Here is a 57,138-nt window from a genome sequence, read left to right on the forward strand (position 1 = left end):
GGGTCGGTCCATGTCGCCCAAGTCCTAGGCGACAACGGAGGAATCTCCTTCGTCTGTACGGCCTGCGGCCACAGTTGGAGCTGACTGATGGGCGCCCACAGCAGGAAATGCGACTGGTGCGGCAGCGGTACGCCGATCGTCCGTGACATGGAACCGGTCAACGCCGACTACCAGTACTGGTGCGAGGAATGCGCGCGCGCCCTGGTCATAAAAGGCGACCCCATCGAGACGTACCGGGAACTGGACGGGGAGCCGATCTACGGGCGCCTGCTGGACGAGCACTGCACCCTCAAGCGGTTCTACTCGTTCGCGACGGCCTGAGCGGAGAAACCGTTTCTCCTGGCGGCCGTTGACGGGGCGTCCGGTGCGGTGCCCGCGCGCGGTCACCCCGTCGGAGGCTCCACGGCCCGCTCCCGGCGCCCCTGGAGCCGCCGCAGCCGGACCGCCGTCAGCGCGAGCAGCGCCAGACCGGCGAGCGGGTAGACCCCGGAGAGCAGCATCTGGCCGCCGTTTTGGCGCAGTTCCTCGTGGTGGTGCCAGCGGTGCGGCACCCACCACAGCGCGAACGAGGCGAACAGCAGGGCCATCAGGACGGTCGTCACCCACCAGCGGCGCCCGGCGCGCCCGGTGCGGCGCATCGCCTCGGAGCCGAGCAGGACCAGGAACGGTACGGCCCACACCCAGTGATGCGACCACGATATGGGGCTGACCAGCAGCGCGGTCGCCGCGCACGCGACGGCGGCCCAGGCGCGCTCGCCGCGCAGCAGCGCCCCGGTCGCCAGGGTCAGCCCGAGCACGGCCGTCAGCCCTGCCACGACGAGCCAGGCGGCACCCGGATCGTGCGTGTGCAGCAGCCGGGCGAGGACGCCGCGCAGCGACTGATTCGCGGTGATCTCCACCTCACCGACCCGGTCGGCGGCGAACACGATCTCGGTCCAGAAGCGGCGGGAGTCGCCCGGCAGGGCCAGGGCGGACAGGAGCACGGTGGCGAGGAAGGTCACACAGGCGACGGCGGCCTGCCGCAGCCACGGATTCCAGGCGCCGCGCACCCCCGCGCCGGCCCGCAGGAGCTGCCCGGCGCGGACCGCTCCGGCCAGCGCCAGGAAGACGGCGAAGAGGGCCGGCGTGAGCTTGATGCCGGCCGCCAACCCGATGCCGACGCCCGCCCACCGGTGGGTGTCCTTACGGGTCAGGTCCCACAGGACCAGCACGGCGAGGAGGAGGTTGATCTGGCCGTAGCGCAACGTCGTCCACACCGGCTCGCACCACACCAGAAGGGCGGAGACGGCGAGCGTCGCCGCGGGACGGGGCAGTCGGAGGGGCCGGCCGGCCAGGCGCAGCGAGAGATGTACGACACCCACCAGGAGCAGCAGGTTGCCCGCGGTGGCGAGCGTCCGCATCGTGGGGACGTCGAAGACGGTCAGCGGGGTGAAGAGCAACGCGGCGAAGGGCGGATAGGTGTTGGGCAGGTGCGCCGAGGTCGCCACCAAGTCGTAGAGGGAGTCGCCGTTGCGGGCGGTCCAGCCCTCGGCGCGGTAGACCATCAGGTCGATCATGGTCACGTGCAGGAGGCGCTGGACGATCCAGCAGGCGGCGAGCGAGATGCCGCAGGCCAGGGCGGCCATCAGGGTCGGGCGCCGGCGCAGGAGGCCCCGGCCGGGGCCGGCGTCGCTGGGGTCGGTGGGCTGTTCCAGCTCCAGCGCGGTCACGGCGTACGGCTCCCCAGGACGAATCGGGCACGGATCGCCGACAGTACCGCGCGTCTCCCTCAAGGGCCGCCGGTAAACCGATTTGGCAGAAGCCCGGGAGATCCGTGTAATGTAGGCGATGCCGCAGCGGGGAACCGCGCGGGGCAAGACCTGGGGCTATAGCTCAGTTGGTAGAGCGCCTGCATGGCATGCAGGAGGTCAGGAGTTCAATTCTCCTTAGCTCCACAGAACACAGAGCGGGTCGTCCGGAATCGGACGGCCCGCTCTGTCGTGCGCTGAGGGGCGGCCAGCGGCCGATGGCGGACCCGACAGGCTTCGCGACCGGCCCGCGCAACCACCGCGAAAGCGGGCGCACTTACGGTGCTCCGGCGCGCCGGGCACGACACCTCGCCGAACTGCCGCCGCCGTCCGGCGTCTTCTGTGACGGGCGACACCGGCGATACCGGCGAGCGGGGGCCTGCCGGAATCGGGCGACGACCCGCCCGACCCGCTCGGCAAGATCGTCGACGGTCGCCGCGCCGCGCCGGACGGGGCAAGGGACCCGGGCCGGGGCGGTCCTCGGCGCGGGCCCCGCACGCCTGCGGTACCCTGGCGCCATGCGTGCCGTACGCCTTCTGCTTAGCGGGCCGCGCTGATCAATCCGTCCGGGCCATCCGCTGTGGCCGCCCGGGTCGGCATCGGCGCGGCGTCCCCTCCTGTGCGAGGGGCATTTTTGTTTCCGCAGAAACCGTGTCCGCAGCAGCCGCAGGCAGAGACGATCGATGGAGCTTTGAGGACGATGAGCGAGACGACTAACTCCCCCGCTGCTGAGGGCGCGGGAGGTGCCCCCATCGAGGTGGCATCGCCGCACCGCTATACGGCCGCGCTGGCCGCGGACATCGAGGCACGCTGGCAGGACTTCTGGGAGGAACAGGGCACGTACGAGGCCCCGAACCCGACGGGTGAGCTGGCCGGCGAGGCCGCGCTGGTGGCCCGCCCCAAGAAGTTCATCATGGACATGTTCCCCTACCCCTCGGGCGCGGGCCTGCACGTCGGCCACCCCCTGGGCTTCATCGCCACCGACGTCTACGCCCGCCACCAGCGGATGACGGGCCACAACGTCCTGCACACGCTGGGCTTCGACGCCTTCGGCCTGCCCGCCGAGCAGTACGCCGTGCAGACCGGCACCCACCCGCGGGTCTCCACCGAGGCCAACATCGTCAACATGCGGCGCCAACTGCGCCGCCTGGGCCTGGGCCACGACCAGCGCCGCTCGATCGAGACGATCGACCCGGCGTACTACAAGTGGACCCAGTGGATCTTCCGGCAGATCTTCAATTCCTGGTACGACCCGGAGGCGGACGCCGCCCGCCCGATCGAGACCCTGATCGCGCAGTTCGAGGACGGCACCCGCCGGACCCCCGACGGCCGCCCCTGGGCGGAGCTGAGCAACGTCGAGCGGGCCGGCGTCCTGGGCGAGTACCGCCTGGCGTACGCCTCGGACGCGCCCGTCAACTGGTGCCCCGGCCTGGGCACGGTGCTGGCCAACGAGGAGGTCACCGCCGACGGCCGCTCCGAGCGCGGCAACTACCCGGTGTTCAAGGCCAAGCTGCGCCAGTGGAACATGCGCATCACCGCCTACGCCGACCGGCTGCTGAACGACCTGGACGCGCTGGACTGGCCGGAGGCCATCAAGCTGCAGCAGCGCAACTGGATCGGCCGGTCCGAGGGCGCGCGGGTCGACTTCCCGGTGGGGGACGAGAAGATCACCGTCTTCACCACCCGCCAGGACACCCTGTTCGGCGCGACGTACATGGTCCTGGCGCCCGAGCACCCGCTGATCGCCGGCGCGGAGAACGGCAATGGCGCGGGCAACGGCACCGGCTCGATCGTGCCGGACGCCTGGCCCGAGGGCACCCATGAGGTGTGGACCGGCGGTCACGCCACCCCGGCCGACGCCGTCGCCGCCTACCGCAAGCAGGCCGCGTCGAAGTCGGACGTCGAGCGGCAGGCCGAGGCCAAGGACAAGACCGGCGTCTTCACCGGCGTCTACGCGACCAACCCGGTCAGCGGCGAGCGGGTCCCGGTCTTCATCGCCGACTACGTCCTGATGGGCTACGGCACCGGCGCGATCATGGCCGTCCCGGCGCACGACAGCCGTGACTTCGCCTTCGCCCGCGCCTTCGAACTGCCGATGCGCTGCGTCGTCGAGCCGTCCGACGACCGCGGCACCGACCCCGCCACCTGGGACGACGCCTTCGCCTCGTACGACGCGAAGATCGTCAACTCCTCCGGCGAGAGCGTTTCGCTGGACGGCCTGGGCGTGGCCGAGGCCAAGGCGAAGATCACCGACTGGCTGGCCGCCAACGGCATCGGCGAGGGCACCGTCAACTTCCGGCTGCGCGACTGGCTGTTCAGCCGCCAGCGCTACTGGGGCGAGCCGTTCCCCATCGTCTACGACGAGGACGGCGTGGCGCACGCCCTGCCCGAATCGATGCTGCCGCTGGAACTGCCCGAGGTCGAGGACTACTCGCCGCGCACGTTCGACCCGGACGACGCCGACACCCAGCCCGAGACCCCGCTGTCGCGCAACGAGGACTGGGTCTACGTCGACCTGGACCTGGGCGACGGCGCCGGCGTCAAGCGCTACCGCCGCGAGACCAACACCATGCCCAACTGGGCCGGTTCCTGCTGGTACGAGATGCGCTACCTGGACCCGACCAACGCCGACGCGCTGGTCGACCCGGGCATCGAGCAGTACTGGATGGGCCCGCGCGAGGGCCGGCCGGCCGGTGGCGTCGACCTGTACGTCGGCGGCGCCGAGCACGCCGTACTGCACCTGCTGTACGCCCGCTTCTGGTCCAAGGTCCTGCACGACCTGGGGCACGTCTCGTCCTCGGAGCCGTTCCACAAGCTGTACAACCAGGGCATGATCCAGGCGTTCGTCTACCGGGACAGCCGTGGTATCGCCGTCCCGGCCGCCGAGGTCGAGGAGCGCGACGGCGCGTACTACTACCAGGGCGAGAAGGTCAGCCGGGTCCTGGGCAAGATGGGCAAGTCCCTGAAGAACGCCGTCACCCCGGACGAGATCTGCGCCGAGTTCGGCGCGGACACGCTGCGGCTGTACGAGATGGCGATGGGCCCGCTGGACGTGTCCCGCCCGTGGGACACGCGTGCCGTCGTCGGCCAGTACCGCCTGCTGCAGCGGCTGTGGCGCAACGTCGTCGACGAGGCGACCGGCGAGGTCACCGTCGTCGACACCGAGCCGGACGAGGCCACGCTGCGGGCTCTGCACAAGGCGATCGACGGCGTCAGCCAGGACATGGCGAACCTGCGCTTCAACACCGCCATCGCCAAGGTCACCGAGCTGAACAACCACCTGACCAAGGCGGGCGGCCCGGTGTCGCGCACCGTCGCCGAACGGCTGGTGCTGCTGATCGCCCCGCTGGCGCCGCACATCGCCGAGGAACTGTGGCGCAAGCTGGGCCACACCGACACGGTGGTGCACGCGGACTTCCCTGTCGCCGACCCGGCGTACGTCGTGGACGAGACCGTGACCTGCGTCGTGCAGATCAAGGGCAAGGTCAAGGCCCGCCTGGAGGTCTCGCCGTCCATCTCGGACGCGGACCTGGAGACGGCCGCGCTGGCGGAGCCCGCGGTGGTCGCCGCGCTCGGCGGTGCGGGCATCCGCAAGGTGATCGTGCGGGCTCCGAAACTGGTGAACATCGTGCCGGCGTAGGTGCGCGGAGCGGTTCATGGGGGCTTTCCCCTACGGGCAGGTTGGGGGTTCCGAGGGAACCCGCGGCCTGCCCGCGCCGTTTACCGTGGGAGGAACAGGCGCGGGTTGCGAACCGGCGCCACCGACACCGCTGGGGGAAGCCCATGGAAGCCGTCGCCGCCATCTTCGGGCTGCTCTTCTTGCTGTTCGTCGCGGCCGGGGTATTCGTCACGGTCAAGGCCGTGAAGGCGGCCAAGCGGGGCGTGGACCGTACGGTCGCGCAGGCCCGCCGAACGGTCGAGGACACCGGCCTGCGGGCGCGGCAGCTCGCCCAGCCGGGGGTGATAGGAGAGCTGGCACAGCTCAGGCTGGCGCTGCGCACGTCGATGCGCGCCACTCAGGAAGTGCTGCGCACCGGCTCCCCGGAGGACGCCTCCCTCAGCGAGGCGATCGGCCTCTTCGAGCGGCTCAGCGCCCACGGCCATGAGCTGGACGACGAGCTCAGGCGGCTGGAGCGGGAGCCCGACAAGACCACGATCACGGCCCGCATGCCCGACCTGCGGGAGCGCACGGAGCGGATCACGCGCTCCGCGGAATCCCTGCGCTGGGCGGCGCGCGACCGGGCACGGAAGTTCGCCGACGACGACCTCGACGCGCTGAGCAGCCAGATCGACGTGGAGGCCGGGGCGCTGCGGCACTGGGCACGGGAGCCGATGGGGGAGGCCGGGGGTGGGCAGTCTGCGGCCGGGGAGCCCACGGCCGATGGGGGTGCGGGTGCCGGCGTGCGGCGGGGTTCGGCCTCCGGTGGGGCCGAGCGTCCGTCGTCCTGGGGCCCGGTCGCCGAGGAAGCTCCGGCGATCACCGCTCGCGACCCGCGCACCGAGCCGTCCTACCCGTGGCAGAAGGAGCCGCGGGAGCAGGAGGCCCACCGCACGCGGGGCACCACGTAACCCACGCGCACGGCGCGCCAGGGCCGGTGGCCGAGGCCGGGCTCGCGGGGTGGGGTGGGGGTCTTCCGGGGTGGGCCGGAGGTTTGCGCAGGCCCCGGGTCGACGGGCTCGGCAGACCCTTGGCCAAACGGGCTTGGCAGACGGGCTTGGCAGACCCTTGGCCAAAGCGGGAAGATCTTGGGGAGGGCCCGCACTGTCGGGCGCCGGCATCCCCGGATAACCTCCCAGTCATGTCCCGCCATGTCGCGATCGTCACCGATTCCACGGCCTACCTGCCGCGGGCGGCACTGGAGCGCCATCACATCACGGCCGTGCCGCTGACCGTCGTCCTCGGGGACCAGGCGCTGGAAGAGGGCACCGAGATCTCCGCGAGATCCGTGGCCCAGGCGCTGCAGAAGCGCCGCTCGGTGACGACGTCCCGGCCCAGCCCCGCCACCTTCGCGGACACCTATCGCGCGGTCGCCGAGAGCGGCGCGAGCGCCATCATCTCGCTGCACCTCTCCTCGGAGTTCTCCGGCACCTACGACGCGGCCGTGCTCGCGGCCAGGGAAGCGCCCGTGCCGGTCCGCGTCGTGGACACGGGCATGGTCGCGATGGCCCTCGGCTTCTGCGCCCTCGCGGCGGCGGAGACGGCCGAAGCCGGCGGCGACGTGGACGAGGCCGTGGCGGCCGCCGAGAAGCGCGCGGCCGGCACCTCGGCCTATTTCTACGTCGACACCCTCGACTATCTCCGGCGCGGCGGCCGGATCGGTGCGGCACAGGCGCTCTTCGGCTCCGCGCTCGCCGTCAAACCGCTCCTTCAACTGGCCGACGGGCGGATCGAACTCCTGGAGAAGGTCCGTACGGCGTCCAAGGCCATCGCGCGGCTGGAGGAGATCGCCGCGGACCGGGCGGGGGAGGGCCAGGTCGACATCGCGGTGCACCACCTCGCGGCGGCCGAACGCGCGGACGCGCTGGCCCAGCGGCTCCGGGAACGGGTGCCGGGGCTGCACGAGTTGCATGTGAGCGAGGTGGGGGCGGTGATCGGCGCCCACACCGGACCGGGGCTGCTGGGGGCCGTGATTTCCTCGCGGTGAGGTGGGTGCGGTGGGGGAGCGCCGTATGAGGGTGGGGAGAGCTCTTGTGGGGGACGGCGTTATCCCCAACTGAGTGGTTATCCACCGGATTTGACGCCGCTCGGCGGGATCGTCGCGAGATGCCTACCGTCGGTGGCTATGACCTCTCGATCGATTCCACCGGCTTCCCCGACTTCGGGCTCGCCCTCGCGGTGGTCCCCGGCCTCGTCCTCTTCTTCGCTCCCCTCCTCGCCCGCGTACTCGTCCTTGTCGTCTGCGTCGTCCGCGTCGTCTGCGTTGCCCTCCCGGGACTTGCCTCTCTCCGCGGCTTGGGCAGTGGTCTCGGGAGGTTCGAGTGCTGGGCCGGGGCGGGGTTCCGGTTCCGACGTGCGGGGGCGAGAGCGCCGACGAGCGCGGATGCGGGTGCGGGAGCGGGAGCGGGAGCGGGAGCGTACGCGTCGCGTCCGGCGTGCGGCCGGGCGGGCCGACCGGGGGCGTGACACGGCGGAGGCGGTGCGGGCTCGCGCCGCCGCGCTGTTCGCCGAGGAGGCCGAGGTAGCCGGACCCGTCGGCCTGGGCCCCGGCGACGATCCGCCGGATGCGCCGCGACGGCCTGCCCCTCCCCACGATCCTTCGCCCGGCGGACCGGACGCGCCCCGCGACCCTCCCGATTCCCCAGGGAGCCCACCGGACTCGTTCCGTAACCCTCCGGACCAGCCGGACCGCGGGCCGGAGCCCTCAGCCCGCGGGGCGAGGCGGTTCTGGGAGCGGGCGGGGCTCGCGGTGCGCGAACGGCTCCCCTTGTGGGTGCAGTTGCGGTGCGGCACCGACCCGAAGGCGCTCGCCGCCCTTGTCCTGGTGCTCGTGGTGACGGTGGGATTCGCCGCCCAGCACTTCTGGGCCGCCGCTCCCGAGCCGGTACGCGCCCCGGCCGCTGAAAGGGCCGGAGCGGAATCCGGCCAGGGCGCCGGTGCCGCCGCCGCACCGGCGTCGCCGGCGTCGGCTACCTCGGCGCTGAACGGCGCGCCCGGCCAGACGGATCGCCGACTGGTCGTCGATGTCACGGGCAAGGTGCGGCACCCCGGTATCCACCGGTTGCCGCCCGGCTCGCGGGTGACGGACGCGCTCCAGGCAGCGGGCGGTGTGCTGCGCGGCGCGAGCACGCGTGGGCTGAACCGGGCGCGACTCCTGGCCGACGGCGAACAGATCGTCGTGGGAGCGGTGGGTGCCGAGTCCGGACCGGGCGCCGGGGCGGGTTCAGGCGCCGGTGTGGCGGGGGACGGAGGCGCCGCCGGGGGTGGGACGGCGGGCGCCGGGGGCGGGCCGAGCGGACCGGTCAGCCTCAGCACGGCGACCGAGCAGCAACTCGACACGCTCCCCGGGGTCGGCCCCGTACTGGCCCGGCACATCATCGAATTCCGCACTCAGCACGGCGGATTCACCTCCATCGACCAGTTGCGTCAGGTGACCGGTATCGGCGACCGCCGGTTCGCCGACCTGCGGCCTCTGGTGCAGCCATGACCGCGCCCCGCTCCTCCGTGCACGCCGCGGCGGCATCCCCGCACGGCGCCTCCGAGCCGCGTCAGGAGGGTCCGGCCGACCTGCGCCTGGTCGCCCCGGCACTGGTGGCGTGGGCGGCCGCGGCCATCGGCCTGGGCACCTCGGGTGGCGCGGTCGCGGCGGCGTGTGCGGTAGCCGTTGTCCTGGCGGCGGTCGCCGTACGGGTGGCCGTGGTGCGCCACCGGCGGGACGGCGAACGCGGAGGCGTGCGGGATCGGGGAGGCGTGCGGGAACGTGAAGGGGGGCGGGATCGGGAAGGCGTGCGGGAAGGCGAACGTGGAGGCGTGCGGGATCGTGAAGGGGGGTGGGAACGGGAAGGGGTGCGGGAGCCGGAAGTCCCGGCGGGGCGGGACCGCCCGCTCCACCGCTGGTCGGCCGGGGCGCTGGTCGCCATGGCCGCGGTGCTGCTCTGTGCCGCCGCGGGGGCCGCGTCGGCCGCGCTGCATGCGGCCGATCTGCGGCGTGGCCCGCTGCCCTGCTGGGCGCAGCGCTATGGGCAGGTCACAGCCGAGTTGGAGGTGACCGGTGATCCGCGGATGACCCGGCCCAGGGTGCGCGGTTCACAACGCACGCCGCCCGCCCTGACGTTCACCGCCGACGCCCTCCGCCTCACCCCACCGGACGGCACGGTCACCACCGTCCGTACGCCCGTCCTGGTCGTCGTCCAACAACCCGGCGGCGCCTCGACGAAGCACGCCGGCCGGGCGAACAGCAAGGCGCCCCACGAACACGGGGCGCACTCCGCGCGAGAAGGGCGCAGCGGACACTTCCCGGCGTGGCGCGGGCTGCTGCCGTCGACCCGTATCCGCGTGACGGCCCGCACCGCCCCACCCCTGTCACCGGCCGACCGCGTCGCCGCCGTGCTCAGAGTCACCGCCGAGGCGGCGCCGTTGAAGACCGGCCCGCCGACCGCCCTGCAACGGATGGCCGGAAGCCTGCGCGCCGGCCTCCGCGAAGCCACCGACGGGCTGCGCCCGGACGCCCGCGCGCTGCTGCCCGGCCTCGTCGTCGGAGACACCTCGCGAGTACGTCCGGACCTCGACGCCGCCTTCCGCGCCACCGACCTGACGCATCTGCTCGCCGTCTCCGGCAGCAATCTGACGATCGTGCTCGCCCTGCTGATCGGCCCGCCGCATCTCGCCGTACGAGCCGAACGCCGGGGCCTGGCACCCCGCCTGGGCCTGTCGCTGCGCGGTACGGCCCTCCTCGGGGGCGCGCTCGCCCTGGTCTTCGTAGTGGTGTGCCGGCCGGACCCGAGCGTCCTGCGGGCCGCCGCCTGCGGATGCATCACGCTGCTCGCGATCGGCACCGGCCGCCGTCGCTCGCTGCTTCCCGCCCTCGCGGCCGCGGTGCTACTGCTGGTCCTCTACGACCCTTGGCTGGCCCGCAGTTACGGCTTTCTGCTCTCGGTCCTGGCGACCGGCGCGCTGCTCCTGCTCGCCCCGCGCTGGAGCGCGGCCCTCCAGCGGCGACGGGTGCCGCCGCGTCTGGCCGAGGTGATCGCCGCCGCGGCCGCCGCACAGGCCGTCTGCGCACCCGTTGTCGCCGTGCTGGCGGCGCGGGTCGGGCTGATCGCCGTTCCGTGCAACCTCCTCGCCGAACTGGCGGTGGCCCCCGCGACCGTCCTCGGCTTCGCCGCCCTCGCCGCCGCCCCGATCGTCCCGCCCGTCGCCCAGGTGCTGGCGTGGGGCGCGGGCTGGCCCACCGAGTGGATCGCCAAGATCGCCCGCACGGGAGCGTCGCTGCCCGGAGCGGAGCTGGGGTGGCCGGGGGGCTGGACCGGCGGGCTGCTGCTGGCCGCCGCCACCGTCGCACTGGTGCCGATGGGCCGGCGGTTGCTGCGCCGCCCCTGGCTGTGCGTGCTCTGCGCCCTGGCCCTGATCCTGGCGGTCTGGCGCCCGGCCCCGTTCACCCGCGTCCTCACCGGCTGGCCGCCGCCCGGTTGGCGGGCCGTGGTGTGTGATGTCGGGCAGGGCGACGGGCTGGTTCTGGCCGCCGGTGACGGTACGGCACTGGTCGTGGACACCGGGCCCGAGCCGCGCGCCATCGATCGTTGCCTCACCGAGCTCGGCATCCACCGCATCCCCCTCCTGGTCCTCACGCACTTCCATGCCGACCATGTCGACGGCCTGCCCGGCGCGTTGCGCGGCCGCTCGGTCGGCGCCATCGAGACCACGACCCTGCAAGAGCCACCTGGGCAGGCGGCGTTCGTACGCGGCAGCGCCGCGGCCGCCCGGGTGCCGATCGTGCGCGCCGCCCCGGGAGAACGACGTCGGCTCGGCCCCCTCACCTGGGAAGTCCTCTGGCCGCCCGCTCCCGCCGCACCGCCACCCGCGCGCCTTACGCCACCGCTCTCCGCGACAGCCCCGCAGGAGCGCGGTGCCCCCTCTCCACCGCCCCTCACCGACAGCCCCAACGACGCCAGCGTCACCCTGCTCGTCCGCACCGGCGGCCTGACGATCCTCCTGCTGGGCGACCTCGAACCACGCGCCCAGCAAGCCCTGTTGGCCACCCACCCCGAGCTCGCCGCCGTCGACGTGCTCAAGGTGGCGCACCACGGCTCCGCCTACCAGGACCCCTTCCTCATACACCGACTGGCGCCGCGACTGGCCCTGATCTCCTGCGGCGCCGACAACCCGTACGGCCACCCGTCCCCACGCACCATCACGGCCCTTCGAGCCCAGGGCGCCCACGTGCTGCGCACCGACACCGACGGCACCATCGCGATCCTCGGCACCCCGTCCCAACTCTCCGCGACGACCCAAGGCCGCCGCCCCAGGGCCGGACCGTCATCGCGTCGATCGTCTTCCCGTCGACCGGTTTCGCGTCGTCCTTCCCGGCGCCGAGCGGCCTCGGCTCTGCGGCCCCGGTGTCGGCCTGCTTCGGCTCTGCGGCCCCGGCGTCGACCGGCCTCCCGTCGGCAGTCCACAGGCCGGCGGTCCGAAAGCCGCCGTCCTTGCGAGCCGCCCTGAACTCGGGGCTCGGCCTGACCTCGGGATGAGGTCCGCCCCGGGATGAGGTCCGTCTCGGGGTCCCGCCGTCCACGGGGTCGTGGCCGGACCGGCGCCCGGACCGCCCATGGGAGCCTGGTCGGCCGGGGCCCGACCGCCCATGGGGGCCTGGTCGCTCAGGACCCGGGTCTTCGCGGGCGGGGCTGGCCGAGATGGGCTTCGGCCGTCCGCAGGGGCCGCCTGTCACCGGGCGGCGGCCTGCCCCCGGGGCCGTTCCCCAGGCGGCTGCGGCTGCGGCTGCGGCTGTGGCGGGGCCGGGATCGGCCAAGCGGTCGCGGCGCTCGTACGGGGCGGGATTCTCGCCTCCGCCCTGGCGCGCGGTGGTTTCCGGCTTGCCCGGGGGCCGGAGTGGATCAGGTTGATGGATGATGGCGTGGCAGTGATCATCGCGGACGCGGACGCGGACGCCGCCGCCGATGCCGACGACGCCGTCCTCCGCACCGAGATCCGCCATCAAGGAGCGGGGGCCGGGGCGCCCGCCCAGGAGTCCGGGCGGCCGGAAGTCCCGGCGGCCGGGAGTCCGGGCGGTCGGAAGTTCTGGCGGCCCGGAGCTCAGTCGGCCGTGCGGGAGCGTGACGGCCATGCGCTGTACGGAGCTGGAGGGAGAGGGCTTTGACCAACGCAGTCCGGGGGGCACGGGGCATGGTGAACGGGGCTCTGACGGCCGGGGCCTTGACGGGCGAGGCGTTGAAGGACGCCGCCGCCACCGACGCCTACCTGCACCGCATCGGTGCCGTCCGTCCCGCGTCCCCCGATGACGACGCGCTGCGCGCCCTCCACCTGGGCCATCTGCGTACCGTCCCCTTCGAGAACCTCTCCGTTCACCTCGGTGAGGACATCGTGCTCGCGGAGCAGGCACTGATCGACAAGCTGGTCGGCGCCCGGCGCGGCGGCTTCTGCTACGAACTCAACGGCGCGTTCGCCGCCTTGCTCATCGCGCTCGGCTACGACGTGGAGCTGCTGGCCGCCCGCGTCTTCGGGCCCGGCGGCCTGGGGATTCCGTACGACCATATGGCGCTCCGGGTGCGGACGCGTACGGGGCCGTGGTTGGCGGACGTCGGATTCGGTAAGCACAGCCACTACCCGCTGCGGCTGGACAGTCGGGCCGATCAGTCCGACCCGGGCGGTGTCTTCCGTATCGAGGAGACGCCGGAGGGCGATCTCGACGTGTTGCTGAACGGCGTCCCCCAGTACCGTCTCGAACAACGCCCGCGCGTACTCGCCGACTTCGAGACCGGCTGCTGGTGGCACCGCACGTCACCCAAGTCGCACTTCACGCGGTCACTGGTCTGCTCGCGGCTCACGGAGACCGGCCGGATCACGCTCTCCGGCCGTACGCTCGTGATCACCGGGCCGGCCGGGGCGCGTGATGAGCGCGAGCTGGGGGAGGGCGAACTCCTCCCCGCGTATCGCACCCACTTCGGCATCGTCCTGGACCGGGAACCCACCCTGCGCGGTGGCGGCAGCGCCCAGACACCCGCAACGGACGCTCCCTGAGTCGAGGCGTGAGGCGCGAGGCATGAGGCATGAGGCGCCGGCCCCGGGACCCGGAGCCGGGTGCAGCGCCGAAGCCGCCACCGCCGTCCTCGGCGGTCGGCTACCGACTGACCGCCGACCGCTGCCCACCTCCCCGGAGGCGGGTTACCGGCTGCCCCCGACCGCCCCCACCCCCCTCACTCCCGTTCCCGCCACCCTTCGTATTCCGCCGCGAGGCCGTCGAGTCCCGCCGGGTCGTACGCCGCGTCCGGGTCCTCGACGACGACCAGCCACTGGGCGTCCTCCGCGTCGTCCTCGCCCGCCAGGGCGTCGCGTACGAGTTGGGGTTCCTCGGCGACGCCGAATCGCTCGGTCAGGGCCTCGGCCACCTCCTCCGCCGCGTCGCGGTCCGGCAGTACGAGTACGTGTCGCAGGTGTCGTGCATCGTTCACCGGACCATTGTGGGACAGCGGCTGTGCGCGCCCGCCGGGCGGTCCCGGCGGCGTTGTCAGTGGGGCGTGGGATGCTGGACCGCGATGGCCAGGAAGACAGCTCACGACGACCCCCTCGCCCCCGTGACGATCGCGGTGGGCCAGGAAGACCTGCTGCTGGATCGTGCCGTGCAGCAGGTGGTGGCGGCCGCCCGCGCCTCCGACGCGGACACCGACGTGCGCGACCTCACCTCCGATCAGCTCCAGCCCGGCACCCTCGCCGAGCTGACCAGCCCCTCGCTCTTCGCCGAGCGCAAGGTCGTGGTGGTCCGCAACTCCCAGGACCTGTCGGCGGACACCGTCAAGGACGTCAAGGGCTATCTCGGCTCGCCCGCCGAGGAGATCACGCTGGTGCTGCTGCATGCCGGCGGCGCCAAGGGCAAGGGGCTGCTGGACGCCGCGCGCAAGGCGGGCGCGCGGGAGGTGGCCTGCCCCAAGATGACGAAGCCGGCCGACCGGCTGGCGTTCGTGCGGGGCGAGTTCCGGGCGGTCGGGCGGTCCGCGACGCCGGAGGCGTGCCAGTCGCTGGTCGACGCGATCGGCAGCGATTTGCGGGAGCTGGCCTCGGCCTGTTCGCAGCTGACCGCCGATATCGAGGGCACGATCGACGAGGCCGTCGTCGCCCGTTACTACACCGGCCGGGCCGAGGCATCGAGCTTCACGGTCGCGGACCGCGCCGTGGAAGGGCGTGCGGCGGAGGCGCTGGAGGCGCTGCGGTGGGCGATGTCCACTGGCGTCGCACCGGTCATGATCACCAGCGCGCTCGCCCAGGGCGTCCGCGCCATCGGCAAGCTGGCCTCCGCCCCGCGCGGTGCCCGCCCCGGCGACCTCGCCCGCGAGCTGGGCATGCCGCCGTGGAAGATCGATCGGGTACGGCAGCAGATGCGCGGCTGGTCGGCGGACGGCGTCGCGACGGCGCTGCTGGCGGTCGCCGCGGCGGACGCGGGCGTGAAGGGCGGCGGGGACGACCCGGAGTACGCCCTGGAGAAGGCCGTCGTGGCCATCGCCCGCGCGGCCCGCTCCCGCTGATACCGGCCGACATCGTCGTCTGACGCCCCCGGCCGGCCCCGGGCGCAGGTCTTGGGCGCCCGTCCCGGTCACCCGCCCTGGGCACCGGTCCCAGTCACCCGCCCCGGATACCGGTCCCGGTCAGCCGTCCCGGTCACCCGCCCTGGTCAGCGGCCCCGACCACCCGCCCCCGTCACCGCCCCCCGGAGCTCCCCAACCGCCGCAGTGTCTCCGTCGCGCTCGTCTTCAGCATCGTCGCCACCTCCGGGGAGGTCGGCTGCTTGGTGGTGCTGCTGCTCGACGCGTAGCTCGACCACGTCGACTGGTAGGTCATCCAGCCGTCCCGGACGGCGAGGATCATGTACAGGCCGCTGCTGGTGCTGTCGGTCCGAGTCACCAGATACGCCTCGTCGCCGAGGCCGGAGACCGTCTCGACCTTGTAGTGGCCCGTCGCGTCCTGCTTCTCGTACGAGCGGTAGCTGTCCGCGAACTCCGGGCCGGGGTCGGTCTTCTTGTGCAGCGTGGCGGTGTTGTAGAGCCACGTCGAGGAGTAGTCGGAGCTGCTCGCGTCCTCCTGGGCCAGCGAGATGTTGCACCACATGGTGTCCAGCGAGTTCTGCCGCGCGCCGCTGTGCTGCGGGTTGGCCTCCTTGGAGGAGGACGAGCCGCTGTTGTCCTTGGGCTTGTAGCGCGCGTTCTCGAAGGGCGTCATGGAGGTCGAGGCGCACAGGTCGCCGGTGTAGGCGTAGCCCGCGAGGTCGGGACTGGGCTCGGAGCCGCCGAAGCTTCCGGTGGCGAACATCACGGAGGCCCACATCGCCGACACGGCGACCGCCCCGCCGATCGCCCACAGCCAGCCGGACGCGCCCCGGCCGCCGCCGCCCGGAGTGCCCGGCACGCCCACGGGCGCGCCCGGAATTCCCGCCGACGCGCCCGCCGCGTTCGGCGCCGGGTAGCCGTAACCGCCCGGGCCCTGCGGCGGGACCTGCTGCGCGTACGGGTTCTGCTGGGCGGGCAGCGGGCTCTGTGCCGCACCCGGCACCTGGCCGTATGGAGAGGGCTGCGGATGCGGGTAGGGACTGCTCGGATCCCCCGATATGGACATGGGCGCAGAGTAGCGGACCCCACTGACAGCGGTTCCCCACCGGTGGCGGGGAACGTGAAAGCGAAGCGAACGCCCTCCGGAGGCCATGCCCGAAGGGGACGGAAGACCCCGAGAAGAGGCATGTCGCAAGAACCCAAAGGACCCAAGGACCCAAAGAACCCAAGAACCCAAAGGACCCAAAGGACCCAAGAACCCAAAAAGACGAAAGACCCCGCCCACCCCACAAAGGGGCGGATACGGGGCCTTCGCATCAAGCGTTCGTGGCTGATCCGGCGAGAGCCGCCGATCGAGCCGGGTGCGCCGCACCCGCGTGGCGAACGCAGGCCGTGTGCGGCGCGGTGGTGCACCGGTCAGGGAGCGGAGAGAGGGGCCGCTGGGTCCCTGCCGACAGGGGCACTACGGGGTACTACGGGTACTGCGGTAGTCGAAGGTCAGCCCTTGAGGGCGGCAACCTTCTTGGCCAGCGCCGACTTCTTGTTGGCGGCGGCGTTCTTGTGGATGACACCCTTGCTGACGGCCTTGTCGAGCTTCTTGGCAGCCTCGGCCTGGGCGGTGGCGGCCTTCTGCAGGTCGCCGGCCTCCACGGCCTCGCGGGTGCGACGGATCGCGGTCTTCAGAGTCGACTTGACAGCCTTGTTGCGCTGACGAGCCTTCTCGTTGGTCTTGATCCGCTTCATCTGGGACTTGATGTTCGCCACGAAAGAGCCTTTTCAGGTTCGTTGGAGTTTCGGTTGCGCCGCGCACTTTGAGAGGGCACGAAGCGCAGTGGACCAGGTTACCAGCAGGGTCTACGGCCTCCCAAACCGGACCGGGGCCGCCGGTCGTGGGACGATGGGGGAGACGTCACAACCCGAGGGCGCGTCTTACGGATCGGGGCGGGTCCGCAGCGCCCGGCCAGGCCCGCCCCGATCCGTAAGACACACCCAGTCCCGCCTACCCGCGTTCACTGAATGGACCCTGCGTGCCCGCGACCCCTACGAACGTGCCGGAGCCGAGCCGTACCGACCCGGCTCTCCTCCGTAACTTCTGCATCATCGCGCACATCGACCACGGCAAGTCGACGCTCGCCGACCGGATGCTTCAGCTCACCGGTGTCGTCGACCAGCGGCAGATGCGCGCGCAGTACCTCGACCGTATGGACATCGAGCGCGAGCGTGGCATCACGATCAAGTCCCAGGCGGTCCGGTTGCCCTGGGCGCCCAGCGAGGGCGAGGAGAAGAGTGGGACGACCCACATTCTCAACATGATCGACACCCCGGGCCACGTCGACTTCACCTACGAGGTCTCCCGCTCCCTCGCCGCGTGCGAGGGCTGCATCCTCCTCGTCGACGCGGCTCAGGGCATCGAGGCCCAGACCCTCGCCAACCTGTACCTGGCGATGGAGAACGACCTCACGATCATCCCCGTCCTCAACAAGATCGACCTGCCGGCCGCGCAGCCCGAGAAGTTCGCCGCGGAGCTGGCGAACCTCGTCGGCTGCGAGCCCGAGGACGTTCTGCGGGTGTCCGCGAAGACCGGCGTCGGCGTGGCCGAGCTGCTGGACAAGGTGGTGCGCGAGGTGCCGGCCCCGGTCGGCGTCAAGGACGCGCCCGCCCGCGCGATGATCTTCGACTCGGTCTACGACGCCTACCGCGGCGTCGTGACGTACGTGAAGGTCGTCGACGGCACGCTCAGCAAGCGCGAGCGCATCCGGATGATGTCCACCGGCGCCGCCCACGAGCTGCTGGAGATCGGCACCAACTCGCCCGAGATGAAGGCCGCGGACGGCCTGTCCGTCGGCGAGGTGGGCTACCTGATCACCGGTGTGAAGGACGTCCGCCAGTCCAAGGTCGGCGACACGATCACCACGCTCCAGAAGGGCGCCACCCAGGCGCTCGGCGGCTACAAGGACCCCAAGCCGATGGTGTTCTCGGGTCTGTATCCGCTGGACGGTTCGGACTACCCCGAGCTGCGCGAGGCCCTCGACAAGCTCCAGCTCAACGACGCCGCGCTGGTCTACGAGCCGGAGACCTCCGCCGCGCTCGGCTTCGGCTTCCGGGTCGGCTTCCTGGGGCTGCTGCACCTGGAGGTCATCCGTGAGCGCCTGGAGCGGGAGTTCAACCTCGACCTGATCGCCACCGCGCCCAACGTGGTCTACCGCGTGGACATGGAGGACGGCAGCGAGCACATCGTCACCAACCCCAGCGAGTTCCCGATCGGCAAGATCGACCAGGTGCACGAGCCGGTCGTACGGGCCACGATCCTGGCGCCCAGCGAGTTCATCGGCGCGATCATGGAGCTGTGCCAGACCCGCCGCGGGACGCTGCTCGGCATGGACTACCTCTCCGAGGACCGCGTCGAGATCCGCTACACCCTGCCGCTCGCCGAGGTCGTCTTCGACTTCTTCGACCAGCTCAAGTCCAAGACCCGCGGCTACGCCTCGCTGGACTACGAGCCCACCGGCGAGCAGACCTCCGAGCTGGTCAAGGTCGACATCCTGCTGCACGGCGACAAGGTCGACGCGTTCTCCGCGATCACCCACAAGGACAAGGCGTACGCCTACGGTGTGCGGCTGGTCGCCAAGCTGCGCGAGCTGATCCCGCGGCAGAACTTCGAGGTGCCGATCCAGGCCGCCATCGGCAGCCGCGTCATCGCCCGTGAGACGGTCCGCGCCATCCGCAAGGACGTCCTCGCCAAGTGCTACGGCGGTGACATCTCCCGTAAGCGGAAGCTGCTGGAGAAGCAGAAGGAGGGCAAGAAGCGGATGAAGATGGTCGGCAACGTCGAGGTGCCGCAGGAGGCCTTCATCGCGGTGCTGTCCTCGGACTCCGACGGCGACGCCAAGGCGAAGAAGTAGGCCGGTGGAAAGAATGCGCTGAGCGCATCCGCGCCGCGCCGGACAGGGCGTCGGTCCCCCAGGGGGCCGGCGCCCTGTCGGCCGTCCGGGTGGGGCGCGCGGGGGTCGCGCTGCGCCCGTGAGGCGGCGGTGCGGGGGTCCGGCGGTGGCTACGGGATGGCGGCGGAGTGGACACGGGACGGATACGGAGCAATCCGTTCCGGGGGGAGACGGTGTTGGCCAACCCGGGCTGACCTGGGGGTTTACGCGCTCCGCCGCTCACCGTGCGACGTCATGCGTGCTACGTACACCTATCGCGCTGGTCACATCGTGAACCAGTCGGCCGTAGCCCCTTACGTGGCGGGGCAACGCGCTCTACTCTGATCACTGCTCAAGGTTACTCGCGAGTCACCAGCAACGAAGCGGGCCCCGGAGGATGCCGTGACGGACACCCACACGCTGATCGAAAGCCGGCCGCCTTCGGTGGCGACCCTCTTCCTGGAGCGGGTGGCGGCCACGCCCGATGCCGAGGCCTACCGCTATCCGGTGCCGGCCGCCTCCGGCCAGGGGCCGGACGACTGGAGGGCGATCACCTGGGCCCAGGCCGCGCAGCGCGTCCACGCCGCCGCGGCCGGCCTGATCGCCCTGGGCGTGCAGCCCGAGGAGCGGGTGGCGCTCGCCGCCTCCACCCGCGTCGAATGGATCCTCGCCGACCTCGGCGTGCTGTGCTCCGGCGCCGCCACGACCACGGTCTACCCCAGCACCGACGCCGACGAGACGGCGTTCATCCTCGCCGACTCCGGCAGCCGGGTGCTGATCGCGGAGGACGCGGGGCAGCTCGCCAAGGCCCGCGAGAAGCGCGCGGAGCTGCCCGAGCTGGCCCACGTCATCGTCATCGAGGAGGCGGACGCGCAGCCCGCCGAGGGTGACCCGGACGGCTGGGTGCTCTCGCTCGCCGATCTGGAGAAGAGCGGCTCGGCCTACCTGGAGGAGCACCCCGACTGCGTCGTCGAGCGGGTCGCCGCCCTGCGCGCCGATCAACTGGCGACCCTGATCTACACCTCGGGGACCACCGGCCGCCCCAAGGGCGTACGGCTGCCGCACGACTGCTGGTCGTACATGGCGCGGGCGATCCAGGCCACCGGGCTGGTCACCGAGGACGACGTGCAGTACCTCTGGCTGCCGCTGGCGCACGTCTTCGGCAAGGTGCTCACCGCCGGCCAGATCTCGGTGGGTCATGTGATCGCCGTCGACGGCCGCGTCGACAAGATCATCGAGAACCTGCCGGTGGTCCGCCCCACCTACATGGCCGCCGTGCCGCGGATCTTCGAGAAGGTCTACAACGGCGTCGCGGCCAAGGCCCGCGCGGGCGGTGGCGCGAAGTACAAGATCTTCCGATGGGCGGCCGAGGTGGCCCGCGAGTACGCCAAGGTCTCGCAGGACAACTTCCGGCACACCGGCAGCGCCTCCGTGCCGTTCGCGCTCGGCGCCAAGCACGCGGTCGCCGACAAGCTCGTCTACGCCAAGCTGCGGGACGCCTTCGGCGGCCGGCTGCGCGCCGCCGTCTCCGGCTCGGCCGCGCTCTCCCCGGAGATCGGCTACTTCTTCTCCGGCGCCGGCATCCACATCCTGGAGGGCTACGGCCTGACGGAGTCCAGCGCCGCCAGCTTCGTCAACCCCGGCGAGGCCTACCGCACCGGCACCGTCGGCAAGCCGCTGCCCGGCACCGAGGTGCGCATCGCCGAGGACGGCGAGATCCTGCTGCGCGGCCCCGGCATCATGCAGGGCTACCACGGCCTGCCCGAGAAGACCGCCGAGGTCCTGGAGTCCGACGGCTGGTTCCACACCGGCGACATCGGCGAACTCTCCCCGGACGGCTATCTGCGCATCACCGACCGCAAGAAGGACCTGATCAAGACCTCGGGCGGCAAGTACATCGCGCCCGCCGAGGTGGAGGGCCAGTTCAAGGCGGTCTGTCCGTTCGTCTCCAACGTCCTGGTGCACGGCGCCAACCGGAACTTCTGCACCGCGCTGATCGCCCTCGACGAGCCGACGATCATGACCTGGGCGGCGGAGCACAACCTGGCGGGCAAGACGTACGCCGAGGTCGTCGCCTCCGACCAGGTCCGCGAGCTGATCGACGGCTACGTCGAGCGGGTCAACGAGGGCGTCCAGCGCTGGCAGCAGATCCGCAAGTTCCGGCTCCTGCCGCGCGACCTGGACATCGAGCACGGTGAGGTCACGCCCAGCTTGAAGGTCAAGCGGCCGGTGGTGGAGCGCACGTTCAAGGACCTGCTCGACGAGATGTACGCGGGAACCGTCGAGGCGTAGCCGGGGCGGGGGCGGTCCTCCGGCGGCCGCCCCCGTTCCCGTCCTCCGTACGGGTTCCCTCATCCGTACGCGTCCCCGCCCGCGCCTCGCCCTCCGGGACGTGTCAGCGAAGTCCGCCCTCCCCGCACCCAGTTCGGTGACTCCGTGCTTATGTGTGCCCTCGGTCTGTCACTCTGTCGGTGGCGCATCCGGCGCTGTAGCGGAGCTGTTCGGGAGTTGCTCAATGAGGACGACAACTTCACCACGGCGGGGCGAGGGCCAAGCGGCGCGGGCGAGGGCCGGTGGGAAGGCGGCGGACGGCCCGGGCGGCGGGGTGCCCGCAGCCCGGCGGGCCTCTCTGCCCGCGGACCCGCGCGCCGCTGCCGCCGCCCGGCAGTTCGTCCGGGCCGCCTTCGCCGACTGGACCACCCAGGGCGCGCCCGGAGCCGAGGGCCTCACCGACCGGCTCGCGGACGAAGCGGTGCTGCTGGTCAGCGAGTTGGTCACCAACGCCGTGGTGCACGCGGGCACCACCGTGGAACTGCGCTGCCGGCTGGAGGAGCACCCGCGGGAGGCGTACCCGTCCCCCGAGCCGGCCGACGGCCCCGAGGGCGGCGCGGCGGACGCGGACGGCGCGGGCGTCGTCGTAGAGGTCTCCGATCACCACCCCGCACGCCCGGTACGCGGCCGCGAGGACCTCTCGGCGTCCGAAACCGGCGGCCACGGCCTCCAGTTGGTCGGTGCGGTCGCCGAGTCCTGGGGCGTCACCTACCGCCGCGCCATGAAGACCGTGTGGTTCCGCCTGCCCGCGCGGGCGGCCGGGAGCGGCGGCCGGCCCGAGCCCGAAGCCGCCTTCGACAACCACATGTTGCAGCGCGGGCTGCGGGCCGCCGAACTCCTCGCCCCGGCCCCGCGCCGCGCCGCCCGGCCGCACTCCGACGCCGACTGGATCAACCAGGGCGCCCTGTCCTTCCTCGCGGAGGCGTCCGACCTGCTCTCCGGGCAGCTCGACGCCGATCAGGTCGCCTCGCTCGCCGCCCAGTTGACGGTGCCGCGGCTCGCCGACTGGTGCGCGGTGTGGCTGTACGACGGCGACGGCGGGGCGCCCGGACGCGGTATCGACGCGGCGGGCGACGAACAGCGGCTGGCGCGCGTCTGGCACTCCAGCGAGAACCGCGTCGACGCCCTGCGGGCCGCCCTGGAGAAGGACCCGCCCCTGGGCACCGGCGGCGCCGGCGGCTCCCTGGGCCACCCGCCCGCCGCCGTGCCGTGGCCCTGGCCGCACGAACGGGGCCACGGCGAGGGCGGCGCCGCCCTCGCCTGCCCCCTGGTGGCGGGCGGCCGCAGGCTGGGCACCGTGCTGCTGGGGCGCGGCGGCCTGCTGCGGTTCCCCGACGAGGTGGTCGGGCTGATCGAGGACCTGTGCCGCCGGGTCGCCCGGGCGGTCGCCACCGCCCGCGCCTACAGCCGGCAGGAACGCATCAGCCAGGTCCTGCAACGCCGGCTGCTGCCCCGGGGCCGCGCGCGGGTGCCCGGAGTGGAGTCCGCGGTCGTCTACGAACCGCGCGAGGGCGCCTGGGCGGGCGGCGACTTCTGGGACCTCTTCGACGCCGGCGACGGCCGCTGGTGCTTCGCCCTCGGCGACGTCTGCGGCAGCGGCCCCGAGGCGGCCGCCGTCACCGGCCTGGCCCGGCCCGTGCTGCGGCTGCTGGCCCGCGACGGCTTCGGCGTCGCGGAGGTGCTCGACCGGCTCAACAAGACCATGGCGCGCGAGGCCGCCGACTCCGTCGCGGCGGTGGCGGCGGCGGTGGCGGCGGCCGGGGCGGGCGCCGAATCGCCCGTCGAGATCCGCGACGAGGGCGAACAGGCACGCTTCCTGTCCCTGCTCTACGGCGAGATCGTGCCCTACCACGGCGGCTCCGGCGGCGCCCGCTGCACCCTCGCCAGCGCCGGCCATCCCCTGCCCCTGGTGCTCGGCGCCGACGGCGCGGTCCGCGTCGTGGCGGCGCCGCAGATGCTGCTCGGCGTCGTCGAGGACGCGGCGTACGAGAGCGAGTCCTTCGACCTGTGCCCGGGCGAGACGCTGCTGTGCGTGACCGACGGGGTGACCGAGCGCCGCTCGGGCCGCCATCAGTTCGACGACGAGGACGGCCTGGCCACCGCGCTGGCCGCCTGCACCGGCCTCGGCGCCACCGCCATCGCCGAACACATCCGCAGCACCGTCCACGCCTTCGCCTCCACCCCACCCGATGACGACCTCGCGCTCCTGGTCCTCCAGACGGCGCCGAAGGGGGCGCTATAGGGCCCGCCGGGCGCGTGGCCCGCATCCCCGTCCGCATGACGGACAATGGTTCCCATGCCTTCCGCACTGCCTGATGGTGAGCCGATGCCCGAGGACGGGGCGCTGCCCGGTCATGCGCTGGCGGGGGCGACCGAGCGGCCACTCGGCTTCTACCTGCACGTGCCGTACTGCGCGACCCGCTGCGGCTACTGCGATTTCAACACCTACACCGCGAGCGAGCTGCGCGGCTCGGGCGGCGCCCTGGCCTCCCGCGACAACTACGCCGACCACGTCGTGGAGGAGATCCGCCTGGCCCGCAAGGTGCTGGGCGCCGACCCGCGCCCCGTCGAGACCGTCTTCGTCGGCGGCGGCACCCCGACCCTGCTGCCCGCCGCCGACCTCGGGCGGATGCTGGGCGCCATCCGCGACGAATTCGGCCTCGCGCCGCACGCCGAGATCACCACCGAGGCCAACCCGGAGTCCGTCGATCCGCGCTACCTCGCCGAACTGCGCGAGGGCGGCTTCAACCGCGTCTCCTTCGGCATGCAGAGCGCACGGCAGCACGTCCTCAAGATCCTCGACCGCACGCACACCCCCGGCCGCCCCGAGGCGTGCGTCGCGGAGGCGCGGGCGGCCGGCTTCGACCACGTCAACCTCGACCTGATCTACGGCACCCCCGGCGAGAGCGACGACGACTGGCGCGCCTCCCTGGACGCGGCGATCGGCGCCGGTCCCGACCACGTCTCGGCGTACGCCCTGATCGTGGAGGAGGGCACCCAGCTCGCCCGGCGGATCCGCCGCGGTGAGGTCCCGATGACCGACGACGACGTGCACGCCGACCGCTACCTCCTCGCCGAGGAACGTCTCTCGGCGGCCGGATTCACCTGGTACGAGGTCTCGAACTGGGCCACCTCCGCAGCGGGCCGGTGCCGCCACAACGAGCTCTACTGGACCGGCGCCGACTGGTGGGGTGCCGGCCCCGGCGCGCACAGCCACGTCGGGGGCGTGCGCTGGTGGAACGTCAAGCACCCCGGCGCCTACGCCCAGGCCCTCGCGGAGGGCCGCTCCCCGGGCGCCGGCCGCGAGATCCTGCCGGACGAGGACCGGCGGGTGGAGCGCATCCTGCTGGAGCTGCGGCTCTCCGACGGCTGCCCGCTGGACCTGCTCGCCCCCGCCGGCGCCCGCGCCGCCGCGCGCGCCCTGGCGGACGGGCTGCTGGAGGCCGGGCCGTACGGCGAGGGGCGGGCCGTATTGACGCTCCGGGGGCGGCTGTTGGCGGACGCGGTGGTGCGGGATCTAGTGGACTGAGCCCTCGAACGAGTGAACCGATGCGATGGGCGTGCGGGCCCGCCTAGGCTGTTCCTAGCCTGTGCCGTATACACGGCGACGGGAAACGGAGGCCATGGAGATGACCGCTGTGGATGAACGCCGGATGACGGAGCTCTTCGAGAACCTTGAGGTTCCCGAGGGCATCAAGATTGAGCTCCTCCGGGGGGAAATCGTGATGATGGCGGGGCCTGACGTGGTCCACAACGACATCGTGGAAGCGGTCATGGACCAGATTCCACGGAAGCGGTGGAGGCGTCTCCAAACACAGGACATCGCGATCCTTGAGGAGTCCAGCGAGCCTCAGCCCGACCTCGTGGTACTGAAGCGAGGACTGGGGCCGGGCACGGGCCGGCTGATGCCGACCGAGGTGATCACGATGGTTGTCGAAGTGGTCTCCAAGAACAGTGTCGACCGTGACTACGGAGCCAAGCGCTCGATCTACGCCGCGGGCAAGGTGCCCTCCTACCTGATCATCGATCCGATCGTGGCGCACTGCGTCCTCCTCACCGAACCCGTCGGCGGAGGCGACGAGGCCGACTACACCGTCCAGCGGATCACCAAATTCGGCGACCCCGTCCCGCTGGAACCGCTCGGCTTCGAACTGGACACCAGTGAGTTCGGCACGCTTCCCGGTGTCAGGCCGCACTGCCGACCGTGACGAAGTCGATCAACTCCTCCACGCGTCCCAGGAGCTGCGGCTCCAGGTCTTTGTAGGAGTGCACGCACGAGAGGATCCGCTGCCAGGCGGCGCCCGTGTTGGGCGGCCAGCCCAGCGCCCGGCAGACACCGGTCTTCCAGTCCTGGCCGTGCGGCACGGACGGCCAGGCCGCGATCCCGACCGATGACGGCTTCACGGCCTCCCACACGTCGATGTACGGATGGCCCACGACCAGCGCATGGTCACCGGTCACCTCGGCCGCGATCCGGGACTCCTTCGAGCCGGGCACGAGGTGGTCGACGAGGACGCCGAGGCGGGCGTCCGGGCCGGGGGAGAAGCCGCGGACGATCGCCGGCAGGTCGTCGATGCCCTCCAGGTATTCCACGACGACGCCCTCGATGCGCAGGTCGTCGCCCCACACCCGCTCGACCAGCTCGGCATCGTGCCGGCCCTCGACGTAGATGCGGCCGGCCCGCGCGACCCGGGCGCGGGCGCCGGGGACGGCCACCGAGCCGGACGCCGTACGCGCCGGCGAGCCCGCGGCGGGTCGCCCGCCCTGGGGCCGTACGAGCGTGACGACGCGGCCTTCCAGCAGGAAGCCGCGCGGCTCCAGGGGGAAGACCCGCTGCTTGCCGAACCGGTCCTCCAGCGTGACCGTCGGCCCCTGGGCCGTCTTCTCGCACCGGATCACGGCCCCGCAGTAGCCCGAGGTGACCTCCTCGACCACCAGGCCGGCGTCGGCGGGCACTTCGGGTGCGGGCCGCCGCTTCTTCCAGGGCGGGGTGAGATCGGGGCTGTAGCGCTTGCTCTGCATGGGGACCTGTTCTGTGACGCGCGGCCGGGCCGGTGAGGGACGGGAGCCGGTGAGGAGGCGGGAGGGGGATCGGGGGGACAGGGACGGAACGGAGGGAAGATAGGGGCCGGGCGGCTCGTCAGGCGGGTGACACGCCGAAGCGGGCGGCCAACTCCTCGCGCTGGGCCCGCACGAAGCGGGCATCGACCACGGCGCCGTGACCCGGTACGTACCGCGCGTCCTCACCGCCCAGGGCGAGCAGCCGGTCCAGCGCCGCCGGCCACTGCCGCGGCAGCGCGTCCGGACCCGCGCTCGGCTCGCCGGACTCCTCGACCAGGTCACCGCAGAAGACGACCTCGGGGTCGCCGCCCCGGCCGGGCACCAGAACTGCCAGGTCGTAGGCCGTATGGCCGGGCCCGACGTTCGCCAGCAGCACCTGCCGATCGCCCAGGTCGACGGTCAGCTCGGCGTGGACATGGTGATGCGGGACGACGAGGAGGTCGGCGGCCTCCGCGGCGAGGTCCACGTCCAGGCCGTGGCGCACCGCGCTCCACCGCAGGTCCTCCCGGCTGTGCCGCAGCCAGTCGGCCAACCCGGTGGCGCCGAACACCTCCACGCCCGCGAACGCGGCGGTCCCCAGCACATGATCGAAATGCGGGTGGGTCAGAGCGATATGCGTCACTTCGCGGCCCAGGAGGCCGCGGACGGACCGGCGCAGGTCCGCGCCGTCGCGGATCGTCGCGCCGGTGTCGACCAGCAGCACGCCCTCCGATCCGGCGATCACACCGACCGTCTCGTCCCAGCCGGTCATGCGGCGCCTGGCGATACCGTCACCGAGCCGTTCCCATCCAGCCTCTTCCCAAGCAATGCGCATACCGAGACGCTAGCTCTCCCGCGATAGCGTTGCCCGGCAAAGGTCCGATCGCCGTCCCGGGCAGGCGTTCGACGGCCTTTCGGTAGGCGTTCGCTATGGCGGCTCTTGCCGTGCCCGTGCTACCCGGCCGTACACTGGCCAGGGTCTGGCACTCGGCCCGTGTGAGTGCCAGGCGAGACGAACGGTGACGACGATCCGGCAGGACGCCCGGGACAGGAGGTGCGCGGGATGCTGAGCGAACGCAGACTCGAAGTGCTGCGCGCCATCGTCCAGGACTACGTCGGGACGGAGGAGCCGGTCGGCTCCAAGGCGCTGACCGAGCGCCACCAGCTCGGCGTCTCCCCGGCCACGGTCCGCAACGACATGGCCGCCCTGGAGGACGAGGGGTTCATCGCCCAGCCGCACACCAGCGCCGGGCGGATCCCCACCGACAAGGGCTACCGCCTGTTCGTCGACAAGCTGGCCGGCGTCAAGCCGCTGTCCTCGCCCGAGCGGAGGGCCATCCAGAACTTCCTGGACGGCGCCGTCGACCTCGATGACGTGGTGGGCCGCACGGTCCGGCTGCTGGCGCAGCTCACGCGGCAGGTCGCGGTCGTGCAGTACCCGTCCCTGACGCGGTCCACGGTGCGGCACGTCGAGCTGCTGTCGCTGGCCCCCGCGCGGCTGATGCTGGTGCTGATCACCGACACCGGCCGCGTCGAGCAGCGTCTGGTCGACTGCCCGGCACCGTTCGGCGAGACGTCCCTGGCGGATCTGCGGGCGCGGCTCAACAGCCGCGTCGTGGGGCGCCGGTTCGCGGATGTGCCGCAGTTGGTGCAGGATCTGCCGGAATCCTTCGAGCAGGACGACCGCGGCACGGTCTCGACAGTGCTGTCGGTGTTGCTGGAGACTTTGGTGGAGGAAACCGAAGAGCGGCTGATGATCGGCGGAACCGCCAATCTCACGCGTTTCGGGCACGATTTCCCACTGACCATCCGGCCGGTGCTGGAGGCCCTTGAGGAGCACGTGGTGCTGCTCAAGCTGCTCGGGGAGGCCAAGGACTCGGGCATGACCGTACGTATCGGGCATGAGAACGCCCATGAAGGCCTGACGTCCACATCGGTCGTCGCGGTCGGTTACGGTTCGGGCGACGAGGCAGTCGCCAAACTCGGCGTGGTCGGACCGACCCGCATGGACTACCCCGGAACGATGGGAGCGGTACGCGCAGTGGCACGTTACGTCGGACAAATCCTCGCGGAGTCGTAAGTGGCCACGGATTACTACGCGGTCCTGGGCGTTCGGCGCGATGCCCCGCAGGACGAGATCAAGAAGGCGTTCCGGCGGCTGGCGCGCGAGCTGCACCCGGACGTCAACCCGGATCCCAAGACCCAGGAGCGGTTCAAGGAGATCAACGCCGCTTACGAGGTGCTGTCGGACCCGCAGAAGAAGCAGGTCTACGACCTCGGCGGCGACCCCCTGTCGCAGTCGGGCGGCGCCGGTGGCGCGGGCGGCTTCGGCGCGGGCTTCGGCAACTTCTCCGACATCATGGACGCCTTCTTCGGCACGGCGTCGCAGCGCGGACCGCGCTCGCGCACCCGCCGGGGCCAGGACGCCATGATCCGGCTCGACATCGACCTGAACGAGGCGGCCTTCGGGACGACCAAGGAAATCCAGGTCGACACCGCCGTCGTCTGCACGACGTGCAGCGGCGAGGGCGCGGCGCCCGGTACGGCGGCGCAGACCTGCGACATGTGCCGCGGCCGCGGCGAGGTCTCGCAGGTCACCCGGTCCTTCCTCGGCCAGGTCATGACCTCGCGGCCGTGCCCCCAGTGCCAGGGCTTCGGCACGGTCGTGCCGACGCCGTGCCCCGAGTGCGCGGGCGACGGGCGCATCCGCTCCCGCCGCACCCTCACCGTCAAGATCCCGGCCGGTGTCGACAACGGCACCCGTATCCAGCTCGCGGGCGAGGGCGAGGTCGGCCCCGGCGGCGGCCCCGCCGGCGACCTCTACGTCGAGATCCACGAGCTGCCGCACCCGGTCTTCCAGCGGCGCGGCGACGACCTGCACTGCACGGTCACCATCCCGATGACGGCGGCCGCCCTGGGCACGAAGTGCCCGCTGGAGACGCTGGACGGGGTGGAGGAGATCGACGTCCGCCCCGGCACCCAGTCGGGCCAGTCGATTCCGCTGCACCAGCGCGGTGTGACCCATCTGCGCGGTGGTGGCCGCGGTGACCTCATCGTCCACGTCGAGGTGCAGACTCCCTCCAAGCTCGATCCCGAGCAGGAAGAGTTGCTGCGGCGACTGGCCAAGCTCCGGGGTGAAGAGCGCCCCACGGGCCAGTTTCAACCGGGGCAGCAGGGGCTTTTCTCGCGGCTGAAGGATGCGTTCAACGGGCGGTAGGCCGACGGTTGGTCGGCTGTGTGCGGCCGGGCCGGTTCCAGGGGAAAACCCCTCGGGACCGGCCCGGCCCCCGTTCGGGCGGCGGTGGTGGGCGTGACACGATGTGGTCATGCCCACCGCGCTGACCGATCTTTGCCGCTACCCGATCGTGCAGGCCCCGATGGCGGGCGGTGCCGCCTGTCCGGAGCTCGCCGCCGCCGTCTGCGAGGCCGGCGGTCTCGGCTTCCTCGCCGCCGGCTACAAAACCGCCGACGGCATGTACCAGGAGATCAAACAGCTTCGCGGGCTGACCGGCCGGCCCTTCGGTGTGAACCTCTTCATGCCGCAGCCCACGCTCGCCGACGTGGCGGCCGTCGAGGTCTACCGCGAGCAGCTCGCGGGCGAGTCGTCGTGGTACGAGACCCCGCTCGGCGAGATCGACCCCTACGGCGGCGTCGACGACGGCTACGAGGCGAAGCTGGCGATACTGCGCGACGACCCGGTGCCGGTGGTCTCGTTCGCGTTCGGCTGTCCCTCCCGCGCGGTCCTCGACGCGTTCGCCAAGGTCGGCACGTACACCATCGTGACCGCGACCACCGCGGCCGAGGCGCAGGCCGCGCAGTGGTCCGGTGCCGACGCGGTCTGCGTCCAGGGCATCGAGGCCGGCGGTCACCAGAGCACCCACCGCGACGACCCGCAGGCCGACGGCACCGGCGCGGGCATCGGCCTGCTGTCCCTGATCGCGCAGGTGCGTGAGGCGGTGCAGATCCCGGTCGTCGCCGCGGGCGGGATCATGCGCGGCGCGCAGATCGCCGCCGTGCTGGCCGCGGGCGCGTCGATGGCGCAGCTCGGTACGGCCTTCCTCGCCACCCCGGAGTCGGGCGCCAACATCGTGCACAAGCAGGCGCTGACCAATCCGCTGTTCACCCGCACCGAGTTGACCCGCGCGTTCTCCGGGCGGCCGGCTCGTGGCCTGGTGAACCGTTTCCTGCGGGAGCACGGGCCCTACGCACCGGCCGCCTACCCGGCCGTCCACCACCTCACCTCCGGCCTGCGCAAGGCCGCGGCGAAGGCCGGCGACGCGCAGGGCATGGCGCTGTGGGCCGGCCAGGGGCACCGGCTGGCACGCGATCTGCCCGCCGGCCAGCTCGTGGGGGTGCTGGCGGCCGAACTGGACGCGGCGCGCGCCGCGCTGAGTCTCCAGGGCGGGTCCGCGTCATGACCGCGCCCGTCTTCCTCGTCGACGCGCTCGCGGGCGTACGGGCCGGCGGCACGCTGACGCTGGACGGGCCCGAGGGCCGGCACGCGGTGTCGGTGCGCCGGCTGCGGGCCGGCGAGGAGATCGTGCTGACGGACGGCAGGGGCACCGGCGCCGAGGGCACCGTCGCCGCCGTCGAGGGCAAGGACCGCCTCACCGTCACCGTCACCGGTCTGCGCACCGAAGCGCCCGCCTCCCCGCACATCACCGTCGTCCAGGCGCTGCCCAAGGGCGACCGGGGCGAGCTGGCCGTCGAGACGATGACCGAGACCGGCGTCGACGCCATCGTCCCGTGGTCGGCGGCGCGTTGCGTGACGCAGTGGAAGGGTGAGCGGGCCGCGAAGTCGCTGGGCAAGTGGCGGGCGACGGCCCGCGAGGCGGGCAAGCAGTCGCGTCGGCTGACCTTCCCCGAGGTCGCCGACCCCATGACGACCAAGCAGGTGGCCGCGCTGCTCGCCGGCGCCGACTTCGCCGCCGTCCTCCACGAGGAGGGCAGCGCCCCGCTGGCGACCGCCGAACTCCCCGGCTCCGGCAGCGTCGTGCTCGTCGTCGGCCCCGAGGGCGGGGTCTCCCCGGAGGAACTCCTCGCCTTCGGCGAAGCCGGGGCCAGGCCCTACCGGCTGGGCAGGACCGTGCTGCGCACCTCCACCGCCGGTACGGCCGCGACGGCGGTCCTGCTGGCCCGTACGGGCCGCTGGAGCTGAGCGCGGACTCCACCCGGCGACGCGCCCGGTCAGCCGACGACGCGGCGGTGCGCCGACGCCTCAAAGGCCCCTCGGCGCACCGCCGTTGACTCTCTCACCGGCGCCCGCCCGGCCGTCTCGGACCGGAGCCGCCCCGGCCGGCTCGCACGGAGCGGCCCGGACCGGCTCGGCGCGGAGCGGGATCAGACCAGCTCGGCCTGGAGCCGGATGTCCTTGACGGCCAGTGCCTGGCTGACCGGGCAGTTGGCCTTGGCGTCCGCCGCGGCCTCCTGGAACTCCTCTTCCGACAGGCCCGGCACGCTGGCCCTGACGGTCAGGACGATGCGGGTGATGCCCTCGCCCGGCTGGAAGGTGACATCGGCCTGGGTGTCGAGCGAGGCGACGGTGTAGCCCTTGCCCGCCAGGCCGTGCGAGAAGGCCATGGAGTAGCAGGAGGAGTGGGCGGCCGCGATGAGTTCCTCGGGGCTGGTGACGCCGTTCGGCTCCTGCGTCCGGGCCGGCCAGCTCACGTCGTACGTGCCGATCTTGGAGGACTCCAGGGCGACGGTGCCCTTGCCCTCGAGGAGGTTGCCTTCCCAGTGGGTCTTGGCGGTGCGCGTGGTTGCCATGGTGCATAACTCCCGGTTGTGGGGCGAACAGGCGGTCTGCGGGCCCAGCTTAGGGCCTGGCGCGAGACCGACGCCGCCGCCGCGGCCCCGCCGTCGTCCCGCCGCGGTCCGCCCCCCGGGGGACGGTCGCTGCGCTGCCGGGTGGGGGCGGCCCGGTAGCATCCGAGGCCGTACGCGTGGTGCGTACGGTGCAGGTGTGCGCCGCGACGCGATACGTGCCGCGGCCCGCCCAGCAGTTCGAAACGGCCGGCCGCCGCGCCGCGGTGGCGGCCGAAGATTCGGGAGGAGCCCACCGGTGGCGGGAGAACCGCAGGCCGACTGCCTGTTCTGCAAGATCGTGGCGGGGGAGGTGCCGGCGGACATCGTCCGGGAGACCGAGACCACCGTCGCCTTCCGCGACATCAATCCCCAGGCCCCGACGCACGTCCTGGTGATCCCCAAGGTCCACTACGCCAACGCCCTGGAACTGGCCGCGGCGGAGCCGGAGATCGCCGGTGTGGTGCTGCGCGAGGCGGGCGTGGTGGCGGCCGAGGAGAAGGTCGACTCGACCGGCTACCGCATCGTCTTCAACACCGGCCCCGGCGCCGGACAGACCGTCTTCCACGCGCACGCGCACGTGCTGGGCGGCCGCGACCTCCAGCGCCTGGTCTGACGGGGTCGACTTGTCCGTACGCGAACTGGTCGTCCTCGGCACCGCGAGCCAGGTGCCCACCCGCCACCGCAACCACAACGGCTATCTGCTGCGGTGGGACGGGCACGGGCTGCTCTTCGACCCCGGAGAGGGCACGCAGCGTCAGATGCTGCGGGCCGGGGTCGCCGCGCACGACCTGAACCGGATCTGTGTCACCCACTTCCACGGCGACCATTCGCTGGGGGTGGCCGGGGTGATCCAGCGGATCAACCTCGACCGGGTGCCGCATCCGGTGACCGCCCATTACCCGGCGAGCGGGCGGCATTTCTTCGAGCGGCTGCGCTATTCCACCGCGTACCGCGAGACGGTCCTGCTGGCGGAGCGGCCGATCGCCGCCGACGGCGTGCTGGAGCGCTCGGCGTCGTACGTGCTGGAGGCGCGCAAACTCTCGCATCCGGTCGAGGCCTACGGCTACCGCCTGGTGGAGCCGGACGCCCGGCGGATGCTGCCCGACCGGCTGGCGGCGCACGGAATCACCGGCCCCGACGTCGGCCGACTCCAGCGCCTCGGCGAGCTGAACGGCGTCACCCTGGACGAGGTGAGCGAGGTCCGCCGCGGCCAGCGGTTCGCGTTCGTCATGGACACCCGGCTGTGCGCGGGGGTGCACGCGCTCGCCGAGGACGCGGACATGCTCGTGATCGAGTCGACGTTCCTGGACGAGGACGTCCGGCTGGCCGAGGACCACGGCCATCTGACGGCCGGCCAGGCCGCGGCAGTGGCGCGCGAGGCGGGCGTACGGCATCTGGTGCTGACGCACTTCTCGCAGCGCTACTCCGACCCCGGGGAGTTCGAGAAGCAGGCACGCGCGGCGGGGTTCACCGGGGAACTGACCATCGCCCGGGACCTGATGCGCGTGCCGCTCCCCAAAAGGCGCTGATCCGCGAGGCGCTGAGCCACGAGAGGCTCAGCGCCCGCCCGGGCGCCGGCGCGGGTGACTACGGCAGGTAGTACATCGGGTTGGGCATCTTGAAGGTGCGGTCCGCGTAGCCGCCGCGCAGGTCGGAGTGCTGGTCGCCGAAGTTGGCCACGATGTCGTAGCCGAGCGACTCGATGTGCTTGCGGGTGCCGGACTTGAACTCGACGGTCGTGCAGGTCGCGCCGCAGGGCAGGTAGGCGGGCGGGTTCTTCTTGTCCTTGAGGTACACGTGCGTGCGGTCCAGCGGCACGTCGTATCCGACGTTCTTGAGGTTGCGCGTGCTCCAGTCGCGCTGCGCCTCCTTGCGACCGGTGACGAAGAAGACCTCCGCGCCCTTGGCGTGGGCCCGCTTGACCAGCTCGTTCATGCCGAAGACCGGGTCCATGTCGGTGCCGGAGAGGTAGGCGTCCTGTGCCTTCTCGCTGAAGGCGAAGCCCACCTGGAGCTCGAAGTTGTAGGTGAGCAGGGTGGTGTCGTCCATGTCGAGGACGATGGCGGGCTTCTTGTGCCCGCCCTGCTTGCTCAGGACCTGGTCGAGGTAGCGCTCGGCCTTGGCCTCTATGCCGTGGACCTGCCGGGCGTAGTTGCTGTCGGGCGAGGCGTAGTGCTGCCCGTCGGCCGTCACCGTGTCGCCGTAGTACGCCTTGATCTTGTCCTGCACCTGGGTGAGGTTGGGTATTTCCTTGTCGGTGCGGGGCACGGAGTGTTCGGCGGTGGCCTGGCCGGCGCCGAACGCGGCGGTACCGGCGACGAGGGCGGTGACCACCGCGGCGCCGAGGCGGGCACGGCGGGAGAGGGCGGGGACGGGCATGCGCGGCTCCTTCGGAGAGAGCTCCGGACCCGGGCGGATCCGGACCCAGGTAGGTCTAACAGAGGCTCATTTCGGTATCTACGCGCGGAGATTCAATGATTGGTAAAGGCTGGCGGGAGGGAGGGCCGGGGCGGCCTCCCGAGGCGTCGGCCCTGCTCCTGTGCGCCGTCGCCGGGCGCGCGTACGGTATGGCACGGCTCAGTGGCCGTGTGCCACCGTGGTCCCGTATCTGATCTTCGAGAGGGGCTGTCCCATGGCACAGGAAGTGCGCGGCGTCATCGCGCCCGGGAAGAACGAACCGGTCCGGCTGGAGACGATCCTCGTGCCGGACCCGGGGCCCGGCGAGGCCGTGGTGAAGATCCAGGCGTGCGGGGTGTGCCACACCGATCTGCACTACAAGCAGGGCGGCATCAGCGACGACTTCCCCTTCCTGCTCGGGCACGAGGCGTCCGGCGTGGTGGAGTCCGTCGGACCGGACGTCGGCGAGATCGCGCCCGGGGACTTCGTCATCCTCAACTGGCGTGCGGTGTGTGGGCGCTGCCGGGCCTGCCTGCGCGGCCGCTCCCAGTACTGCTTCGACACGCACAACGCCCGGCAGAAGATGACGCTGGCGGACGGCACGGAGCTGAGTCCGGCGCTCGGCATCGGCGCGTTCGCCGACAAGACGCTGGTCGCCGCCGGCCAGTGCACCAAGGTCGACCCGGAGGTCTCCCCGGCCGTCGCCGGGCTGCTGGGCTGCGGGGTGATGGCGGGCATCGGCGCCGCGATCAACACCGGCGGCGTCGGCCGCGGCGACTCCGTCGCGGTCATCGGCTGCGGCGGGGTGGGCGACGCGGCCGTGGTGGGCGCGCGGCTGGCCGGCGCCGCGAAGATCATCGCCGTCGACATCGACGACCGGAAGCTGACGACCGCCCGCTCCATGGGCGCCACCCACACCGTCAACTCCCGTGCCACCGACCCCGTCGCGGCGATCCGCGAGCTGACCGGCGGGTTCGGCGCGGACGTCGTCATCGACGCGGTCGGCCGCCCCGAGACCTACCGCCAGGCGTTCTACGCGCGGGACCTGGCCGGCACCGTCGTCCTGGTGGGCGTGCCCACCCCGGAGATGACCCTGGAACTTCCCCTCCTGGACGTCTTCGGCCGCGGCGGCGCCCTGAAGTCCTCCTGGTACGGCGACTGCCTGCCCTCGCGCGACTTCCCCATGCTCATCGACCTGCACCAGCAGGGCCGGATCGACCTCGGCGCGTTCGTCACCGAGACCATCGGCATCGACGGCGTGGAGCGGGCCTTCGAGCGGATGCACGCGGGCGACGTCCTGCGCTCGGTGGTGACGCTCTGATGGCGGCCCGCATCGACCACCTCGTCACCTCCGGCACCTTCTCCCTCGACGGCGGCACCTGGGACGTCGACAACAACGTCTGGATCGTCGGCGACGACGACGAGGCGCTCGTCATCGACGCCGCGCACGACGCCGACGCGATCCTGCACGCGCTCGGCGGCCGCACCCTGCGCGCGATCGTCTGCACCCACGCGCACAACGACCACATCGACGCGGCCCCCGCGCTGGCCGCCCGTACCGGCGCCCGCATCCACCTGCACCCCGACGACCTGCCGTTGTGGCACCGGACCCACCCCGGCAGCGCACCGGACGCGGCGCTGGCGGACGGCCAGGTGCTGACCATCGCCGGTATCGACCTGACCGTGCTGCACACCCCCGGCCACGCACCCGGCGCCGTCTGCCTCCTCGCGCCGGGCCTGGGCACCGTCTTCACCGGCGACACGCTCTTCAAGGGCGGGCCCGGTGCCACCGGCCGGTCCTTCTCCGACTTCCCGACGATCATCGCCTCGATCCGGGACCGGCTGCTGACCCTGCCGCCCGGAACGGAGGTACGCACCGGGCACGGCGACACCACCACGATCGGTGCCGAGGCGCCGCACCTGGAGAAATGGCTGGACCGGGGCCACTGAAACACCCGGCCCCCGCCACCGGCTCAGCTCTGCCCGGCCGCCCGCTCCAGGATGCGGGCGGCCACCGCCGGGGAGTCCACCAGCGGATGCAGGGCCAGCGCCCGCAGCGCCGCCTCCCGGTCCTTGAACATCGCGGCCTCCACCGTCGCCCGCTCCACCGCCTTGACCTGCAACATCAACCCCAACTGGTCCTCACGCAGCGGAGCGCAGGGCAGCGGCCGGGCACCCTGGGACCCCACCTCGCACACCGTCTCCACGATCGCCTCCGGCGCCAGTTGCGGCACCGTCGTCCCGTTGCGGACATTGAGGATCAGCCGGGTGCCGCGATCGCCCGCGATGGCGTGCATCACCGCCAGCGCCACCCGGTCGTAACCGCCGCCCTCCAGGTCGTGACTGTCGCGCTCCCAGCCGCCGCTGGCCTCGCGACTGTGCGCCATGTACGTCTCCTCGCGCTCCAGCCGGGTCCGCTCCCACAGCGCGTACGCCGCGGCCGGTCCGCCGGCCGTCGCGGCCCGCTCGAAGAAGCCGCCCTGCTGCTGGTCGAGGAACTCGCCCCGGGTCTCGCGGGTGTCCAGCACGGAGTGCAGCGTCTCGCGGCGGAAGTAGTAGTAGTGCAGATACTCGTTCGGCAGCGCGCCCAGGGTGCGCAGCCAGTCGGCGCCGAAGAGCCGGCCCTCCTCGAAGGAGCCCAGCGCGACCCCGTCGGCCAGCAGCCCGGGCAGCAGCTCGGTGCCGTCCACGCTCAGCGACCGCAGCCAGCCCAGGTGGTTGAGCCCCACATAGTCGTACGCGATCCGGTCCCGGTCCTCGAAGGCCGCCGGGTCCGCGCCCGCCGCGCGCGCCGCCCGGCGCACCAGCCCCACCGGGGAGTCGCAGATCCCGATCACCCGGTCGCCCAGCACCTGGGACATCGCCTCGGTCACCATGCCCGCCGGGTTGGTGAAGTTGATGACCCACGCCCCCGGTGCGACGGCCGCCACCCGCTCGGCGATGTGCAACGCCACCGGGATCGTCCGCAGGCCGTAGAGCACGCCCCCGGCACCCACCGTCTCCTGGCCGATCACGCCCTCGGCCAACGGGATCCGCTCGTCGTGGACGCGGCCGGCGGTACCGCCCACCCGGATCGCGGAGAAGACGAAGTCGGCGCCGGCCAGCGCGTCGTCCAGGCGGTCCGCGACCCGTACGGCCACCGGCGCGCCGCGGCCCCCCGCCAGGTGCGCCAGCACGTCGGCCATCACCGCGACCCGGCGCGGATCGGTGTCGTGCAGGACCACCTCGGACACGGAGCGTGCCGGGTCGTCCAGCAGCGCGCGGTAGACCAGCGGCACCCGGAAACCGCCACCGCCGAGAATCGTGAGCCTCATGTGGCGGAACGTACCGCAGCATCAGGCACACTGGCGGCACGCGCCGGAACGAGAGGAGCGAGCACGGTGAACAGTGGCCGACGTGATGTCCGCGATGCCCCACCGCCCGCCGGTTCCGGCGCCGTGCCGCACGATTTCGATCCGCTGGCCGCGGTGCGCGCCGACGACGATCCCGGCACCGACGTCTACCTCACCGGCACGGTCTTCCTGGACATCGTCTTCACCGGCCTGGACTCCGCGCCCGTCCGCGGCACCGAGTCCTGGGCCCGCGGCATGGGCTCCAGCCCCGGCGGCGTCGCCAACATGGCCACCGCGCTGGCCCGGCTCGGCCTGCGCACCTCTCTGGCCGCCGCGTTCGGCGACGACATGTACGGCGAATACTGCTGGGAGGCCCTCGCCCAGGGCGAGGGCATCGACCTGGCCCTCTCCCGCACGGTCCCCGGCTGGCACTCCCCGGTCACCGTCTCCATGGCCTACGAGGGCGAGCGCACGATGGTCTCCCACGGTCATGAGGCGCCGCCGCCCGAGTCCGCCTTCGACGGCAAGCACGCGCCGGGCTGCCCGCCCCCCTCCCGCGCCTGCGTCGCCTCGCTCGTACCCGGCCGGCGGGAGGGCTGGCTGGGCTGCGCGGCGAGCCGCGGCAGCCGCATCTTCGCGGACGTGGGCTGGGACGAATCCGGCCGCTGGGACCCCGCCGACCTCGCCGACCTCGAACACTGCGAGGCGTTCCTGCCCAACGCCGAGGAAGCGATGCGCTACACCCGCACGAGCTGCCCGCGCGCCGCCGCCCGCAAGCTCGCCGAACGGGTCCCGCTCGCCGTGGTCACCATGGGTGCCGAGGGTGCCTACGCCGTCGACGGGCGGACCGGGGAGAGCGCCGAGGTGCCCGCCATCGCCGTCGAGGCGCTGGACCCCACCGGTGCGGGCGACGTCTTCGTCGCCGGTTTCGTCACCGGCACCCTCGCCGACTGGCCGCTCGCCGACCGGCTGGCCTTCGCCGGCCTCAGCGCCGCCCTGTCGGTGCAGGAGTTCGGCGGCTCGCTCTCCGCGCCGGGCTGGGCGGAGATCGCCGCCTGGTGGCAGCGGGTACGGACGTGTGAAGCGGGCGCGCCGGCCGTGCTGCGCCGCCAGTACGCCTTCCTCGACACCGTCCTGCCCGCCGGCTACCGGCTCGCCCCCCTGGCCCGCGCCGTCCCGACGATCGGCTTCCGCCGCCCGGCCTGAGCCCGCTGGCCCCGGGCCGCCCGCGCGCCGCCGCCCGTACCCGAAATCCCTTCGGGCTTGTCGGTGCACCGTCGTACTCTTGATATCCGAGGAGTCGGTCTTCCGGCGCCTTGAGGAGCCGAGTTCCCGGCAGTCATCTGAGCAAAGGATGGGAGTTGAGCAGGCCCCCGAGCCGGCCCATGACTCAGACACCCCCGCAACCGCAGGCGAGCGCCCAGTTCACCGTCCCGGCCAAGCACCCGATGGTCATGGTCCTGGGTTCGGGAGACTCGCTCCTGCGCGTGATCGAGAAGGCCTTCCCGGCGACCGACATCCACGTCCGGGGCAACGAGGTCAGCGCTGTCGGCGACGCCCGCGAGGTCGCCCTCATCCAGCGCCTGTTCGCCGAAATGATGTTGGTGCTCCGCACCGGACAACCGATGACGGAGGACGCGGTGGAACGCTCCATCTCCATGCTGCGCACGACCGAGGAAGACGGCGAGGGCCCCATCGGCGAAACGCCCGCCGAGGTGCTCACCCAGAACATCCTCTCCAACCGCGGCCGCACCATCCGCCCCAAGACGCTCAACCAGAAGCGCTACGTCGACGCCATCGACCAGCACACCGTCGTCTTCGGCATCGGCCCGGCGGGCACCGGCAAGACGTATCTGGCGATGGCCAAGGCCGTCCAGGCCCTCCAGGCCAAGCAGGTCAACCGCATCATCCTGACCCGCCCCGCCGTCGAGGCCGGCGAGCGCCTGGGCTTCCTGCCCGGCACGCTCTACGAAAAGATCGACCCGTATCTGCGCCCCCTCTACGACGCGCTGCACGACATGCTCGACCCCGACTCCATCCCGCGCCTGATGGCCGCGGGCACGATCGAGGTGGCGCCGCTGGCGTACATGCGGGGCCGCGCCCAACCGACCTTCACGAACGTCCTGACACCGGACGGCTGGCGCCCGATCGGGGACCTCCGGGTGGGCGACCTCGTCATGGGGTCCAACGGCGAGCCGACACCGGTACTCGGCGTCTACCCGCAGGGCGAGAAGGACATCTACCGCGTCACGGCCCAGGACGGTTCCTGGACCCTGTGCTGCGGCGAGCACCTTTGGACGGTCCGTACGGCGTCGGACAAGCATCGCGACGAACCCTGGCGGGTCCTGGAAACCAAGGACATGATCGGCGGGCTCCGCGCCGCGCACGCACGCCGGTACGAACTGCCGCTGCTCACCGCTCCGGCCGGCTTCCCCGAGCGCGAGGTCCCCATGGACCCGTATGCCCTCGGGCTGCTGCTCGGCGACGGATGCCTCACCGGCTCCACCACCCCCTCGTTCTCCAGCGAGGACCCCGAGCTCGCCGAGGCCCTGGAATCCGCGTTGCCGGGTGTCGGGGTGCGCGCGACGGGAGGACCGGATGACGTCCCGAACCGCGTGAAGGCGCCGGGTGACGTGGTCACGCTGGAAAACCCGGTCACCCGCGTCCTTCGCCAGTTGGACCTGTTGGGCAGCCCGCACACCAGGTTCGTGCCTCACGCGTATCTGCAGAACTCCGCCGACGTCCGGCTCGCGCTGCTCCAGGGCCTTCTGGATTCCGACGGCGACCCCGTCGCCCAAGCCGACCGCACCTGCCGGGTCCAGTACACGACCACGTCGATCCCGCTGCGGGACGATGTCGTCTCGCTGGTGCAGTCCCTCGGCGGAGTCGCGTACCGGCGCGACGCGCATGTCGTCGACATCCGGCTTCCCGAGGGCATCGAACCGTTCCGGCTCGCCCGCAAACGGGAGAAGTACCTCGCGGCCGGGGGCGGCGGACGTCCGATGCGTTTCGTCGACAGCATCGAGCCCGCGGGCAGGGAGGAGTGCGTCTGCATCCAGGTGGCCGCCGAGGACTCGTTGTACGTCACCCAGGACTACCTGCTCACGCACAACACCCTCAACGACGCGTTCATCATTCTCGACGAGGCGCAGAACACCAATCCCGAGCAGATGAAGATGTTCCTCACCCGCCTCGGCTTCGAATCGAAGATCGTCATCACCGGTGATGTCACCCAGGTCGACCTGCCCGGCGGCACCAAGAGCGGCCTGCGTCAGGTCCGGGACATCCTCGAAGGCGTGGACGATGTGCACTTCTCGCTGCTGACCAGCCAGGATGTCGTCCGGCACAAGCTCGTGGGCCGTATCGTCGACGCGTACGAGAAGTACGACAGCCTCAACGGAAAGTAAGAACCCCCTCCATGTCGATCGACGTCAACAACGAGTCCGGTACGGACATCGACGAGCAGGCCGTCCTGGACGTCGCCCGCTACGCCCTCGCCCGGATGCGCATCCACCCGCTCTCCGAGCTGTCCGTGATCGTCGTGGACGCCGAGGCCATGGAACAGCTCCACATGCAGTGGATGGACCTTCCCGGCCCAACCGATGTCATGTCCTTCCCGATGGACGAACTGCGTCCGCCGGCCAAGGACGACGAGGAGCCCCCGCAGGGGCTCCTCGGTGACATCGTGCTCTGCCCCGAGGTCGCCAAGAAGCAGGGCGAGGAAGCGCCGACCGGGCACTCCATGGACGAGGAGCTCCAGCTACTGACCGTCCACGGCGTCCTGCACCTCCTGGGCTACGACCACGAGGAGCCGGACGAGAAGGCCGAGATGTTCGGCCTCCAGGCGGCGATCATCGACGGCTGGCGCGCCGAGAAGGGCCTGACCGGCCCCTCGCCCGCCCCCACCGTGAGCTGACCCGGCCGCCCCGATGACCACCCAGTTGATCGCGGTCGCGGTCCTCCTCGTCGTGATCGCCTGGCTCGCCGCCTGCGCCGAGGCCGGCCTGTCCCGTACGACGATCTTCCGCGCCGAGGAGGCCGTCCGGTCCGGCCGCCGCGGCAGTGCCAAGCTCGCCGCCGTCGCCGCCGACCCCACCCGCTACCTCAACGTCGCCCTGCTGGTGCGGGTCGGCTGCGAGATGGCCGCGGGCGTCCTGGTCACCTACGCCTGCCTGCGCTCCTTCGAGGAGATCTGGCAGGCGCTGACCGTCGCCATCGGCGTGATGGTGCTGGTCTCCTACGTCGCCGTCGGCGTCTCGCCGCGCACCATCGGCCGCCAGCACCCGCTCAACACCGCGACCGCCGCCGCGTACGTCCTGCTGCCGCTGGACCGCGTCATGGGCCCCGTCCCGCAGTTGCTGATCCTCCTCGGCAACGCCCTCACCCCCGGCAAGGGCTTCCGCAAGGGCCCCTTCGCGTCCGAGGCGGAGCTGCGCTCGATGGTCGACCTCGCGGAGAAGGAGTCGCTGATCGAGGACGAGGAGCGCCGGATGGTGCACTCCGTCTTCCAGCTCGGCGACACCCTCGTGCGCGAGGTGATGGTGCCGCGCACGGACCTGGTGGCCGTCGAGCGCTACAAGACCATCCGCCAGGCGCTCACCCTCGCGCTGCGCTCCGGCTTCTCCCGCATCCCGGTGACCGGCGAGAACGAGGACGACATCGTCGGCGTGGTCTACCTCAAGGACCTGGCCCGCAAGGTGCACATCAACCGGGACGCCGAAACGGAGCTGGTCTCCTCGGCGATGCGCCCGGCGGTGTTCGTACCGGACACCAAGAACGCCGGGGATCTGCTGCGCGAGATGCAGCAGGACCGCAATCACGTCGCGGTGGTCATCGACGAGTACGGCGGCACGGCCGGCATCGTCACCATCGAGGACATCCTGGAGGAGATCGTCGGGGAGATCACCGACGAGTACGACCGCGAGCTGCCGCCGGTCCAGGATCTGGGGGACGGCCGCTACCGCGTCACCGCCCGCCTGGACATCGGCGACCTCGGCGAGCTGTACGGCCTCGCCGAGCTGGACGACGAGGACGTCGAGACCGTCGGCGGTCTGCTCGCCAAGCTCCTGGGCCGCGTCCCGATCGCCGGCGCCACCGCCGAGGTGGATCTCTCCGACGACGCGTCGCCCGGCTTCACCGGCGGCAACCCCACCGACCCGGGGCTGAAGGGGCTGCGGTTGACCGCCGAGTCCCCGGCCGGCCGCCGCAACAAGATCATCACGGTCCTGTGCGAGCCGGTCCGCGCCACGGACGGCGCGGACGGGCCGGACGGGTCGCGGGCGAGGACGCTGGGGGCCTGAGGGGCCTGAGGGGCCTGAGGGGCCTGAGGGGCCTGAGGGGGCTGAGGGGGTGCCGGGGCGGGCCGTGAGGGTTTCCGCCCGCTCAAGCGCCCGTACGCTCAGCGGCCCGCCGTCGTACGGACCCGGCTCAGTCCGAAGGCGACCAGGACCGCGACCGCCGCGACCAGGGCGGCGTCGACGCCGAGGCCGAGCTTGATGCCGCCGAGGGTCGCCTCCGCGAAGCCCGTACCGCCCTCGCGCAGCGCGGCGATGTGCGCCGAGGCCACCGCGCTCAGCAGCGGGATGCCGATGGTGATGCCCACCTGCTGGGAGCTGCTGACCAGGCCGGTCGCCAGTCCCTGCTCGTGGTCCGGCACGCCGGAGGTCGCCGTCACGCCGTACGCGATGATCGCCCAGAGGTGGCCGAGGCTGCCGAACGTCACGCCGGTCAGGGCCAGCCACAGGCCCGAGCCGGTGCCCAGCCCCAGCAGCGTGGCGGTGAATCCGGCCTGGATCAGCAGCCCCAGGAGCAGGGTGCGGCGGGCGCCGAGGCGGCCGATGACCTTCGGGGCGACGATGCCCGCGCCGGCCGAGACGACGCCCTGCACGCCGAAGACCAGACCGGTCTGGAAGGCGGAGAGCCGCAGCACTTCCTGGAGGTAGAGGGTGAGCAGGAAGATGACCGTGCTCATCATCGAGAAGGTGGTCAGGCCCGCGAGGTTGCCCCATGCGACGGTACGGCGGCGCAGCATCGGCAGCGACACCAGCGGTTGGGCGGCCCGGGACTCCACGACGACGAACGCGGCCAGCAGGAGCAGGCCCGCGCTCAGCGTCACGAGGACGTCCGGGTGGCCGAAGCCCCGCTCGGCGGCGGTCGACAGGGCGTAGATCACCGACAGCAGGCCGCCGGTGACGGTGACCGCGCCGGGTACGTCGATCCGCGGCCGCTGGGGGTTGCGGGACTCCACCAGCAGCGCCGGCGCGGCGGCCAGCACGGCCACCCCGGCCAGGCTCAGCAGGCCCATCGTCGAGCGCCAGCCCAGGACGTCGGTCATCACCCCGCCCAGCACCATGCCGATGGTGAAGCCCATCGACATCAGCGTGCCGCTGATGCCCAGCGCGCGTTCGCGCTGCGGGCCCTCGGCGAAGGTCGTCGTCAGCAGGGACATACCGGTGGGCACGATGACCGCCGCGCCCAGGCCCTGCAACGCCCGCCCGGCGAGGAAGGCGGCCGGCGACCAGGCCAGCGCGGCCAGTACGGAGGCCGCGGTGAACAGCGCGAGCCCGATGAGGAACAGCTTGCGCCGGCCGAAGAGATCGGCGATCCGGCCGAACAGCAGCAGGAAGCCGCCCGAGGGCAGTGCGAACGCGGTGACCGCCCACTGGAGATCGGCCTGGTCCATGCCCAGGTCCCTGCCGAGCACGGGCAGCGCCACGTTCAGGATGGAGAAGTCCAGCGCGATGACGAACTGCGCCGCGCACAGGAGCAGGAGGACCAGTTTGGCGCGAGTGGTCATCCGCGCGGCGGCGGGCGGGGCGGTGGACGGGGCGCCGCCGGCGGGGACTTGGCCGCCGGCGGGCGCGGTCGGTCCGGCGGGGCGGGTCTTCGCGGTCGGCGCGGTGTCGGTGCGCGGGGAGGTGTCGGTTGGCATGAAAGGAGCTTGCGGCCGCGGAATACGCGGTGGGGAGCGGGAACTTATCGTGGTGTCCGCACCACCAGCCACGCCGACAGGGGGAGACACGTGGCCACGAGCCATGCCAGGGGCGACACCTCGCGCCGCCGTCAGGAACTGCGCGACTTCCTGATGAGCCGACGGGCCCGGGTCACCCCGGCCGAGGCGGGGCTGCCGGACGGCGGCCGCCGGCGCACGCCGGGCCTGCGCCGGGAGGAAGTCGCCGTCCTCGCGGGCGTCGGCGCGTCGTGGTACCAGTGGCTGGAGCAGGGCCGCGACATCACCGTCTCCCCGCAGGTGCTGGACTCCGTCGCGCGGGTCCTGCGGCTCAGCGGCGCCGAGCGGCGGCATCTTTACGTCCTGGCCGGCCTGAACCCGCCGCCGCGCCGGGACCCCGAGGAACTGGCCATGACCGATCTGTGCGGGGGCCTGCAACGGCTGATCGACGCCTGGATGCCGTTCCCGGCGCACATCATGGACCCGTACTGGAACACCATCGCCTACAACGACTCGGCGCATGTGGTCCTCGGCCACGGCCGTCCCGGCGTCTCGCTCAACTGCCTGATCGCCTTCTTCACCGACCCGGTCTACCGTGCCCGGGCCGCCAGTTGGGAGGCCAACGCCCCGCTCGTCGTCGCGCAGTACCGCGCCGCCTGCTCGGCGCGGCCGGGCGACGAGGGCTTCGACGAGGTGGTGCGCGAGGCGGCCGGGGTCAGCGAGGAGTTCGCCGCGCTCTGGGCGCTGGCCGAGGTGCGGGACGGCGGCCAGCTCCACAAGGAGATGGACCATCCGCTGGTCGGCGCGCTCCTGTTCGAGACCACCCAACTCCAGGTCCCGGTACGCCCCGATCTGACCGTCGTGCTGCACAATCCCCGCCCGGAGACGGACACCGCGGCGAAACTGGAGTGGCTCACCTCGCCGGAGGGACGGCGCGGCCGGATGTACTCGGTCGCGGGGTGAGGCGCGGCCTGTGACGTACGCCCCTTGGCCGGCCTGTGACGTACGCCCCTTGGACGCCTCTTGGGGAGGCCCCGCATATGCTCGCTCCCATGAGCGAAGCCGCACCGCTGGACCCCGAAGACCGCAAGATCATCACGCTCGCGCGCTCGGCGCGGGCCCGTAACGGCGTGCCCGAGGGCGCCGCCGTGCGCGACGAGACCGGGCGTACCTACGTCGCGGGCACCGTGGCCCTGGAGTCCCTGCGGCTCAGCGCGCTGCGGACGGCCGTGGCGATGGCCGTCGCCAGCGGCGCCACCTCGCTGGAGGCCGCGGCCGTCGTCACCGACGCCGAGAACGCCACCGACGAGGACCGCGCGGCCGTACGCGACCTCGGCGGCCCTGACACGCCCGTCCTGGTCGCGGGCCCCGACGGCACGCTGCGCACCACCGTCCCGGCGGGCGGTCCCCAGGTCTGACCCGGGTGGCCGCGCGGGCACCTCGTAAGCGGGTCCGGCCGCCCCCGGGCGGGGCCGTCCGGCCACCCCGGGCGCGCCTCGTGGTCGGCGGTGCCCCAGGGATCGGGGAGAATAGGCGCCATGAGCGTTCGTACAGACTCCTCCGCCCCGCACCGCGCCGGCTTCGCGTGCTTCGTCGGCCGCCCGAACGCGGGCAAGTCCACCCTCACGAACGCTCTCGTCGGCACGAAGGTGGCCATCACCTCCAACCGCCCGCAGACCACCCGCCACACCGTGCGCGGGATCGTGCACCGCCCCGAGGCCCAGTTGGTCCTGGTGGACACCCCCGGCCTGCACAAGCCGCGCACCCTGCTCGGCGAGCGCCTCAACGACGTCGTGCGCGCCACCTGGTCCGAGGTCGACGTGATCGGCTTCTGCCTGCCCGCCGACCAGAAGCTCGGCCCCGGCGACCGCTACATCGCCGCCGAGCTGGCCGGGATCAAGAAGACCCCCAAGGTCGCCATCGTCACCAAGACCGACCTGGTCGACTCCAAGGCCCTGGCCACCCAGCTCATCGCCATCGACCAGCTCGGCAAGGAGCTGGGCATCGAGTGGGCGGAGATCATCCCGGTCTCGGCGGTGGGCGACACCCAGGTCTCCCTGCTCGCCGATCTCCTCGTCCCGCTCCTGCCCGAGAGCCCGCCGCTCTACCCCGAGGGCGACCTCACCGACGAGCCCGAGCAGGTCATGGTCGCCGAGCTGATCCGCGAGGCCGCGCTGGAGGGCGTACGCGACGAACTGCCGCACTCCATCGCCGTCGTCGTCGAGGAGATGATCCCGCGCGAGGACCGCCCCGCCGACCGGCCCCTCCTGGACATCCACGCCAACGTCTACATCGAGCGCCCCAGCCAGAAGGGCATCATCATCGGCCCGAAGGGCAAGCGCCTGAAGGAGGTCGGCATGAAGTCCCGCAAGCACATCGAGGCGCTGCTCGGCACGCCGGTCTTCCTCGACCTGCACGTCAAGGTCGCCAAGGACTGGCAGCGCGACCCCAAGCAGCTCCGCAAGCTCGGCTTCTGACCCGGCTCGGCCGCCCGCACCGTCCCCGCCCGACGCCACGCCCCGTGGCTCACCGGGCGGCCGGCCCGCCCTACGCCACGCCCCGGATCCGCCGCACCAACAGCGCCCCCAGCAGCCCGATCGCCCCCGCCACCAGGTACAGCGTGCGGTAGCCGCCGAGGTGGCTCACGATCGGCGCGGCCAGCGCCGGGGCGGCAACCTGCGGCAGGGAGTTGGCGATGTTGATGACGCCCAGGTCCCTGCCCCGGTGCGCGGCGGCCGGCAGGACATCCGTCATCAGCGCGAAGTCGACGGCCGTGAAGACGCCGAAGCCGACGCCGAGCAGCGCCGCCGCGCACAGCGCCCCGGCCCAGGTCTGCCACACCGCCAGCAGCAGCGTCGCCACCGTCATGATCACGCCGGCCCACAGCACGAACGGCAGGCGCCGGCCGGCCCGGTCCGACCAGATCCCGCCGACGACGACCGTGCCGAGCAGGGTCACCCCGTTCACGGCGGTCAGGACCAGTACCCCGCCGCCCGGATCGGGCCGGTGCAGGGCGTCCCGCAGGTAGTACAGGAGATACAGCAGCGCCAGCGCGTTCCCCAGGTTGATCAGGAAACGGGTCAGCCAGGCCCAGCCCAGATCGGGATGCCGGCGCGGGCTGATCCAGAAGCCGGCGACGAAGCCCCGCCAGGTGAAGGCCGGTCGCCGGCCGGCCGGCAGGGCCACGTCCTTGTGCAGCAGTGCGTAGGGCAGGGCGGCCAGCACCGTGAACGCCGCACAGGCCGCGTATCCGGCCGTGATCCCGCCCGCCACGGTGGCCAGGGCGGTGCCGACGACCACGCCGAGGATCTGCGCGGCGCCCAGCTTGCCGCCCACCGCGCCCCGCTGCCCGTGCGGCACCCGGTCCGGCACCGCCGCCGTGATCGCCGCGAACGCCGCGTTGAGGGCGAGCTGCGCCAGACACCACCCCACCACCATGCCCGGCACACCGCGCGCGCCCGCCAGCAGCACCAGCGCCGCCGCCCCGCCCAGCACCCCCGCGACGATCCACGGCGTACGACGCCCGCAGCGCGCCGTCGTACGGTCCGACAGTGCCCCGCACACCGGGTTGGCCACCAGCGAGACGACGGCGCCCGCCCCCGTCACCCATGCCAGCACCGTTTCCTTCGAGGTCCCGGGCGGGGCCAGCGTGGCCGCCTGAAGCGCCAGCAGGACCTGGATCGGGCCGTACCAACCCACCCATATCGCGCCGTTCGCCAACGCCAGCGACGCCACCCAGCGACGGCCCACCCGCTCCGTGGGCTCCGCGGGGACGGCGGTCACCCCCGGCCTTGATCCGGCGCATCCCGCAACGCGCCGCGCAACGCGTCCCGCAACCAGTGGTACGACGCCTTGGGCGTGCGAGCCAGCGTCGCGTAATCGACATGCACCAACCCGAACCGCCGCGCGTACCCTTCCGCCCACTCGAAGTTGTCCAACAACGACCAGACGAAATAGCCCCGCACGTCGACCCCCGCGTCCATCGCCGCCCGAAGCGCCCGCAGATGCCCGTCCAGGAACGCGATCCGCTCGGCGTCCTCGACACCCTCGTACGAGCAGCCGTTCTCGGTGATCACCACCGGTGGCAGCCTCGCCCCGTACCGCTCCCGGAACGACAGCAGCAGCTCGGTCAGCGCCTCGGGCACCACCGGCCAGCCGAAGTCGGTCTTCGGATACCCCTCGATCTCCCGTGGCGCGAACGGCAGCCCGGGCGGCAACACGATCCCCGCGAACTCGGCGGCCGCCCCGCCCGCCTCCGCCGCTCCCGGATCCGGCGGGGCGCCCACCGACGTCGGTTGGTAGTAGTTGATCCCGTACCAGTCCAGCGGCTGCGCGATGACCTTCAGATCGTCCGCGACCGGTCCCGGCAGCAGCGCCGCCAGGTCCTCGTCCGGATAGCGGCCGAGCAGCACCGGGTCGGCGAACATCCGGTTGAGCAGCAGGTCGTAGAGGCCGGCCGCCTCGATGTCCGCCGCTTGCCCCGACGCCGCCCAGGTCGGCCCGTGGGAATTGGCGATCCCGATGTTGCTCGCCCCGCGCGCCCGCAGGGCCTGTACGGCCAGGCCGTGCCCGAGCAGTTGATGATGGGCCGCCGGTAACGCGTCGAACGCCAGCCGCCGCCCCGGCGCGTGCTGCCCCAGCCCATAGCCCAGCAGCGTCAGCTCGGCGGGTTCGTTGAGCGTGATCCATCGCCCGATCCGGTCCCCGAGCCGCCCCGCCACGACGTCCGCGTACGCGGCGAACCGTTCGGCGGTCTCCCGCACGAGCCACCCGCCGCGCTCCTCCAGCACCTGCGGCGTGTCCCAGTGGAACAACGTCGGCACCGGCTCGACCCCTGCCGCCAGCAGCGCGTCCACCAGCCGCTCGTAGAAGTCCAGCCCCGCCGCGTTGACCGCCCCGTCCCCCTCCGGGATCACGCGCGGCCAGGCCACCGAAAACCGGTAGGCCCCCACCCCGAGTCCCTTGAGCAGCGCCACGTCCTCCTGGTAGCGGTGGTAGTGGTCGGTGGCCACCCGGGCGTCCGTCCCGTCCTTGACCCGCCCGGCGCCCTCCACGAACACGTCCCAGGCCGACCGTCCCCGCCCGTCTTCCGCCACCGCGCCCTCGATCTGCGCGGCGGACGTGGACACCCCCCACACGAAGTCACGGGGGAAGCGGGGCAGGGGCGATACCGACTCCGTCGTCATGCCCGGGATCCTCTGTACCGTCGGTAACAGTGTCAAGGGGGCCGACTCGGCGTCACCGAACCGGCGTCACCGACCCGGCGCCTACGCCCCCTCCTTCAGCACCCGCCCGATCAACTCCCGCTGCGCGTCGGTCAATCGGGGGTCGGCGCAGTACACCGTCCGCCCGTCGACGGTGATCTCGTAGCTGAAGCCGTCCGCTACGCCGGTGGGCGGGGTGGTGGCGGCGGTGGCGAGGGCCTGTTCGGCGAGGGCGTGCCAGGCGGGTGCGTCGGAGCGGGTCGAGGTGTCGATCTCGGCCTGGCGCTCGATACCGGCGAAGCCGCCCGTGCGGCGGATGTGGATACGCATGAGGCCCTTCTACCCCGCTGGAGGCGCCGTAGGAGCGGGCGGCGCCTCCAGCGGGTGCGTCGGCTACTTCGGCGTCACCCCCACCTGCGTCCACGCCTTCACCATCGCCTCGTGTTCCGCGCCCGCGCCGAAGCGGGTCCGGGCGGCGGCGACGGTGCGGGCGGCGAACGTGGCGAAGTCGGCGTTCGCGGGGAGGTCGCCGCCGGTCAGCACGTCGTACCAGACCTGGCCGGCGCGCTCCCAGGCGTTGCCGCCGAGGGCGGTGGCGGCCAGGTAGAAGGCGTGGTTGGGGATGCCGGAGTTGATGTGCACCCCGCCGTTGTCCTGGCTGGTCTTGACGTAGTCGGCCATCTTCGCGGGCTGCGGGTCCTTGCCGAGGACGTCGTCGTCGTACGCCGTGCCGGGGGCCTTCATCGAGCGCAGGGCCTTGCCCGTGACGTTCGGGCCGAGCAGACCGGCACCGATCAGCCAGTCGGCCTCCTCGGCGCTCTGGCCGAGGGCGTACTGCTTGATCAGGGCGCCGAAGACGTCGGAGACCGATTCGTTCAGGGCGCCGGACTGGCCCTGGTAGTCGAGGTTGGCGGTGTACTGCGTGACGCCGTGGGTCAGCTCGTGGCCGATGACGTCGACGGGGATGGTGAAGTCCAGGAACAGGTCGTTGTCGCCGTCGCCGAAGACCATCCGCTCACCGTCCCAGAAGGCGTTGTCGTACTTCTCGCCGTAGTGGACGGTGGCGTCGAGGGCCAGGCCCGCGCCGTCGATGGACTTGCGGCCGTAGACCTTGAGGTACAGGTCGAAGGTGGCGCCCAGGCCGGCGTGCGCGCGGTTGACGGAGGCGTCCTGGGCGGGCCCGTCGGCCTCGGCGTGCACCTTGGTGCCGGGCAGGTCCTCCCGGTGGCCGGCGTCGTAGACGGTGCGCCGGGGCTTGTCGGCGCCGGCGGCCGGCGCGGACGGGGTGAAGGCGCGGGCGGCGACGCCCAGGCGGCGGGAGCGCTGAACGGCGTCGTGCTCCAGGGTGCGTCGGGCGGGCTCGTGCCGCGCGGGGTCGTCGGACTCCGCCAGCTTGTCCAGGACGTGCGGCGGGACGATCGTGCAGAAAACGGGAGTGTGGGGAAGAGGTGAGGTGGCCCGAGGGGAGGAGGTGACCGGTGTGGACGGCGTGGCCGAGGTGTCCGGCGTCTTCGAGAGGTCCATAACAAGACGGTGGCACTGTGTGACCTTCATGTCACTGCCCGCTGCTCAGATTCCTGAAAACGTGTGGTTGCTCGCACTTCGGCCGTTACGTCCGTCCGGTCCCGCATACTGATACGGACCGCCCATCACGGCGGACCTCGGCTAGGGTGCTGTGCATCATGCGTTTCGGGCTGCTTCTCCTTAGCTGCCGCGGCGAGGGCCTGTAGTCGTAGGCCGACCCCCTCCCCGCGGAGTTCGGTGTTGCGATCTTTTCGCCCCGTCGGCCTCTCCCGGCTCCCAAGGAGCAGGGGGAACCCCATGCGGACACACGAGGAGCCCCACGCATCATGACGAATCCGTCGAGCCCCGCTGAGAACGCCGTAGGCCGCCCCACCCCCGTCACCAACGCCACGCGGCTCCAGCGCCCCTCCGGGATGCCGATCCACAAGTACGGCCGCTACGAAGCCGTCGACATTCCCGACCGCACCTGGCCCGACAACCGCATCACCGCCGCGCCCCGCTGGCTGTCGACCGACCTGCGCGACGGCAACCAGGCGCTGATCGACCCGATGTCCCCGGCCCGCAAGCGCGAGATGTTCGACCTGCTGGTGCGCATGGGCTACAAGGAGATCGAGGTCGGGTTCCCCTCCTCGGGCCAGACGGACTTCGACTTCGTACGCTCGATCATCGAAGAGGGCGCCATCCCCGAGGACGTGACGATCTCCGTCCTGACGCAGGCCCGCGAGGAGCTGATCGAGCGGACGGTGGAGTCCCTGCGCGGCGCCCACCGCGCCACCGTCCACCTCTACAACGCCACCGCGCCGGTCTTCCGCCGGGTGGTCTTCCGCGGCTCCAAGGAGCAGGTCAAGCAGATCGCGGTGGACGGCACCCGGCTGGTCATGGAGTACGCCGACAAGATCCTCGGCGAGGAGACGATCTTCGGCTACCAGTACAGCCCGGAGATCTTCACCGACACCGAGCTGGACTTCGCGCTGGAGGTCTGCGAGGGCGTCATGGACGTCTGGCAGCCCGAGGCGGGCCGCGAGATCATCCTGAACCTGCCGGCCACCGTCGAGCGCTCGACGCCCTCCACGCACGCCGACCGCTTCGAGTGGATGTCGCGCAACCTGTCGCGGCGCGAGCACGTATGCCTGTCGGTCCACCCGCACAACGACCGCGGCACCGCCGTCGCCGCCGCCGAGCTGGCGATCATGGCCGGCGCCGACCGCATCGAGGGCTGCCTGTTCGGGCAGGGCGAGCGGACCGGCAACGTCGACCTGGTGACGCTGGGCATGAACCTCTTCTCCCAGGGCGTCGACCCGCAGATCGACTTCTCGCAGATCGACGAGATCCGCCGCACCAGCGAGTACTGCAACCAGATGGAGGTCCACCCGCGCCACCCCTACGCGGGCGACCTGGTCTACACCGCCTTCTCCGGCTCCCACCAGGACGCCATCAAGAAGGGCTTCGACGCGATGCAGGCCGAGGCGGCCGCCGCCGGCAAGACCGTGGACGACATCGAGTGGGCGGTCCCGTACCTGCCGATCGACCCCAAGGACGTCGGCCGTTCCTACGAGGCCGTCATCCGCGTCAACTCGCAGTCGGGCAAGGGCGGCATCGCCTACGTCCTGAAGAACGACCACAAGCTGGACCTGCCGCGCCGGATGCAGATCGAGTTCTCGCGCATCATCCAGGGCAAGACCGACGCCGAGGGCGGCGAGGTCACGCCGGGCGCCATCTGGTCCATCTTCCAGGACGAGTACCTGCCCACCCCGCAGAACCCCTGGGGCCGGATCGCGCTGCGGTCCGCGCAGAGCTCGACGACGAGCGACGGCACGGACGCGCTGACCGTCGAGGCGGTCGTGGACGGCGCGGACACCGCGCTGACCGGTAGCGGCAACGGCCCGCTGGCCGCCTTCATCGACTCGCTGGCCGCGATCGACGTCGACGTCCGCGTCCTGGACTACGTCGAGCACACCATGAGCGAGGGCGCCGGCGCCCAGGCCGCCGCGTATGTCGAGTGCGCGATCGGTGACAAGGTGCTGTGGGGTGTCGGCATCGACGCCAACATCGTCCGCGCCTCGATCAAGGCGGTCGTCTCCGCGGTCAACCGCGCGGGCCGCTGACCGACCGAGGTCAACCGCGCGGGTCGCTGACCCGCGCGGTCACGGCACCCCCGCCACCCTCACCGTTTCGGCCAAATCGACGGCACGCCCGCCCTGTTGGCGTGCCGTCGAGCACGGTTGTCCGATACGAGGTGCTGACGCCGCATCAACGATGTGGCTAACATCACGCCCATACGGCGACGGAGCCACAGGGGTGCCTCCCGTGTCTTGAGGGCTACCGGGGAGTTACGGAGGGCCGGCGTGATGCACAAGGTCTGTGTGATGGGCGTGCACACGTCCTGGCGTACCGTCGCCGACGGCGAGTTCTTCTGTCCGGACTGCGGCGGGGACCGCAACTACCTCCGTCAGGCGGGCCGCCGCCGGCTCACCGTCCTCGGCGTCCCCCTCCTCTCGCGGGGCGCCGCGGGCCCGGTCCTGGAGTGCTCCGCCTGCCACGGCCGCTTCGGCCTGGACGCCCTGGACCACCCCACCACCGTCCGCTTCTCCGCGATGCTGCGGGACGCCGTCCACACCATCACGCTCGCGCTGCTGGCCGCCGGCGGCACCTCCGCCCCGGCGGTGCGCGACGCCGCCGTCGCCGCGGTCCGCGCGGCGGGCTTCACGGACTGCTCCGAGGACCAACTGCTCACCCTCCTGGCCGCGCTCGCCGCCGACAGCGGCCGGCTGACCGGCACCTACGGCGCGGTGACCGGCGGCGACGGCGGTTCCGGCGGCCTCGACCCGTGCGGCACGGCGCTGGCCATAGAGCTCCACGAGTCCCTGGAGCCGCTGGCTCCCCACCTCGCCCCCGCCGGCCGCGAGGCCCTTCTCCTCCAGGGCGCCCGCATCGCCCTGGCCGACGGCTCCTACACGCCCGCCGAGCGCGAGGTCCTCACCACGGTCGGCGCGGCGCTGACGCTGCGCCCGGCCGACACCGAACGTCTGCTGACCGCGGCACGCACCCCGTCCTGAGGAACACCGCAGCCCCGGGGAACACCGCCGGCCCGACGCACGCCGACGACGACCGGGCCGCCTCCTACGCGGCCCGGTCGTCTTCGTGCGCCGGCTCTCAGGCCCGCGTCAACCGCACCGGCAGCGCCCGCAGACCGCCCGAGACGAAGCCGCTCGTGGGCTCCAACTCCTCGGCCGCCACGGCCAGTTCCAGCTCGGGGAAGCGCGCGAAGAGGGCCGGGAGGGCGATGCGCGCCTCCATCCGGGCCAGCGGGGCGCCCAGGCAGTGGTGGACGCCGTGGCCGAAGGCGAGGTGTTCGGTGGCCCGGCGCCGGATGTCGAAGTGCGAGGCGCTCTCGCCGTGCTGCTCCGGGTCGCGGCCGGCCGCCGCGTACGCCGGGAGGATCGCCTCGCCCTTGCGGATGACCTGACCGCCGGGGAGCTCGATGTCCTCGACGGCGAAGCGCAGCGGCAGACTGGCGATGCTGGGCGCCCACCGCAGCGTTTCCTCGATGACGTCGTTCCACGAGGAGCGGCCCGAAAGCACCAGTTCGAGCTGGTCGGGGTGGGTCAGCAGGGCGTGCACGGCGTTGCCGAGGAGGTCGACGGTCGTCTCGTGGCCCGCCCCGATGACCAGCAGCAGGGTGTCGAGCAGTTCCTGCTCGGTCATCCGCTCGCCCTCGTCGTCCCGCGCGGAGACCAGGAGGCTGGTGAGGTCCTCGGCGGGCTCCTTCCGCTTGGCGGCGACCAGGCCGCTGAGCAGCCCGTGGACGGCCGCGGCGGTCGCGCCGGCCTGCTCGGGGGTGGCCGTGGTGTCCATGATGGCCTCGACCAGGCGCGCCAGTTCGGCGCGCGGCTCGCCCTCGGGGAAGCCGAACAGCTCGCAGATGACCTGCATGGGCAGCGGATGGGCGAAGGTCTCCCGCAGGTCGACGACCGCGCCGGCGGGCAGCGCGGCGAGGCCGTCGAGGAGGTCCGCGGTGACCCCCTCGACGCACGGGCGCATGGCGTCGGTCCGGCGGGCGGTGAACGCCGGGGCGATCAGCTTGCGCAGCCGCCGGTGGTCGGCGCCGTACGCGGTGAACATGTTGGTGACGCCGATCCAGGACTGCAGCCAGCTTCCGCGGACCTCGCTGCGCTGCCAGGCGGGCCAGTGGTCCCGGGGGTTCTTCGACACCCGCGGGTCGGTCAGCAGCCGCTTGAGCAGGGTGTGGCTGGTGACGGACCAGGCTTCGATGCCGCCGGGGAGTTCGACCAGCGCCGCCGGGCCTAGTGCGCGGAGGCGGGCTGCCTCTGCGTGGATGTCGGCTCCGACCGGGTCGATGACGACGGGTGGCTGTCCCATGGCGTGGCTCCTGCCTGGTCGGGAGTGATGGGGGTGAAGCGGGCGGGGAGCGCCGCGAGGGCGCGGTGGAAGGCGCCGTTGCGCCACACCAACTGCTCACGGTCGACGGCGAGTTCGATGTCCGAGAGCCAGGCGGTCAGCCGCTCGATGGCGGTGGTGGCGATCAGCAGCGCGTCCCGCTGGACGGGGCAGGCGTGCGGGCCGGCCGCCCACGAGAGGTGCGAACCGCTGCCGGAACGATTCGGTCGCAGGGGGCCCACGTCGAACTGGCTGTTGGCGGCGGCGTAGGACACCATCACCAACTGGCCCTTGCGGATCCACGTGCCGTGGAAGAACACGTCGCGGACGGGGAAGTGCGCGGAGTAGTTGGTCAGCGGCGGGTCGTTCCACAGCACTTCGTTGATCGCGTCGTGCGCGGTCAGCGCGCCACCGGAGAGGGTGTTGTAGTAGCGGTCGTCGGAGAGCATCCGGGCGAGCGCGTTGCCGATGAGGTTGGCCAGCGGCTCGTTGCCGGCGCCCATCGTCAGGATGATGTTGTGGATCAGTTCCTCGTCCGACAGCCCGTTGGGGTGGTCCATGAACCACGAGGTCAGGTCCGGGCCGCGCCGCGCCTTCTTCGCGCCGACCAGTTCCATGATGTAGGTCGTGAACGCCTCGTTGGCGGCCGCGGCCTCCTCGGGGGAGTTGCCCTCCAGCATCCCGGCGATCGCCTCGATGAGCCGCTCGCTGTAGGAGTCGGGCAGCCCGAAGAGGTTGTTGAACATCAGCAGCGGGATGAGCCGGGCGTAGTCCGCGATGAGGTCCACCCGGCCCTCGGCGCCGAAGCGCTGGATGAGGGTGTCCGCCGCGTGGTGGACGCGGGCGCGCAGCTCGTGCGGTTCGACGAGCCGGAAGCTGTCGGTGATGACCTCGCGGTAGCGGTCGTGCGCCGGACCGTCGCTGAAGAAGACGTTGGGGCGCCAGCCGATCATCGGCATGATCGGGGAGTCGGGCGGGACGGTCTGCATCCACTCCCGGGAGTCCTTCGACCAGGTCTGGTCGTCGTGCAGCAGGTCCAGCGCGGCCCGGTAGTCGGTGACCAGCATCGCGGTCACGTCGGGGGCGATCTCGACGGGTGCGAGCGCGCCGTACCGGCGCAGGTGCTGGTAGAAGCGGTGCGGGTCGGCGGCGAAGTCCGGTCCGTAGAGCTTTACGGGTGCCTGGTTGTCGGGCTGGACCGGGGGCCGGCCGGCCGCTTGCCGCGGCGCGGCGTGGGCCGGG

General features: G+C 72.2%; 48 protein-coding genes and 1 tRNA gene (2 of these 49 running past the window's edge). 33 read left to right on the top strand and 16 right to left on the bottom strand.

Translation table 11 applies throughout. From position 1 onward, the window contains the following. Positions 1-84 carry the 3' end of a hypothetical protein gene (locus ACZ45Z_RS05780; RefSeq protein WP_468357375.1) on the top strand. Its footprint begins 96 nt before the window's first position, so 84 of the gene's 180 nt are visible here — the last part of the coding sequence; its start codon lies beyond the left edge, outside the window; the stop codon is at positions 82-84. Between the two features lie 3 nt (positions 85-87). After that, on the top strand, positions 88-321 hold the full coding sequence (locus ACZ45Z_RS05785; RefSeq protein WP_004571982.1) for a hypothetical protein: 234 nt from the start codon (positions 88-90) through the stop codon (positions 319-321). 62 nt (positions 322-383) lie between these two features. Here ACZ45Z_RS05785 and ACZ45Z_RS05790 read toward each other — a convergent pair whose 3' ends face one another. Continuing rightward, entirely contained in the window at positions 384-1,709 is a 1,326-nt protein-coding gene (locus ACZ45Z_RS05790; protein WP_468356630.1) for a glycosyltransferase 87 family protein, read from the bottom strand. A gap of 152 nt (positions 1,710-1,861) precedes the next feature. Between ACZ45Z_RS05790 and ACZ45Z_RS05795 the strand changes: the two genes are divergently transcribed. From ACZ45Z_RS05795 to ACZ45Z_RS05830, 8 genes are all read left to right on the top strand, one after another. Next, positions 1,862-1,934: transfer RNA gene (locus tag ACZ45Z_RS05795), tRNA-Ala, on the top strand. A gap of 553 nt (positions 1,935-2,487) precedes the next feature. Then, positions 2,488-5,427: a leucine--tRNA ligase gene (locus ACZ45Z_RS05800; RefSeq protein WP_468356633.1), complete on the top strand. Its 2,940-nt coding sequence runs from the start codon at positions 2,488-2,490 to the stop codon at positions 5,425-5,427. A 143-nt stretch (positions 5,428-5,570) separates the two neighbouring features. After that, positions 5,571-6,356 (top strand): hypothetical protein, encoded by a 786-nt coding sequence (locus ACZ45Z_RS05805; RefSeq protein WP_468356636.1) that lies wholly within the window; start codon positions 5,571-5,573, stop codon positions 6,354-6,356. A gap of 230 nt (positions 6,357-6,586) precedes the next feature. Then, positions 6,587-7,432 (top strand): DegV family protein, encoded by an 846-nt coding sequence (locus ACZ45Z_RS05810; RefSeq protein WP_468356639.1) that lies wholly within the window; start codon positions 6,587-6,589, stop codon positions 7,430-7,432. A gap of 762 nt (positions 7,433-8,194) precedes the next feature. Then, the gene (locus ACZ45Z_RS05815) at positions 8,195-8,932 is read left to right on the top strand and encodes a ComEA family DNA-binding protein (RefSeq protein ID WP_468356642.1); all 738 of its coding nucleotides are present in this window, start codon (positions 8,195-8,197) and stop codon (positions 8,930-8,932) included. Then, the gene (locus tag ACZ45Z_RS05820) at positions 8,929-11,943 is read left to right on the top strand and encodes a ComEC/Rec2 family competence protein (protein ID WP_468356645.1); all 3,015 of its coding nucleotides are present in this window, start codon (positions 8,929-8,931) and stop codon (positions 11,941-11,943) included. Before ACZ45Z_RS05815 ends, ACZ45Z_RS05820 begins: the two co-directional genes overlap by 4 nt. Before the next feature lie 412 nt (positions 11,944-12,355). Beyond that, positions 12,356-12,598: a hypothetical protein gene (locus ACZ45Z_RS05825; protein WP_468356648.1), complete on the top strand. Its 243-nt coding sequence runs from the start codon at positions 12,356-12,358 to the stop codon at positions 12,596-12,598. A 26-nt stretch (positions 12,599-12,624) separates the two neighbouring features. Beyond that, positions 12,625-13,479: an arylamine N-acetyltransferase family protein gene (locus ACZ45Z_RS05830; protein WP_468356651.1), complete on the top strand. Its 855-nt coding sequence runs from the start codon at positions 12,625-12,627 to the stop codon at positions 13,477-13,479. A 176-nt stretch (positions 13,480-13,655) separates the two neighbouring features. On the opposite strand, the gene ACZ45Z_RS05835 is transcribed toward ACZ45Z_RS05830, so the two are convergent. Next, positions 13,656-13,910 (bottom strand): hypothetical protein, encoded by a 255-nt coding sequence (locus ACZ45Z_RS05835; protein WP_468356654.1) that lies wholly within the window; start codon positions 13,908-13,910, stop codon positions 13,656-13,658. An 84-nt stretch (positions 13,911-13,994) separates the two neighbouring features. On the opposite strand from ACZ45Z_RS05835, the gene holA reads away from it, so the two are divergent. Further along, complete coding sequence (gene holA, locus ACZ45Z_RS05840) at positions 13,995-14,978, top strand: DNA polymerase III subunit delta (RefSeq protein WP_468356657.1); 984 nt, start codon at positions 13,995-13,997, stop codon at positions 14,976-14,978. Positions 14,979-15,150: 172 nt separating this feature from the next. Here holA and ACZ45Z_RS05845 read toward each other — a convergent pair whose 3' ends face one another. Next, positions 15,151-16,062, bottom strand: coding sequence for a hypothetical protein (locus ACZ45Z_RS05845; protein ID WP_468356660.1), 912 nt, complete (start codon positions 16,060-16,062; stop codon positions 15,151-15,153). Between the two features lie 431 nt (positions 16,063-16,493). After that, positions 16,494-16,760, bottom strand: a complete 267-nt coding sequence (gene rpsT / locus ACZ45Z_RS05850; protein WP_468356663.1) for a 30S ribosomal protein S20 — start codon at positions 16,758-16,760, stop codon at positions 16,494-16,496. A gap of 263 nt (positions 16,761-17,023) precedes the next feature. Here rpsT and lepA point away from each other — a divergent pair, with 263 nt between their 5' ends. The 5 genes from lepA to ACZ45Z_RS05875 all read left to right on the top strand — a co-directional run bounded on the left by lepA (position 17,024) and on the right by ACZ45Z_RS05875 (position 25,455). Continuing rightward, positions 17,024-18,898, top strand: a complete 1,875-nt coding sequence (gene lepA / locus ACZ45Z_RS05855; protein ID WP_468356666.1) for a translation elongation factor 4 — start codon at positions 17,024-17,026, stop codon at positions 18,896-18,898. A 420-nt stretch (positions 18,899-19,318) separates the two neighbouring features. Beyond that, the gene (locus ACZ45Z_RS05860; protein ID WP_468356669.1) at positions 19,319-21,208 is read left to right on the top strand and encodes an AMP-dependent synthetase/ligase; all 1,890 of its coding nucleotides are present in this window, start codon (positions 19,319-19,321) and stop codon (positions 21,206-21,208) included. A 223-nt stretch (positions 21,209-21,431) separates the two neighbouring features. Then, the gene (locus ACZ45Z_RS05865) at positions 21,432-23,489 is read left to right on the top strand and encodes a SpoIIE family protein phosphatase (protein WP_468356672.1); all 2,058 of its coding nucleotides are present in this window, start codon (positions 21,432-21,434) and stop codon (positions 23,487-23,489) included. Between the two features lie 54 nt (positions 23,490-23,543). Then, entirely contained in the window at positions 23,544-24,776 is a 1,233-nt protein-coding gene (hemW, locus tag ACZ45Z_RS05870) for a radical SAM family heme chaperone HemW (RefSeq protein ID WP_468356675.1), read from the top strand. Between the two features lie 100 nt (positions 24,777-24,876). Then, a complete protein-coding gene (locus ACZ45Z_RS05875; RefSeq protein WP_468357378.1) occupies positions 24,877-25,455 on the top strand; it encodes a Uma2 family endonuclease in 579 nt (192 codons plus the stop codon). On the opposite strand, the gene ACZ45Z_RS05880 is transcribed toward ACZ45Z_RS05875, so the two are convergent. Both ACZ45Z_RS05880 and ACZ45Z_RS05885 read right to left on the bottom strand, forming a co-directional pair. Then, a complete protein-coding gene (locus ACZ45Z_RS05880) occupies positions 25,433-26,269 on the bottom strand; it encodes a DUF3097 domain-containing protein (protein ID WP_468356678.1) in 837 nt (278 codons plus the stop codon). The two genes, ACZ45Z_RS05875 and ACZ45Z_RS05880, sit on opposite strands and share 23 nt — an antisense overlap. Before the next feature lie 118 nt (positions 26,270-26,387). Then, a complete protein-coding gene (locus tag ACZ45Z_RS05885) occupies positions 26,388-27,122 on the bottom strand; it encodes an MBL fold metallo-hydrolase (protein ID WP_468356681.1) in 735 nt (244 codons plus the stop codon). A gap of 228 nt (positions 27,123-27,350) precedes the next feature. Between ACZ45Z_RS05885 and hrcA the strand changes: the two genes are divergently transcribed. The 4 genes from hrcA (at position 27,351) to ACZ45Z_RS05905 (ending at position 31,445) form a co-directional block, all read left to right on the top strand. After that, the gene (gene hrcA / locus ACZ45Z_RS05890; protein WP_468356684.1) at positions 27,351-28,367 is read left to right on the top strand and encodes a heat-inducible transcriptional repressor HrcA; all 1,017 of its coding nucleotides are present in this window, start codon (positions 27,351-27,353) and stop codon (positions 28,365-28,367) included. Continuing rightward, entirely contained in the window at positions 28,368-29,504 is a 1,137-nt protein-coding gene (gene dnaJ / locus ACZ45Z_RS05895) for a molecular chaperone DnaJ (RefSeq protein ID WP_468356687.1), read from the top strand. A 109-nt stretch (positions 29,505-29,613) separates the two neighbouring features. Next, a complete protein-coding gene (locus tag ACZ45Z_RS05900; RefSeq protein WP_468356690.1) occupies positions 29,614-30,705 on the top strand; it encodes a nitronate monooxygenase in 1,092 nt (363 codons plus the stop codon). Then, a complete protein-coding gene (locus ACZ45Z_RS05905; RefSeq protein ID WP_468356693.1) occupies positions 30,702-31,445 on the top strand; it encodes a 16S rRNA (uracil(1498)-N(3))-methyltransferase in 744 nt (247 codons plus the stop codon). The genes ACZ45Z_RS05900 and ACZ45Z_RS05905 overlap by 4 nt, the downstream gene beginning before the upstream one ends. Before the next feature lie 182 nt (positions 31,446-31,627). Here ACZ45Z_RS05905 and ACZ45Z_RS05910 read toward each other — a convergent pair whose 3' ends face one another. Continuing rightward, entirely contained in the window at positions 31,628-32,053 is a 426-nt protein-coding gene (locus ACZ45Z_RS05910; RefSeq protein WP_468356696.1) for an OsmC family protein, read from the bottom strand. Between the two features lie 295 nt (positions 32,054-32,348). Here ACZ45Z_RS05910 and ACZ45Z_RS05915 point away from each other — a divergent pair, with 295 nt between their 5' ends. Together ACZ45Z_RS05915 and ACZ45Z_RS05920 are read left to right on the top strand one after the other, a co-directional pair. Continuing rightward, on the top strand, positions 32,349-32,705 hold the full coding sequence (locus tag ACZ45Z_RS05915) for a histidine triad nucleotide-binding protein (protein WP_468356699.1): 357 nt from the start codon (positions 32,349-32,351) through the stop codon (positions 32,703-32,705). A gap of 10 nt (positions 32,706-32,715) precedes the next feature. Further along, positions 32,716-33,621: a ribonuclease Z gene (locus tag ACZ45Z_RS05920; protein ID WP_468356702.1), complete on the top strand. Its 906-nt coding sequence runs from the start codon at positions 32,716-32,718 to the stop codon at positions 33,619-33,621. A gap of 58 nt (positions 33,622-33,679) precedes the next feature. Here the strand turns inward: ACZ45Z_RS05920 and ACZ45Z_RS05925 are convergent, their stop codons facing one another. After that, positions 33,680-34,471: an HAD family acid phosphatase gene (locus ACZ45Z_RS05925; protein ID WP_468356705.1), complete on the bottom strand. Its 792-nt coding sequence runs from the start codon at positions 34,469-34,471 to the stop codon at positions 33,680-33,682. Positions 34,472-34,724: 253 nt separating this feature from the next. On the opposite strand from ACZ45Z_RS05925, the gene ACZ45Z_RS05930 reads away from it, so the two are divergent. Together ACZ45Z_RS05930 and ACZ45Z_RS05935 are read left to right on the top strand one after the other, a co-directional pair. Next, positions 34,725-35,810 carry an S-(hydroxymethyl)mycothiol dehydrogenase gene (locus tag ACZ45Z_RS05930; RefSeq protein WP_468356708.1) on the top strand — a complete coding sequence of 362 codons (1,086 nt, stop codon included), beginning with the start codon at positions 34,725-34,727 and terminating at the stop codon, positions 35,808-35,810. Beyond that, entirely contained in the window at positions 35,810-36,439 is a 630-nt protein-coding gene (locus ACZ45Z_RS05935) for an MBL fold metallo-hydrolase (RefSeq protein WP_468356711.1), read from the top strand. The genes ACZ45Z_RS05930 and ACZ45Z_RS05935 overlap by 1 nt, the downstream gene beginning before the upstream one ends. A 23-nt stretch (positions 36,440-36,462) precedes the next feature. Here ACZ45Z_RS05935 and ACZ45Z_RS05940 read toward each other — a convergent pair whose 3' ends face one another. Next, the gene (locus ACZ45Z_RS05940) at positions 36,463-37,803 is read right to left on the bottom strand and encodes a family 4 glycosyl hydrolase (protein WP_468356714.1); all 1,341 of its coding nucleotides are present in this window, start codon (positions 37,801-37,803) and stop codon (positions 36,463-36,465) included. 123 nt (positions 37,804-37,926) lie between these two features. Between ACZ45Z_RS05940 and ACZ45Z_RS05945 the strand changes: the two genes are divergently transcribed. The 4 genes from ACZ45Z_RS05945 (at position 37,927) to ACZ45Z_RS05960 (ending at position 43,121) form a co-directional block, all read left to right on the top strand. Then, a complete protein-coding gene (locus ACZ45Z_RS05945) occupies positions 37,927-39,027 on the top strand; it encodes a carbohydrate kinase family protein (protein WP_468357381.1) in 1,101 nt (366 codons plus the stop codon). Between the two features lie 179 nt (positions 39,028-39,206). Beyond that, entirely contained in the window at positions 39,207-41,228 is a 2,022-nt protein-coding gene (locus tag ACZ45Z_RS05950) for a PhoH family protein (RefSeq protein ID WP_468356717.1), read from the top strand. Between the two features lie 11 nt (positions 41,229-41,239). Next, a complete protein-coding gene (gene ybeY / locus ACZ45Z_RS05955) occupies positions 41,240-41,737 on the top strand; it encodes an rRNA maturation RNase YbeY (RefSeq protein ID WP_468356720.1) in 498 nt (165 codons plus the stop codon). 13 nt (positions 41,738-41,750) lie between these two features. After that, positions 41,751-43,121, top strand: coding sequence for a hemolysin family protein (locus tag ACZ45Z_RS05960; protein ID WP_468356723.1), 1,371 nt, complete (start codon positions 41,751-41,753; stop codon positions 43,119-43,121). 98 nt (positions 43,122-43,219) lie between these two features. Here the strand turns inward: ACZ45Z_RS05960 and ACZ45Z_RS05965 are convergent, their stop codons facing one another. Then, on the bottom strand, positions 43,220-44,617 hold the full coding sequence (locus tag ACZ45Z_RS05965) for an MFS transporter (RefSeq protein WP_468357384.1): 1,398 nt from the start codon (positions 44,615-44,617) through the stop codon (positions 43,220-43,222). 288 nt (positions 44,618-44,905) lie between these two features. Here ACZ45Z_RS05965 and ACZ45Z_RS05970 point away from each other — a divergent pair, with 288 nt between their 5' ends. The 3 genes from ACZ45Z_RS05970 (at position 44,906) to era (ending at position 47,247) form a co-directional block, all read left to right on the top strand. Further along, positions 44,906-45,733 carry a helix-turn-helix transcriptional regulator gene (locus tag ACZ45Z_RS05970; protein WP_468357387.1) on the top strand — a complete coding sequence of 276 codons (828 nt, stop codon included), beginning with the start codon at positions 44,906-44,908 and terminating at the stop codon, positions 45,731-45,733. A gap of 89 nt (positions 45,734-45,822) precedes the next feature. Then, positions 45,823-46,188 (top strand): cytidine deaminase, encoded by a 366-nt coding sequence (locus ACZ45Z_RS05975; RefSeq protein WP_468356726.1) that lies wholly within the window; start codon positions 45,823-45,825, stop codon positions 46,186-46,188. A 120-nt stretch (positions 46,189-46,308) separates the two neighbouring features. Continuing rightward, positions 46,309-47,247 carry a GTPase Era gene (gene era / locus ACZ45Z_RS05980; protein ID WP_468356729.1) on the top strand — a complete coding sequence of 313 codons (939 nt, stop codon included), beginning with the start codon at positions 46,309-46,311 and terminating at the stop codon, positions 47,245-47,247. Positions 47,248-47,317: 70 nt separating this feature from the next. Here the strand turns inward: era and ACZ45Z_RS05985 are convergent, their stop codons facing one another. The 4 genes from ACZ45Z_RS05985 to ACZ45Z_RS06000 form a co-directional block, all read right to left on the bottom strand. Next, entirely contained in the window at positions 47,318-48,553 is a 1,236-nt protein-coding gene (locus tag ACZ45Z_RS05985; RefSeq protein WP_468356732.1) for an MFS transporter, read from the bottom strand. Next, positions 48,550-49,956 (bottom strand): glycoside hydrolase family 1 protein, encoded by a 1,407-nt coding sequence (locus ACZ45Z_RS05990; protein ID WP_468356735.1) that lies wholly within the window; start codon positions 49,954-49,956, stop codon positions 48,550-48,552. Before ACZ45Z_RS05990 ends, ACZ45Z_RS05985 begins: the two co-directional genes overlap by 4 nt. Before the next feature lie 81 nt (positions 49,957-50,037). Next, a complete protein-coding gene (locus tag ACZ45Z_RS05995; protein WP_468356738.1) occupies positions 50,038-50,304 on the bottom strand; it encodes a protealysin inhibitor emfourin in 267 nt (88 codons plus the stop codon). 63 nt (positions 50,305-50,367) lie between these two features. After that, the gene (locus ACZ45Z_RS06000; protein ID WP_468356741.1) at positions 50,368-51,498 is read right to left on the bottom strand and encodes a M4 family metallopeptidase; all 1,131 of its coding nucleotides are present in this window, start codon (positions 51,496-51,498) and stop codon (positions 50,368-50,370) included. A 326-nt stretch (positions 51,499-51,824) separates the two neighbouring features. On the opposite strand from ACZ45Z_RS06000, the gene leuA reads away from it, so the two are divergent. Together leuA and ACZ45Z_RS06010 are read left to right on the top strand one after the other, a co-directional pair. Beyond that, complete coding sequence (gene leuA / locus ACZ45Z_RS06005; RefSeq protein ID WP_468356744.1) at positions 51,825-53,603, top strand: 2-isopropylmalate synthase; 1,779 nt, start codon at positions 51,825-51,827, stop codon at positions 53,601-53,603. A gap of 243 nt (positions 53,604-53,846) precedes the next feature. Then, on the top strand, positions 53,847-54,554 hold the full coding sequence (locus ACZ45Z_RS06010) for a TerB family tellurite resistance protein (protein WP_468357390.1): 708 nt from the start codon (positions 53,847-53,849) through the stop codon (positions 54,552-54,554). A gap of 97 nt (positions 54,555-54,651) precedes the next feature. On the opposite strand, the gene ACZ45Z_RS06015 is transcribed toward ACZ45Z_RS06010, so the two are convergent. Both ACZ45Z_RS06015 and ACZ45Z_RS06020 read right to left on the bottom strand, forming a co-directional pair. Beyond that, positions 54,652-55,878 (bottom strand): cytochrome P450 family protein, encoded by a 1,227-nt coding sequence (locus ACZ45Z_RS06015; RefSeq protein WP_468356747.1) that lies wholly within the window; start codon positions 55,876-55,878, stop codon positions 54,652-54,654. Next, on the bottom strand, positions 55,803-57,138 hold the 3' portion of the coding sequence (locus tag ACZ45Z_RS06020) for a cytochrome P450 (RefSeq protein WP_468356750.1). The gene runs 83 nt beyond the window's last position; the window shows 1,336 of its 1,419 coding nt (coding positions 84-1,419); the start codon falls outside the window, past its right edge — the gene reads right to left on this strand; it ends in the stop codon at positions 55,803-55,805. The genes ACZ45Z_RS06015 and ACZ45Z_RS06020 overlap by 76 nt, the downstream gene beginning before the upstream one ends.

This window comes from Streptomyces sp. NPDC031210 (genome assembly GCF_055570395.1).

Excerpts from the sequence above, each read along its gene's own strand:
- ACZ45Z_RS05785 (WP_004571982.1), top strand. The coding sequence starts at position 88 with ATGGGCGCCCACAGCAGGAAATGCGACTGGTGCGGCAGCGGTACGCCG.
- ACZ45Z_RS05800 (WP_468356633.1), top strand. The coding sequence starts at position 2,488 with ATGAGCGAGACGACTAACTCCCCCGCTGCTGAGGGCGCGGGAGGTGCC.
- ACZ45Z_RS05805 (WP_468356636.1), top strand. The coding sequence starts at position 5,571 with ATGGAAGCCGTCGCCGCCATCTTCGGGCTGCTCTTCTTGCTGTTCGTC.
- ACZ45Z_RS05810 (WP_468356639.1), top strand. The coding sequence starts at position 6,587 with ATGTCCCGCCATGTCGCGATCGTCACCGATTCCACGGCCTACCTGCCG.
- ACZ45Z_RS05820 (WP_468356645.1), top strand. The coding sequence starts at position 8,929 with ATGACCGCGCCCCGCTCCTCCGTGCACGCCGCGGCGGCATCCCCGCAC.
- ACZ45Z_RS05830 (WP_468356651.1), top strand. The coding sequence starts at position 12,625 with ATGGTGAACGGGGCTCTGACGGCCGGGGCCTTGACGGGCGAGGCGTTG.
- holA (WP_468356657.1), top strand. The coding sequence starts at position 13,995 with ATGGCCAGGAAGACAGCTCACGACGACCCCCTCGCCCCCGTGACGATC.
- ACZ45Z_RS05845 (WP_468356660.1), bottom strand. The coding sequence starts at position 16,062 with ATGTCCATATCGGGGGATCCGAGCAGTCCCTACCCGCATCCGCAGCCC.
- ACZ45Z_RS05865 (WP_468356672.1), top strand. The coding sequence starts at position 21,432 with ATGAGGACGACAACTTCACCACGGCGGGGCGAGGGCCAAGCGGCGCGG.
- hemW (WP_468356675.1), top strand. The coding sequence starts at position 23,544 with ATGCCTTCCGCACTGCCTGATGGTGAGCCGATGCCCGAGGACGGGGCG.
- ACZ45Z_RS05875 (WP_468357378.1), top strand. The coding sequence starts at position 24,877 with ATGACCGCTGTGGATGAACGCCGGATGACGGAGCTCTTCGAGAACCTT.
- ACZ45Z_RS05880 (WP_468356678.1), bottom strand. The coding sequence starts at position 26,269 with ATGCAGAGCAAGCGCTACAGCCCCGATCTCACCCCGCCCTGGAAGAAG.
- ACZ45Z_RS05885 (WP_468356681.1), bottom strand. The coding sequence starts at position 27,122 with ATGCGCATTGCTTGGGAAGAGGCTGGATGGGAACGGCTCGGTGACGGT.
- hrcA (WP_468356684.1), top strand. The coding sequence starts at position 27,351 with ATGCTGAGCGAACGCAGACTCGAAGTGCTGCGCGCCATCGTCCAGGAC.
- ACZ45Z_RS05900 (WP_468356690.1), top strand. The coding sequence starts at position 29,614 with ATGCCCACCGCGCTGACCGATCTTTGCCGCTACCCGATCGTGCAGGCC.
- ACZ45Z_RS05905 (WP_468356693.1), top strand. The coding sequence starts at position 30,702 with ATGACCGCGCCCGTCTTCCTCGTCGACGCGCTCGCGGGCGTACGGGCC.
- ACZ45Z_RS05910 (WP_468356696.1), bottom strand. The coding sequence starts at position 32,053 with ATGGCAACCACGCGCACCGCCAAGACCCACTGGGAAGGCAACCTCCTC.
- ACZ45Z_RS05925 (WP_468356705.1), bottom strand. The coding sequence starts at position 34,471 with ATGCCCGTCCCCGCCCTCTCCCGCCGTGCCCGCCTCGGCGCCGCGGTG.
- ACZ45Z_RS05930 (WP_468356708.1), top strand. The coding sequence starts at position 34,725 with ATGGCACAGGAAGTGCGCGGCGTCATCGCGCCCGGGAAGAACGAACCG.
- ACZ45Z_RS05935 (WP_468356711.1), top strand. The coding sequence starts at position 35,810 with ATGGCGGCCCGCATCGACCACCTCGTCACCTCCGGCACCTTCTCCCTC.
- ACZ45Z_RS05940 (WP_468356714.1), bottom strand. The coding sequence starts at position 37,803 with ATGAGGCTCACGATTCTCGGCGGTGGCGGTTTCCGGGTGCCGCTGGTC.
- ACZ45Z_RS05950 (WP_468356717.1), top strand. The coding sequence starts at position 39,207 with ATGACTCAGACACCCCCGCAACCGCAGGCGAGCGCCCAGTTCACCGTC.
- ybeY (WP_468356720.1), top strand. The coding sequence starts at position 41,240 with ATGTCGATCGACGTCAACAACGAGTCCGGTACGGACATCGACGAGCAG.
- ACZ45Z_RS05960 (WP_468356723.1), top strand. The coding sequence starts at position 41,751 with ATGACCACCCAGTTGATCGCGGTCGCGGTCCTCCTCGTCGTGATCGCC.
- ACZ45Z_RS05965 (WP_468357384.1), bottom strand. The coding sequence starts at position 44,617 with ATGACCACTCGCGCCAAACTGGTCCTCCTGCTCCTGTGCGCGGCGCAG.
- ACZ45Z_RS05970 (WP_468357387.1), top strand. The coding sequence starts at position 44,906 with ATGAGCCGACGGGCCCGGGTCACCCCGGCCGAGGCGGGGCTGCCGGAC.
- ACZ45Z_RS05975 (WP_468356726.1), top strand. The coding sequence starts at position 45,823 with ATGAGCGAAGCCGCACCGCTGGACCCCGAAGACCGCAAGATCATCACG.
- era (WP_468356729.1), top strand. The coding sequence starts at position 46,309 with ATGAGCGTTCGTACAGACTCCTCCGCCCCGCACCGCGCCGGCTTCGCG.
- ACZ45Z_RS05990 (WP_468356735.1), bottom strand. The coding sequence starts at position 49,956 with ATGACGACGGAGTCGGTATCGCCCCTGCCCCGCTTCCCCCGTGACTTC.
- ACZ45Z_RS05995 (WP_468356738.1), bottom strand. The coding sequence starts at position 50,304 with ATGCGTATCCACATCCGCCGCACGGGCGGCTTCGCCGGTATCGAGCGC.
- ACZ45Z_RS06000 (WP_468356741.1), bottom strand. The coding sequence starts at position 51,498 with ATGGACCTCTCGAAGACGCCGGACACCTCGGCCACGCCGTCCACACCG.
- leuA (WP_468356744.1), top strand. The coding sequence starts at position 51,825 with ATGACGAATCCGTCGAGCCCCGCTGAGAACGCCGTAGGCCGCCCCACC.
- ACZ45Z_RS06010 (WP_468357390.1), top strand. The coding sequence starts at position 53,847 with ATGCACAAGGTCTGTGTGATGGGCGTGCACACGTCCTGGCGTACCGTC.
- ACZ45Z_RS06015 (WP_468356747.1), bottom strand. The coding sequence starts at position 55,878 with ATGGGACAGCCACCCGTCGTCATCGACCCGGTCGGAGCCGACATCCAC.